The following is a 55,895-nucleotide window of genomic DNA, read 5'->3' as shown; positions in this document are numbered from 1 at the left end:
CCGCGAGCAGTTCGCGTTCCCGCTCCGCACCGAGACCGGCCCGCCGCGACCTGTCCAGGCCCTGCTCGCGCTCCCAGCGCAGGGTGTCGGCCAGCATCTCCTCGCGGGGTCGGTGGTGGAGTCCGGCGGCGCGCGCGGCGGCGCCGCTGCGGGCCGAGAACCCTCCCCAACCGGGCTTCACCAGCCACATCGGCAGCGACTCGGGGCCCATGTACTGGGCGACGCCGTGGGCGAGCAGCCACTCCGACCCCGCGGCACGCACGGGTCCGGTGTGGCCTCCCACGTCCCGGGACAGCGCGATCCAGTCGGCGAAGGGAACGACCGGTCCCACCGCGTCGTAGGTACCCGTGGTCCCCTTCCCGGCGGCGTGGAGCAGCCAGGCGGCCAGGTCCCGGACGTCGACCGTCTGGGTCGGCAGGGCCGGGGTGTCGGGCACCAGCATCGGCCCGTACGGGTCGCGGGCCGCACGGGCCACCCAGTAGCCGGACCGGCCGCTCGCATCGCCCGGTCCGCCTATGAGGCCGCAGCGGGCGGTCAGGAGCCGGTCGCCGACTGCCGTGGCCGACGCCTCCTCGCAGGCGACCTTGGCCTCGCCGTACGACGAGCGGTCGACCTCGCCCTGATCGGTGGGGGCGAGGGTGGGCGCGGACTCGTCGGCTCCGAGAGCGGCGTGGGAGGCGTAGGCGTTGCCGGAGGAGACGTAGGTCCAGTGCCCGGCCCGGTCCCCCAGCGCGTCGAGCGCACCGCGGACGAAGTCCGGCTGCCACGACACCTCGAAGACCGCGTCCCACGTCCGCCCGGCCAGCGGCGCGTACGCCGCGGGGTCGCGCCGGTCCGCGGCGACCAGCTTCGCGCCGTCCGCGACGGGCCCGCTCTCCCCGCGCGCGAGGCACGTCACCGTGTCCCCGCGCTCGACCGCCTGCCGCGCCAGTTCGCGACCCACCCACGCCGTTCCGCCCAGAACGAGAGTCTCCATCCCGCCAGACAACCAGCGAACGTGCGGCCTGCCCAGTCCACTTCGCCGACAGCGGACCGATCCGCCGGCACCGGACCCGACCGCCCGACCGCCCGACCGCCCGACCGCCCGACCGCCCGACCGCCCGACCGCCCGACCGCCCGACCGCCCGACCGCCCCGCGAACGCCGCGTGCGCGCCCCCGGTTACGGGGACGCGCACGTGTGGGCGCCGGCAGTGCCGCGAGTACCGGATACTCGCCGGCCGTTCGGCTACTTCGTGACGGCCCACTCCAGCGGGGCCTTGGAGAAGCCCTGGCTCAGCTCGACCGCGGCGGCCTTCTGGCCCTCCGGGATGAGGAAGGCGGAGCAGATCTTCTCCGAGTCGCCCGCATTCATCTTCTTGTTGCTCTCGACGGCGGGGCAGTTGGGCCACTTGGCCTGACCGAGGATGACGATGAGGGCCCGGGTGCGCTTGTTCTTGTCCGTCTTGACGATCAGGTCGTCGTCCATGTCGCCGAGTTCCATGGTCTTGCCGCCCTTGTGCTCCAGGGTCGACCAGACGTAGACGGGGATCTGCGGACCGTCCTCCTCGTCCTTCTTGAGGCCGGAGTTGTCCATGTCGGCCTTCGTGCCGGTCTGCACCTTGGTCGGCGTCACCGTGTACCTGGCGTCCTTGGAGTTGGTCATGTCGCTCTTCTGGACCGGGCTGGCCTGGCCCAGGCGGAAGGTCGTCTTCTCCTTCGAGGAGCGGGAGTGTGAGGAGTGCGACCCCGCGTGGCTCTTCTTCTTCGACTTCTTCGAGCTCGAGTGGCTGTTGCACCCGGTCACCGCGACGGTCAGTACCAACGCTCCCGCCACCGCCGGAACAGCACGAGTCCACGTACGCATGTCGTCCTCACTTCCCCGTTGATCCCCGTATCCGGCCGGGGCGGCTTCGCCCGCACGGCCGGACCATGTTCTGAGCGCATGATCCTGCCAGAGCTGGATCCGCCCCCCGCAGGGAGGGTTGCCAAGAGGTCGCCTGCCGAGCGCGGCGGCCCGCACCGGGTCGGTTCCGTGCGGTCCCCGTCTGGGGTGCCCCGCGCTCAGAGTCCGGGAGCACCCCAGACGGGGAACCAGCGGCCGAGGTCGTCCTCCACGGTGAGGTCGTTCGCCAGCAGTCCGCGTACCTGGAGTTCCAGCGCGTTGTCCCGCTTCTCGGCGCCGCCGTGCAGCGGGGCGAAGGGGTAGAAGGTGCCGCGCTTGTAGAGGTAGATCAGCGCGAGGGAGGCGCCCGAGTTCTCGTGCCGGAAGGACACCAGCGAGCAGAGCAGTTGCGGGCCGAACCCGCCTTCGGCGAGGAGTGTGTTGACGGCGTGCAGGTCGTTGACGAGTGCCGCCATGTCGTCGGCCGGCTGGCGCGCGGTGAGCCAGGTGTAGCCGTAGGAGTCCTGGCTGAACTCGACGGGGATGCCGCCGCGGGCAGTGTCCGCGTCCAGCAGTTCGCGTACGTCGCTCCGCAGCCGGGTGAACGCGCCGCCCTCCACGCTGGCGAAGCAGACGGCACCGACCCCGGTCGGCAGGAACGCGGTCCCGGCCTGCAGGGTCAGCGCGGCCGCGGGCAGCGCGAAGAGCTGGTCGAGGTCGGGCCGCTTGGGCTTGCTGCGGCCCAGAAGCACATCCAGAAAACCCACGCTCGGCCTCCGATCCCGGATGAGTCGTCGTTCGTCGGTCCGGTCAGTGCCCGTACGCCTCGTCGTCCTCGCCGGTTCGCCGCACCGGCGGGGAGTCGCCCCACCAGCCACTCCACCGGGAGTCCCCCCGAGCGGAGAGCTCCGGGAGTCGCCCCGGAGCGGAGAGCAGCGGGCGGTCACTGACCGAGTGGCGGGCGGTCACTGACGGAGTGGCGGGCGGTCACTGACCGAGGGGCGGGCGGTCACTGACCGAGTTGGGTCGATATCCGGCTGAGCTGCTCCAGGCGCTTCTCCAGCTTCGGGTGCGAGGAGAACAGCGAGGCGAGGCTCTCCCCGGAGAACGCCGGGACGAAGAAGAAGGCGTTGTACGGCTCGGCCTTCCGCAGGTCCTTGGTCGGGATCCGGGCCATGTCGCCGCTGATCTTGGTGAGGGCGGAGGCCAAGGTGGAGGGGCGTCCGGTCAGCAGGGCGCCGGCACGGTCCGCCGACAGCTCGCGATAGCGGGAGAGCAGCCGGGTGAGCAGAAAGCTGATCACGTAGACGACGGCGCTGACCAGCGGGACGAGCAGCAGGAGCAGCCCCACCCCGTTGTTGTCCCGGCCCGCGCTGCGGCCGAGGCTGCCCCACAGGGCCACCCGCGTCATGATCCCGGCGAGCACGCCGAGGAAGGAGGCGATGGTCATGACGGCGACGTCGCGGTGCGCGACGTGCGACAGCTCGTGTGAGAGCACTCCTTCGAGCTCGTCCCGCTCCAGTCGGCGCATCAGGCCGGTGGTGGCGCAGACCAGGGCGTTCTTCTGGTTCCGGCCGGTGGCGAACGCGTTGGGGACGTCGCTGTCGGCGATGGCCACCCGCGGCTTGGGCATGTCGGCGAGGGCGCACAGCCGGTCGACGGCGCCGTGCAGCTCCGGAGCCTGCTGCGGGGTGACCTCGCGGGCGCCCATGCTGAAGGCGGCGATCCGGTCGCTGAACCAGAACTGCGCCACGAACAGCCCGCCCGCGATCACCAGCACGAAGGGCCAGGCGTTGCTCAGCACTGCCACCAGGACGCCGACCAGGACGACATAGAGCAGTCCGATCAGGAACATGGTGGTGACCATCCGTGCGGTCAGACCACGGTCTGCGACGTAGCGCGAGTGACGAGCCATGGCGGCCGCTCCTTCCTGAGGCGCGGAGGCTGCAGCGCCGAGCTGCAGCGCGGGAGCGCAGCACGCATGAGGCGCTCTCTTCGATTGTGCCTGTTCGATCCGGTTGGAGACGACAAGAGCGCTCTGACCTGCTGAGCACAGCGATGGTGGCAATGATTGCTATGGCGGTGATGGCGGTGATGGCGGTGATGGTGGTGATGGCTGTGATGACGGCTATGCCCAGAGACTCCGGGCCACCCTGCCCCGGAGTCCACCCTCGCCCGTCCCGCCGCTCCGCGCCCGCGTCCTGCCGCCCTGGGCCCCGCCCGACTGCGGGCGGGCCTACAGGGGGTACCCAGGGGGTGCTCACTCCCGTCCCGTGCGCCCCTTTCGTGCGCTCGCGTGCCCCCTGTCCTCACGGTGTGCTCTCAATTCCTCACTCATCCGTGCGGAGGTCCGCACGCATGTTCAGGCATATGCGCGAAGATGGTTCACGTGACTTATCCGACTCGCTCGTCCGAACACCCCGCCCCCCGGACCCAGCCGTCGCCCGGCAGGCGCACCGCCCCGCGCCTGATCGCCACCGACCTGGACGGCACCCTGCTGCGGAACGACAAGACGGTCTCGGACCGCACCATCGCGGCCCTCGCCGCGGCGGAGGCCGCCGGGATCGAGGTGTTCTTCGTCACCGGCCGGCCGGCCCGCTGGATGGACATCGTCAGCGAGCACGTGCACGGCCACGGGCTGGCCATCTGCGCGAACGGAGCGGCCGTCGTCGACCTGCACGCGGGCGGCCGGGTGCTCCGGGTCCGCGAACTCGCGCGGCGGGACGCGGTCAATGTGGTGCGGGCGCTGCGGGCCGCGGCGCCCGGCGTGAGCTTCGCCGTCGAACGCACCGCGGGCATCCACTACGAGCCCGAGTACCCGTCCTTCCCCCAGGACCCGGGAGCCTCCTACGCACCGGTGGACGAACTGCTGGCCGACGGCGGGGACGGCCGCCTCACCGACCCGATCGTCAAGCTCCTCGCCCACCACCCGACCGGCGACCCCGACGCCTTCCTCACGCTCGGCTGCACGGCCGCCGGGGCCCACGCCGAGTTCACCCGCTCCAGCCCCAGCGCGCTGCTGGAGATATCCGGCCGCGGCGTCAGCAAGGCCAGCACTCTCGCGCTGGCCTGCCAGGAGCGCGGCATCGCCCCGCACGAGGTCGCCGCCTTCGGCGACATGCCCAACGACCTGGCGATGCTCACCTGGGCCGGCAGGTCCTACGCGATGGCCAACGCCCACCCGGACGTGCTGCTGAGCACGGACCACGTCACCGGCTCCAACGAGGACGACGGGGTGGCCTCCGTGATCGAGAGCTTCCTCTGAGGGACCCCGTACCGGCTTCTGGGAGACCCCGTACCGGCCGAACCGGACGTGCCGGGCCGGGCCGGGGGTGTGCTCGCGGCGGGCGGCAGGGTCGCTCGCCGGGTGCGTCAGGAGTGCTCGCGGTAGAGGTCGGTCAGGAGCGCGGCCGCGGCGTGGGTCGCGGGGTGCGGGTCGTGGTGCTGCCAGATGAGATGGACGGGGACGGGGGCGGCGTCGCGCAGGGGGCGGTAGGTGATGCCGATACGGCGGTACTGGGTGCTGGTGGCCTCGGGGGTGATGCCGACGCAGCGCCCGGTGGCGATGGCGGCGAGCCAGTCGTCGATGTCGTGGGTGTACTCGATGGCCGGGCGCGACTCCGCGGGCCACAGTTCGAGGGTGGTGCTGCCGGTGCGCCGGTCCACGACGACGGTGCGCTGCCGCGCCTCGTCCAGGCGGATGCTGCGGCGCCTGGCCCAGGGGTCGTCGGAGGCCATGGCGAGGACACGGCGCTCGTGGCCGAGCACCGCGTGCGCGTAGCGGTGCCGGTCGACCGCGGTGCGGACGAGGGCGAGATCGCACGCTCCTTCGGCCAGCCCGCCCGTCGGACTGTTGTGGCGGATCAGTTGCAGCTCGACGGCGGGGTGCCGCTCGGCCCAGCGGCGCTGGAACTCCGCGGTGTGCCGGCCCACGGAGGACCAGGCGTGCCCGAGGCGGAGGCGGGTGTGCCCGGCGGTGGCCGCGCGGACCAGGTTGTCGGCCTCGGCGAGTAGCTGGCGGGCACGGACCAGGACCTCCACACCGGCGGTCGTGGTGGAGACGGTGCGGCTCGTGCGGTGCAGCAGCCGGACGCCGAGAAGCTGCTCCAGGGACCGCAGGGTGCGGCTGACCGCGGCCTGCGACACGCCCAGTTCGAGGGCGGCGTCGGTGAAGCTCCCGGTGTCGACGATGGTGACCAGGCAGCGCAGTTGGCGCAGCTCCAGTTCCGGCCTTGACCCGTTGTGCATACGTACAGCGTATCGATGGCCGCTGCGATGCATTTTGCGTATGCATGGCGGCGGACGACAGTGCGGTCATGGCACGGTCCTCCGCACCCCGCGCGCACCCGACACCCAGCGCACCTGCACCCGCACCCGTCACCGACGCCCCCGCACCCGCACCCGCCCCCGCACCCGGCACGCTCGACGCGACCGGCACACCCGACGCACTCAGCACAGCCGATGTGCCCGGCCCCTCCCACCGCGGCCGCGGTCGGCTGTCCGGACTGGCACTGATGCTGTGCAGCAGCGTCTCCAACCAGTCCGGTGCGGCCCTCGCCTCGCTCGCCTTCCCGTCGCTCGGCCCGGTCGGCGTGGTGGCGGTGCGCCAGTGGGTGGCCGCCGTTCTGCTGCTGGCCGCCGGCCGGCCGCGGCTGCGGTCCTTCACCGCCGCGCAGTGGCGGCCGGTGCTCGGCCTGGCCGTGGTGTTCGCCGCGATGAATCTGTCGCTGTACGCGGCGATCGACCGGATCGGGCTCGGCCTCGCGGTGACGCTGGAGTTCCTCGGCCCGCTGACCGTGGCGCTGGCCGGCTCGCGGCGTCGGCTGCATCTGGGCTGCGCCGGGGCCGCCGCGGCGGCCGTGGTCGTGCTGGTGCGGCCCGAGCCGAGCACCGACTACCTCGGCATCGCGCTCGCGCTGCTGGCGGCGGTCTGCTGGGGCTGCTACATCCTGCTCAACCGCACGGTGGGGGAGCGGCTGCCCGGGGCGCAGGGCTCGGCTGCCGCGGCGCTGGTCTCCGGAGCGCTGTATCTGCCGCTCGGGATCGGCGTGCTGCTGCACCACCGGCCCACGCTCGCGGCCGTGTCCTGCGCCCTGGCCGCCGGGGTGCTGTCCTCCGCCGTCCCGTTCCTGTCCGACGTCATGGCCCTGCGCCGGGTCCCGGCGCACTTCTTCGGGGTCTTCATGAGCGTCAACCCGGTCTCGGCGGCGCTGATCGGGCTGGTCGCGCTGGGCCAGCACCTTCCGGCACTCTCCTGGGCTGCCGTCCTGGTGATCGTGGCCGCCAACACGGTCGCGGTGAGCACCGAGGCACACCCCCGCAGCGCGGGTCCGACGGTGGTGGAGAAACGCGGTGGACCGGCGGAGCGGCCCGGCCGATAGTTCTCCGTATGTCTTCCCTCGTGCGCCACCTCACCTTCGACTGCCACGACGCCTACCGCCAGGGCCTGTTCTGGGCCGCGGTGCTGGAGGGCACCGTGTCCGACGAGGACCACCCGGGCGACCCCGAGGCGCTGGTGACGGCGCCGGACGCGGCGCTGCTGTTCGTGGCCGTCGAGGACGCCAAGACGGTCAAGAACCGGGTCCACCTCGACCTCCAGCCGCAGGACCGCACCCGGGAGGAGGAGGTCGAGCGGATCCTGGCGCTGGGCGCCACGCTGGTGGCCGACCACCGCACCGCGGACGGCAGGGGCTGGGTGACGCTCGCCGACCCGGAGGGCAACGAGTTCTGCGTCGAACGCAGCGCGGCGGAGAGAGGCCCGGCCGCCGGCTAGCGCACTGTCCGACGCCCGACGATCCGCCGGTGGATGGTGCCTCAACCGGTGGGCGGTGCCTCGCCAGGCGGGCCGCGCCGCAGCCTGCGAGTGCCGGTGCGGGGCCTGCACCAACGCACGGTGCTGAGCGCCGCGCCCGCACTCGTCCGCTTCGCCGGCAAGGCGGAGCGGGAACGCAGGACCAGACGTATCCACGGCATGCCGGACGGACCGGGCCATGGTCAGCCCCTCCCCTTCACAGCTCCGCCTCGCGTCGGCAACGAGTTCGAGCTGCCACCGGCCCACACCATCCAGTGATCACCCCGTTTCGGCGCTCCCACGGCTCGACATGTCCAGTCCGGGGTGCCGTGTGCGCTGCCGCCGGAGAGCGCGGTACCCACTCCTCCCACTTGCGACCGATAGGCGAAGACCTCAGGAAGACACGTTTCCTTGCGCACAGCATCACCTTGCTACCTTAGCGTCACATGGCTTTCAGTTGACGTGCTCAACACAGCAGGGGGGTGCCCATGAATTTCGCCGAGGAATGGTCCCGACTCAAGACAGACGCGCAAGAGCGCAAACCTCGGGACAACGCCGCCATGCAACTGGCCGGATACAACACAGAGGCCCACGGACGCGGCACCAAACTCCACATCACCTCGAAGCTCCTGCGTAAGCGAGCCGGTGACGCAGAAGAAGTCGCCAAGAGCTTCGGCAAGGCCGACAACAAGGCGATCAAGGAAACAGGTGAAGTGAAGTCCGGCTTGTCCGGCTTCAAGAGCGCCGGTGCTTTCGCAACGTTCGAGCAACGCTGGGAGGGCCAGGTGCGGCACGTGAAGTGGATGCTGCGGGACGGACTCGCCGATGCGCTCCGGAACGCGGCCAGCACCTTCGACACGACGGACCACAAGCGGAAACAGGACATGGACAAGCTGGGCGCCAAAGCCCACCAGAACTGACGCTGCTACTTCCGGAGGGGGGAACGTGGTTTCATACCACTCACTGCTGCACGCCGATCTCAAACCACTGAAAGAAGCAGTGCAGAAATGGCACAAGGTCCCGGGGAACTACCGGGAGGTGAGGACCCAGTTCCATCGGCAGGTGGCGAAGGGGCTGCAGAACTCCGACATGGAGGGCGAAACAGCCGACGCGGCACTGAAGTCGCTGGGAAAAGTCACGCGCCAGATCGACGAAGCCATCGGAGAGGCCGAGGACACCTGGGAGTTCCTGGACAGCGCTTACAAATCGCTGAACAAATGGCGCAAGAAACTCAAGAGGCGCGTCGAAGAGGTGGGGGAGGACAAGAACCTCGACATCGACTCCAAGGGCACCGTCCACTACAAGCCCAAGAACCTCGATGACCTGGAACCGGAAGATATCGGGCCACAGGCCAAGCGGTACAAGGAAATCGTCAAGGCCCACAACGACTACATCACGAGGGTACTGGAGCACGCGACTGCGGCCGACGAGACGCTGCACTGGGCGCTGTCCAACGACCACAACGGCCGGGCCAAGGGCTTCGACAGCGACGGCGTCACCAGCATGTCCGACGCCAATCAGCAGCGGAAGCAGGCCCGCAAGGACGCTGACGCACTGACCCACCTGGCCTCCTCGTACGAGAACGGCGGAAACCGCCCGAGCGCCGAGGCCGTGCAGAAGATGGCCGACAAACTCGCCCAGCACGAAGGCGACCCTTACTTCGCCGAGCGCTTCGCGACCCGGCTCAAGGCGAAGGGCGCACTGCGGCTCTGGGAGAGTGTGGCCGGGATCGACAAACCCGGAAAGGAACGTTTCGCAGCAACACGGGACTTCCAGAAGTCCCTCAGTACCACCTTGGCCACGGCATCACATGTGGACAGCCCCGCGATGCACCAGTGGAAGAAAGACGTCATCAGGCTCGGTCCCGAGCGTTTCCCCAACACCCACCACGTGATCGCCCCCGGTGAGTACTACGCGGAGGCCGGCAGTGCCCCCCCGCAGCGTCCGCGGCTTCCAGCTCATGAGCAGCCTCATGCGTTCCGGAGAGTGGGACAAGGACTTCCTGCACGACTACGGAAAGGGCTTCGACGAGGGGAGCGGGGGCAGCAAGAAGCACGTACCGGGTCTGATCGACTTCGAACGCAGCCGGGGCGGCAGCCCGCAGGAACTGTGGCAGGGAAAACCACCGCACGAATACGACTCCTTCCTCAACTACGGCAGGGGCAGCGACGAAGGCATGGACCCCATGGCGGGTTACATGGAGGCACTGGGCCACAACCCGGAAGCGGCACAGGACCTCTTCCACAGCGGCAAGCGCAATTTCGACGGCACGCCCGAGCCGAACGCGGACCTCGACTACCTGCTCCGCAAGCGCGACTGGCCCGCCGGCGGCCCCGGTCTGGGAGACAACGACCGAAGCTACGGCTACGACGAACTCGGCCACGCCCTCGAAGCCGCCGCCTTGAACCGGCCCTGGGACTCCCCGGAAGACGGCCTGCACCGTACCGCCGACAGCGCCAACGTGATGAGCCAAGTGATCAAGGAGGTCGCCGACCATCCCGATCTGGTCTCCGACAAACCCGGCCTCACCAACAGCACCGCGAAGATGGGCGCCGGCTACATCGACGACCTGAACAGAGGCGTGGCCAACTTCGGAGACCGGGAAGACGGTCAGGACCTGCGCGACGCCGCCTTCGGCAACCGCGGCCCCGGACACATGTCATCGGTGCCCAACATGGACGCCATGGCGTTCCTGAGAGAGGTGGGCAAGCAGCCGGGCGGCTACGAGATCCTCTCCGCCGCACAGGACCAGTATGTGATCAGTGCGATGAAGGCACACCCGGACCCCGACAGAGAGCTGAACATCCTCCTGGAGACAGGCGCGAAAAGCCAGGGTGCCCTCGACCACGCGCGCGTCGATGCCATCCAGAGCGAGGCCGACGGAAAGAGTACGGACAAACGTGCCGATCTCATTGCGGCAGCCGCCTGGAAGAAATACGCCGTGAGCCAGGGATTCGGAGCCGCCAAGGGCACCATCGAACTGCCCCTCGGGGGAGACGACGTGCCCTCCTCCGCATCCTTCGGAGTCCCGCTCCTCAACGGCGCCGCGAGCGGTGCACTTGAAACACATTTCAACAACCAAATAGACAAACAAGTCCTGGAACAGTGGAAGGAGGAAACCAAGAAGTACAACGAAGAAGCCATACAGGACAAGAAACATTTCCTCACCGTCAGCCAGCGGCGGGTGATGAAATGGCTGGAAATCTACCGAAAGGTTCACGATATTGACGAGGGCGACCGCTGGAGCGAGGAGAGAGCTGCCCGGATGGAATCGCGATATGGCGACGGCGACACGCAAGGCGATCAAGGCGATGGCGACTAAACCGACTCGTGTGGCTGCACTCGGGTGCACTCTGCTTCTCACCCTCGGGACCGCAGCCTGCTCAGCGGATTCCGACACAGCCGACAACACCCTTCCCGAAACAAAACTGGGGCGAGCCTGTGGCGGAATCTTCGACAAACAGATGCGCAAGGAAGCAAAGAAAACGCGAGTCCACGCCGGTAAAACTGACAGCTACCGAGAAGCCGCCACATATCTCCGGCAACCGGACGCACACAATACGTCCACGTTGAAGGTGTTGTGCCGCCTCACCCCTCTGGAGAAGGACAAACAAATCTCCAGCCTGTTGAACATCTTCGCCGAGTGGTATTTTATAAGGCCACGGAATGGAAAGTCCACGGAATGGCGCCCGTCAACAAACAACGGGGAGTATTCCGGCGCCCTCCTCGTTCTCTGCCTCAACCCGGGCGGTAAAGAATACGAGGACGATCACACACTCAAGTTCCCTCTCTACGATGATCTCCACCTCAGCAACAACTCACGCCTCAAGCTGCTGATCGCAGCAGCGAAGAAATTCGTCCCCCACATGCAGTGCACCAACAAGATCACCTACCCCGACCCGGACGAGGTGGCCCCCCGATAGACACGAGCCCGCCTTCGCGTTCACGGGTCAGCATTTCCGCGAACGGGCCGTCCGCGTAGGCCAGTTGCTCATGGGTGCCGCGTTCGACGACACGGCCGGCGGTCAGGACGACGACTTCGTCCACGGCTTCGAGGCCCTGGAGGCGGTGGGTGATCAGGACGGTGGTGCGGCCCTCCGTGGCAGCCAGCAGATCGGCGGTCAGCGCGTCGGCCGTGGGCAGGTCGAGGTGCTCGGCGGGCTCGTCCAGCACGAGGACGGGGAAGTCGGCGAGGAGGGCCCGGGCCAGCGCGAGGCGTTGCCGCTGACCGCCGGAGAGCTGGGCGCCGTACTCGCCGACGAGGGTGTCCAGGCCGCGTGGGAGGGTCGCCACCCAGTCGTCCAGACGGGCGGCGGCGAGCGCCGCGTGCAGTTGGGGCTCGGTCGCGGACGGCCTGGCCAGCCGCAGGTTCTCCCGCAGCGAGCTGTCGAACAGGTGGGCGTCCTGGGCGCAGAGACCGACCTGCCGTCGGACGGTGTCGGTTGCCGCGTCGAGCGCGGAGACGGCCGGGTCCGGGCCGAAGGTGTAGGTGCCCGCCTGTGGGTCCACGAAGCGGAGCAGCGCGTTGGCGAGGGTCGTCTTGCCGGAGCCCGAAGCGCCGACGACGGCCACCCGGCGGCCCGGTGTCAGATCCAGATCGAAACCGGCGAGGGCCGGCCGCGCCCGGGTCGGGGCGTCCGGATAGCGGACGGTCAGCCCGCGGACGCGGAGGGGGAACGGGTCGGCGGGCAGCGGTTCGGGGTGCTCCGGTTCCTCCACGGGGGCGGGTGCGTCCAGTACCTCGTACACCCGCTCCGCCGAGCGCCGCACCCGCTGCCGGAACTGCACAGCCTGGGGAAGCGGCGTCACCACCTCGAACACGGCGAGCGGGGTGAGGACGACCGTGGCCAGGAGGAGCCCGTCCAGCCCACCTGCCGTGGTGGCGCGTGCGCCCGCCCACGCCGCTGCCGTCACGGTCAGACCGGCGGCCAGGGTGCTCAGCCCGGACGCCAGCGCGGTGCCGGACGCCGAGCGCGCCGCGATCCCGGTCAGCTCCGTGTCCGCCTCGGTCACACCGGCGCGGCGGGCCGCGAGCGCGCCGGTGACCGGCAGTTCACCGGACGCGGTACCGGTGAGCAGGTCCACTGTGCGGACCGCCAACCGGGCCCGCGCGGGGGCCAGTCGGCGCTCCGTACGCCGGGAGAGCGCCGCTGTGAGCGCGGGTACCGCGATGCCCGCCACCGCCAGGCCCACCGCGAGGGCCGCCCCGGCGGCGGGCAGCAGCCAGGCGGCGAAGACGACCGCCGCCACGCTGACCGTTCCGGCGACGGTGGCCGGCAGCAGCCAGCGCAGGAAGTAGTCCTGGAGCGCGTCCACGTCCGAGACCAGCCGGGTGAGCAGGTCGCCGCGTGCCCGGTTCCGCAGGCCCGCCGGGGCCAGGCGCTCCAGTCGCCGGTAGACGGTGACGCGGAGCTCCGCGAGGACGCGCAGGGCGGCATCGTGCGAGACGAGGCGTTCCGCGTAGCGGAAGACGGCTCGGCCGATGCCGAAAGCCCGGGTCGCGGTGACCGCCACCATGAGATAGAGGATCGGCGGCTGCTGGGCGGCGCGTGAGATCAGCCAGCCCGAGGTCGCCATCAGCCCGGTCGCCGAGGCCGCCGCGAGGGCGCCCAGGGCGAGGGCGAGGGCGAACTTGCGGCGCAGGCCGCGGGCCGTTTCGCGTACGCGGGTGAGGGGGTTTCGGGTGGCGGCGACGCCGACTGCTGGTGCGAGGCGGGCGTCGGTGGGTGTCTGCGGGCTGCCTCGGCCCTCTCCCGCTCTCAGGCCGGGGGTGTCCCCACTGCCGCCCCGGACCGCGGGCGGCCCCGAGGCGGTCACGGCAGCCCGCAGCGTCACCGCGTCGCCGGGCAGCTCCAACACCCGGTCCGCCGCTGCCGACAGCGCCGGCCTGTGGGTCACCAGGACCACCGTCTTGCCCCTGGTCAGCCGCCGTACGGCGGCCAGTACGGCGGCCTCGGTCGCCCCGTCCAGCGCGGCCGTCGGCTCGTCCAGCAGCACCAGCGGGCGGTCGGCGAGAAAGGCACGGGCGAGGGCGACGCGGCGGCGCTGTCCTGCGGAGAGACCCGCCCCCGACTCCCCCAGTTCCAGTGCCGGGTCGAGATCCGGCGCCCCGGCGTCGGCGAGCGCCCGGACGACGGCTGCCGCATCGGCGTCGGGCCGTGCCAGACGGACGTTGTCCGCAACCGACCCCGCGAAGAGGTACGGGTGCTGGGGCACCCAGGCGATCTGCTGGTGCCAGGCGGCGAGGTTCAGCTCGGCGAGCGGCACGCCGCCCACCAGCACCCGGCCCTCGGTGGGAGCCGTGAAGCCCAGCAGCACCGACAGCAGGGTGGACTTGCCCCCTCCCGAGGGGCCGGTGAGGGCAACGGTCTCACCGGGGCGCAGCATCAGGTCCGTCGGTGGCAGCGACCGCCCCGCACGCCCCTCGTGCCGTACGGCGACCCCCTCCAGCACCACGGCGGCACCGGAGACGTCCACGCGGGCCGTGCCGGAGGGCGGCATCGGCCGCTCCAGCACCTCGAAGACCGACTCCGCCGCCGCGAGCCCTTCGGCCGCTGCGTGGTAGTGGGTGCCGACCTGGCGCAGCGGCAGGTACGCCTCCGGGGCGAGGATCAGCACCATGAGCCCGGTGTGCAGGTCGAGGTCGCCGTGCACGAGCCGGGTGCCGATGCTGACGGCGACGAGCGCGACGGAGATCGTGGCCAGCAGTTCCAGCGCGAAGGAGGAGAGGAACGCCAGCCGCAGGGTACGCAGGGTGGCGCGGCGGTAGTCGGCGGTGATGGTGCGGATGTTGTCGGCCTGGGCCTTGGCGCGGCCGAAGACCTTCAGCGTCGGCAGCCCGGCGACGACGTCGAGGAAGTGGCCGGAGAGTCGGGTGAGGAGCTTCCACTGGCGGTCCGTGCGCGACTGGGTGGCCCAGCCGATGAGGGCCATGAACACCGGGATCAGCGGCAGGGTGACCAGAATGAGGGCCGCCGAGATCCAGTCGGCGGTGACGATGCGGGCCAGTACGGCGGCGGGCACCACGACGGCGAGGCCCAGTTGCGGCAGGTAGCGGGCGAAGTAGTCGTCGAGCGCGTCGACGCCGCGGGTGGCGAGCGTGGTCAGTTCGCCGGTGCGCTGCGTGGTGAGGTAGCCGGGCCCGAGCGCGGTGGCCCGCTCCAGCAGCCGTACCCGCAGCTCGGACTTGACGGCGGCCCCGGAGCGGTGCGCGGCCAACTCGGTCAGCCAGGAGACCAGGCCCCGGGCGAGGGAGACGGCGGCGAGCAGGAGCAGTGCGCCCTGTTCGAGGGTTCCGTTCCGGTAGGCGCCGACGACCACGTCCGCGAGCAGCACGGCCTGGGCGACGACGAGTCCGGCGCCGGCCAGCCCGAGGGCGACCGAGGCGGCGAGGAACAGCCGGGTGGCGCGGGCGTACCGCAGCAGCCGCGGATCGACGGGCTTCATCGTCGCTTCTCCTTCCCGCGGCGCGGTTCAGTGTCCGCCGGAGGGGGCGAGGTGCTGGGTTCCGATGCGCTTGCGGAACACCCAGTAGGTCCAGCCCTGGTAGAGCAGGACGACGGGGGTGGCCAGCGCCGCGCACCAGGTCATGATCTTCAGCGTGTACGGGGTGGAGGAGGCGTTGCTGACGGTCAGGCTCCACTGGTCGTTCAGCGTCGAGGGCATGACGTCCGGGAACAGCGACAGGAAGAGCATCGCCACCGCGGCGACGATCGCCAGTCCGGAGCAGGTGAAGGCCCAGCCCTCGCGGCCGGCGAGGTTGGTGGCGAGCGCGGCGACCAGTGCGGCGGCGGCCACCAGCAGGGCGGCCAGGGAGGCGGTGTCGCCCCGGTGGGCCTGGGTCCACAGCAGGAAGCCGAGCGCGAGCACGGCGGCGGTGGCGCCCGCGCCGGTCGCGGTGCGGCGGGCGCGGGTGCGGATGTCGCCTGCGGTCTTGAGCGCGGTGAAGACGGCCCCGTGGAAGGTGAAGAGGGTGAGGGTGACCAGGCCGCCCAGCAGCGCGTAGGGGTTGAGCAGGTCGGCCAGGTTGCCGACGTACTCCATGTCCGCGTCGATCCGCACGCCGCGCACGATGTTGGCGAAGGCCACTCCCCACAGGAACGCGGTGATCAGGGAGGTCCAGAAGATGGCGTGCTCCCAGTTGCGCTGCCAGCGCTCCTCCTCCCGCTTGGCGCGGTACTCGAAGGCGACGCCGCGCACGATGAGGCAGAGCAGGATGATCAGCAGCGGCAGGTAGAAGCCGGAGAAGAGGGTGGCGTACCACTCGGGGAACGCGGCGAAGGTGGCGCCGCCCGCGGTGAGCAGCCACACCTCGTTGCCGTCCCAGACCGGCCCGATGGTGTTGATCAGTACCCGCCGCTCGGCCCGGTCCCGGGCGAGCAGCTTGGTGAGGATGCCGACTCCGAAGTCGAAGCCCTCCAGGAAGAAGTAGCCGATCCACAGGACGGCGATGAGGACGAACCAGACGTCGTGGAGTTCCATTGCGCAGCGCCCCTGTCTGTCAGTACGAGAAGGCCATGGGCCGGTCGTCGGAGTCGGCGTCGGCGCCGCCGCTGCCGCCGCCGATCCGGGTGGGCGGGTTGAGGTCGGCCTCGGTCAGCTCGGGCGGCCCGGCCTTGACGTACTTGACCAGCAGCCGGACCTCGATGACGGCCAGCAGCGCGTACAGCGCGGTGAAGGAGATCAGCGAGATGAGGACCTCGCCCTGGGAGACGCTGGGGGAGACGGCGGCGGAGGTGGGCAGCACGCCGTACACGACCCAGGGCTGGCGGCCGGTCTCGGTGAAGATCCAGCCCCAGGCGTTGGCGATCAGCGGGAAGCCGAGGGTGAGGACGGACAGCCGCCAGTACCAGGTGCCGAGCCGGGTGCCCAGTTCGCGCTCCTTGGTCAGGGCGAGCCGCGGCACCTCGTCCTCGCCGGTGCGCAGCCGCTCGGCCAGCCAGAACCGGCGCCGGGTGAGGTAGAGGCCGGCGGCGCCGAGGGCGAGCGAGGACATCCCGAAGCCGATCATCCAGCGGAAGGACCAGTAGGCGACGGGGATGTTGGGCCGGTAGTCGTCCAGCCCGGTGCTGTCCTTGAACTTCTCCCTGAGCTGCGCGTTGGTGTCGTTGATCCCGGGGACGGCCTCGTAGAAGTTGTCGTGTGCGAGGAAGGAGAGGACGCCGGGGATCTCGATGGCGACCTTGTTGTGCCCCTTGTCGACGTCGCCGTAGGAGAAGACGGAGAAGGGCGCCGGTGCCTGGGTCTCCCACAGTGCCTCGGCGGAGGCCATCTTCATCGGCTGCTGCTCGTACATGATCTTGCCGAGCCGGTCGCCGCTGACGGCGGTCAGCAGTCCGGCGGCCACCAGGGTGACCAGCCCGAGCCGCAGCGAGCTGCGCATGACGGCGACGTGCCGCTTGCGCAGCAGGTGGTAGGCGGCGATACCGACCATGAAGGCGGCGCCGGTGAGGAAGGCCGCGGTCATGGTGTGGAAGAACTGCGCGAGCGCGGTGTTCTGGAACAGGATGCCGAAGAAGTCGGTCATCTCCGCGCGGCCGTTCTGCTCGTTGATCCGGTAGCCGACCGGGTGCTGCATCCAGGAGTTCGCGGCCAGGATGAAGTACGCGGAGGCGACGGTGCCGAGGGCGACCAGCCAGATCGTCGCCAGGTGCAGCTTCTTCGGGAGCTTGTCGCGGCCGAAGATCCACAGTCCGATGAAGGTGGACTCCATGAAGAACGCGATCAGCGCCTCGAAGGCCAGCGGTGCGCCGAAGATGTCGCCGACGAAGCGGGAGTAGGCGGACCAGTTCATCCCGAACTGGAACTCCTGCACGATGCCGGTGACCACGCCCATGGCGATGTTGATCAGGAAGAGCTTGCCCCAGAAGCGGGTCGCCTTGAGGTACTTCTCCTTGTTCGTGCGCACCCACGCGGTCTGGAGCACCGCCGTGAAGGTGGCCAGCGAGATGGTGAGGGGCACGAAGAGGAAGTGGTAGACGGTCGTGATGCCGAACTGCCAGCGCGCCAGTGTCTCCGGCGCCAACGCAAGGTCCACGTTGCTCTCTCCTTCAGGCACGCGCCTGAGCGCATTCGTGAATGCGTTCACATTCACAAGACCAGCGTACGACGGCCCCATTCCGGACATGTCACCGGCCCCCCTACTCGCCGTGAAGGCATACCCAAAACGAGGCCGGGCGGGCCCCCGGACCCTCGGGAACCCGCCCGGCCACCGCCGCCGGCAACCGCACCGCGCGGCAGAGCGGCTGTCGGCGACCGGCTACACCTCTTTTCGGAAAGCCGCCGCGACCTGCAGGAAGAGGGCGTTGGCCGCGGGCTCGCCGAGGGAGACCCGCACCCCCTCACCGGGGAACGGGCGCACGGTGACTCCGGCCTCCTCGGCGCGTTCCGCGAACTCGGCGGTCCGCTCCCCCAGCCGCAGCCAGACGAAGTTCGCCTGCGACTCCGGCACCGTCCAGCCCTGCGCACGCAGCTCGGCCAGCACATGTGTGCGTTCTTTCACAAGCGCCTCGACCCGCTCCAGCAGCGCGTCCTCACTGCGCAGCGAGGCGATCGCCGCCTCCTGTGCGAGCTGGCTCACCCCGAACGGCACGGCCGTCTTGCGCAGCGCGGCGGCCACCGGCTCGTGGGCCACCGCGAAGCCCACCCGCAGCCCGGCCAGGCCGTACGCCTTGGAGAAGGTGCGCAGCACGCACACGTTCGGCCGGTCGCGGTACAGCTCCAGCCCGTCGACCACCCGCTCGTCGCGGACGAACTCGCGGTACGCCTCGTCCAGCACCACCAGCACGTCGCCGGGCACCCGGTCCAGGAAGCGCTCCAGGTCGGCGCGGGGGATCGCGGCGCCCGTGGGATTGTTCGGGTTGCAGACGAAGATCAGACGGGTGCGCTCCGTGACCGCGTCCGCCATCGCGTCCAGGTCGTGCGCCTCCCGCTCCGCGCCCCCGGTCAGCGGCACCTGGACCGAGGTCGCGCCGGAGATCTGGGTGATGATCGGGTACGCCTCGAAGGAGCGCCAGGCGTAGATCACCTCGTCGCCGGGTCCGGCGGTCGTCTGGAGGAGCTGCTGGGCCACGCCGACCGAACCGGTTCCGGTGGCCAGGTGCGTGGCAGGCACCCCGAACCGCTCGGCCAGCTCCGCGTACAGCTCCGTGCAGGCCATGTCGGGGTAGCGGTTGACGGAGGCGGCCGCCGCGGAGACCGACTCCAGCACCCCGGGCAGCGGCGGGTAGGGGTTCTCGTTCGACGACAGCTTGTAGGAGACGGGGCCGCCGGTGGCGGCCGGACGCCCCGGCTTGTAACTGGGGATGCCCTCCAGCGCCTCCCGCAGCCGGGGGCCACCCGGGCTCCGCTCGCTCATGTCACTCACCGCTGCTCCTCCTCCGTCGTCACCCTCGGCTCCGCCGGCGCGCTGCGCCAATACTCCTCACCTTAAGAGGATTCACCCGCACGGCGTAGCTCCCCGAGCGATCCCGTGCACGTCCCGCGCGGTCGCCCGTGCCCGCGCGGGGACCGCGAGGGGGCCATGCGCGGTCATGCGGCCATGCGGAAGCCATGCGGCGGCCATGCGGCGGCCATGCGGCGGCCATGCGGCGGCCATGCGGTTTCCCGCTCGGCGTCCCGCGGGCGGGTCGCCGATGGTCCCGTCCGGCTCCGCGATCCCGAGGCGCCAGGGACCGATGTGCGCCGCGAGGCTCGGATGGGGGCGCTCGCATTCATCGCGATCCCCCATTCACGCCTGCGTGCGCCGGGAGGACGCGCGCGCTGGTGGCGGGCGCGGTAGCGCGCGTCACTCGTGAAGGTGAGTTGAGAGTGGCTCTCATCCGCGCCGACACCCTGGAACAGCGCGCTCCCGGCGGTCGGACACGCCCCGGAGCCGCCCGTTCCGAGCTGGGATTTCCCCGCTCGCCGGAGAAGGGGCGGGCAACGGCGCCACACCTCGGCACCGCTCGCCGGGCGCCCTTCCACCCGCCTTCTCCGGGCCTAACATCGGCTCGCCATGACAGCAGCAGAGAAGCATCAGGCGGGTCGGACATCGGCCTCAGCGCCCCTGCCCGGGGCCGGGAGGTGCCCTCCCCCACGCGGCGGGGCCCGGTCGAAGGGACGGGCGGGCATCAGAGATGTCGCCGCCGCAGCCGGTGTCTCCATCACGACTGTCTCCGACGCCCTCAACGGAAAGGGCCGCCTCCCGGACGCGACGCGCAGCCACGTCCGCGAGGTCGCAGAGCGACTGGGCTACCGCCCCTCGGCCGCCGCACGCACGCTGCGCACGGGCAAGTCGGGGCTGATCGGCCTGACGGTGACGACGTACGGCGAAGAACCGTTCACCTTCACGGAATTCGCGTACTTCGCCGAGATGGCCAGAGCCGCCACCTCGGCCGCGCTGGCCCGCGGCTACGCGCTGGTGATCCTGCCCGCACCGGCCCGGCGCGGGCCCGCGGAGGCGGGCGCCCCGGACGTCTGGTCCAACGTCGCGCTGGACGGGACCGTCGTCGTGGACCCCTCCGCGCAGGACCCGATCGTCAGCGAGCTGCTCCGTTCCGGACTGCCCGTCGTCTCCGACGGCCGGCCCAGCGACTCGCTCCCGGTGGCCACCTGGGTGGACAACGACCACGAAGCGGCCGTCCGGGACATCCTCGACCACCTCGCCGACTCCGGGGCCCGCCGCATCGGGCTGCTGACCGGCACCAGCACCGACACCTACACCCGGCTGTCGACCACCGCGTACCTGGACTGGTGCGAGCGGGTCGGCCAGGAACCGGTCTACGAGCGCTACCCCGCGCACGACCCGTGCGCCGGAGCCGTCGCCGCCGACCGGCTGTTGGCCAGACCGGACCGCCCCGACGCGGTGTACGGGCTCTTCGACCCGAACGGCACCGACCTGCTGGCCGCGGCCCGCCGCTACGGGCTGCGGGTACCGGAGGACCTGCTGCTGGTGTGCTGCAGCGAGTCCCCCGCCTACGCCACCACGGCGCCCTCCGTCACCACCCTGTCCCTGAAGCCCCGACGGATCGGCAACACCGTCGTCCAACTGCTGATCGACGCCATCGAGGGCCTCGCTCCGGCCCGCCCCGTCCAACGGGTGATGCCGACCGAGCTGATCGTCCGCGCGTCCTCCCGGCGCGGCAGCGCCCGCACGACGGTCAGCGCCCCTCGCACCCCCGCGGCCGACTGAGCACGCTGCGGCCGTTCGGACTCCCGAAGCGGACCCGAACGGCCGGAGCACGGCCGCAGGGAGCCCGAATGCCAGGAGTCCGGCCGCGGGGAGCCCGGACGCCAGGAGTCCCGAATGCCAGGAGCCCGGACGCGAGGAGCCCGGACGCCAGGAGTCCGGATGCCGGGCCCGGAGCCGTTGTGCGACCGGGCGGGGCCGTGCGGCGCGGCCGGGCGGGTCTCCGGGGGTCTCCGGTGACGGATTCCGTAGGGTACGACAGCGAAGAATTCAGGAGGAATTCCCCTTCGGCCCGGTCACCTCGTCAAATGCGCGCCCCCAGGTGCGTCACAAGCCGCGACCAGCGTTCCTATGATTGGGGGCACCCCGGCCGAAACCGGGGGAGGACGACACCGGGACCGGCTCCCGGCCTGGGGCGACACCCCGGCCGAAAGACCAGCGGATGGGGCCCACGGAAGGGGGAGGTCCTGCGGTGCACGGCGGCGGCGCGATGGTGGAGGGGTCGATGACTCAGGGGGCCGGTCAGGGACCCGACGTATGGCACGGCGGGGAGACAACACACGGCGAGGGGACCGCCCCGGCGCTGTCCGCGGTCGGCCGGCCCGACGGGCCCGGGGAACCGCGCGATCCGCGGTCGGCCGGACTGGCGCCCGGGGCGCGCACGGATCCCCGTGCCCCGATGGCCTCGGCAGCGCCACGCGCCGCGGCGGGCGCCCGGGCGGCGGACGGAGCGGCCCCCGCGGCCCCCGCGCCGAACGGAGCGGCTCCCGTGCCGAACGGAGCGGCTCCCGTGCCGAACGGCGCCGCGCCCGGCGGACCCGTACCGGACGGACCCGTACCGGACGGACCCGCGTCGTTCGCTCCGGCGGCACCAGCGGCTGCCGGAACCGGTGCCGCGCCCGCCGGGAGCGCGACCGGCGACGGGGACGGGATGCCCGAGGAGTACACGCCGACCGAGCGGGATCTGCCCGTGCTGGGGACCGCCGCGGCGGCGGCCGGGGGACCGGAGCCGACGATGGTGGACGTGTCCGTTCCGGCCGGCGCGGTCAACGACGGGGAGGGCCCGCTCTACGTCGTCGGGGACGTGCACGGCTACCTCGACGAACTGCGCTCCGCATTGCGCCGGTTCGGCATCATCGACGCGGACGGCCACTGGGTCGCGGGCAACGCCCGGCTGTGGTTCCTGGGCGACTTCACCGACCGCGGCCCGGACGGCATCGGCGTCATCGAGCTGGTCATGCAGCTCTCCGCCGAGGCCGCGGCCGCGGGCGGCTACTGCAAGGCGCTGATGGGCAACCACGAACTGCTGCTGCTGGGCGCGAAGCGGTTCGGGGACACGCCGGTCAACTCCGGCGCCGGCACGGCCTCGTTCCAGGCGGCGTGGCTGCTCAACGGCGGCCAGCGCAGCGACATGGAGCGGCTCGCCGACCACCATCTGCAGTGGATGTCCCGGCTGGACGCCATCGCGCTGGCCGACAGCCATCTGCTGGTGCACTCCGACGCGAGCTGTTACCTCGACTACGGCGACACCATCGAGGCCGTCAACGACTCGATCACCGAGGCGCTCCAGCGCAACGACGCCGAGGAGACCTGGGAGCTGTTCCGCAAGTTCACCAAGCGCTTCGCCTTCCGCGAGGAGACCGCGGGACCGGCGGCCGTGCGGGAGCTGCTGGACACCTTCGGCGGCACCCGGATCGTGCACGGACACAGCCCGATCCCGTACCTGCTGGGCGAGGTCGACAGCGAGGACGGCGAGAGCGGGCCGGACGTCACCGGACCGCATGTGTACGCCGACGGGCTGGCCGTCGCCATGGACGGCGGCGTCACCATGGCCGGCAAGCTGCTCATCGCCCAGCTCCCGCTGGTGGAGTGAGCCGGGTCCCCGTCGGTCCGGTCTCCCCGCCGGGGGGCGCGGGGACCGGACCGACGGGGCGCGCGAAGCGCGGTTCCACACCCCTGCTGATTCGCGCGCGGATATCCGGGCAGGTTTTTTCCAGAAGTGATCGGCTGGGGGGCGTCGCTGTAGCGGGTCAATTCTGGAAAGTGTCTGTCACGCGACGCGGGAACAGCTCTACCATCAGGGCTTGCCGTCCCGAGTTGTCCGCCTGCTGACCTGCCCCGCCCTCGACTGGCCGCTTGGGCCCTACGGAGCATCGGGGGATGCACATGAACAGCGCTCCGCACCTGCTGCGCGAGGACCGGCCCGAATTCGAGCGGGTCCTCGACGAGGCACTGCGAACCGCTCACCGACGCCCCGACCTGGCGGCGATCGGCCAACGGCTGAACGCCGAGCAGTTGCGCACGATGGCGCTCAGCGCCGCCACCGCGATAGCCGCCTGCGCGGAGGCGGAGTACCAGCAGTTCGTCCGGCTCCGCGAGGAGTTGCGCCGCCCGGAGAACGCCCCTTCCGCCTCGGGTGCCCCCGTCGTGGGAGGCTCCGCGCAGGGCGGCTCCGGCGGTGCAGCGGCCGAGGTGCGCGACCCCGGCCAGGGCGGCAGCAGCGTCGGGGAGCGGCTGGTGGGCGCGATGGGCGGCGAGAGCCTCGCCGAGGCGTCCGGCGCCGGGCTGGTGGCGGTCGTCTCGGTGCTCGCCCCCGTGCTGGCGGCCACCGCCGCCGTCATCTTCCTGCTGCTGGGCCACGCGCTGCGGCTGCTCTCCCCGGAGCCCGCCGTCGCCGGTCCGATCCGCAGCGCCGGCTGGGTGTTCGCGGCCTTCGCCGCGGCCGGGATCCTGGTGGCCATGGCCGGTCTGCTGCTCACGGCGCTGCGCAACGGCGCCAGTTCGATCCGGGCGGGCGGCGGCACGGGCGCCGATCCGGGCGGCAGCCAACTGACCGAGGAGGTGGCGCTGGCCCGCTCCGCCTGGCGGGAGGCGCTGCTGGAGCGGGGCATCGTGCCGTTTCTGCGGGAGGCGCTGGCCGACCCGGACGGTCCGCGGCAGGCGCCGGCCGCGTACGTGCCGCAGCCGCCCGGCAGTCCGCTGGGCTACTCGCACCCCGGGTTCTCCAGCCGCCCCTCCTCGGAGACGGGTGAGAAGTACTCCCGGCCGCGCTTCAGCAGCCCGGACTACTCCAGCCCCGAGTACGGCGGTCCGGAGAGCGCGGGCTGAGCCCGCCCGGCCACGACCGACCACGACCGATTGGGTGCGCCGCCGCCCCCGCAGACGCATCGCGGGGCGGCAGGACCGCAGGGCGTGGGCCTGCCGCCCCGGGCCGACTGCCCGGTTCGCGCCCGGTTCGCGCCGGTACGTGCCCGGGCCCGGATCGGAGTACGCCCGGTCCGGGGCCGCCGCGTGGCGGGCGGCGGTGGCGGGCGGCCGGCAAGCGGTTCAGCCCGCCTGGTCCAGGGCCCGCCGGATGTCGGTCACCAGGTCGACGCTGTCCTCCACTCCGACCGACAGCCGGACGAAACCGTCCGGCACCGCGTCGCCGCCCCAGCGGCCCCGGCGCTCGGCCGTGGAGCGGACCCCGCCGAAGCTGGTGGCATCGTTCACCAGACGCAGCCGGCCCAGGAAACGGTTGGCGAACGCCTGGTCGGTCAGGGTGAAGGAGACGACGCAGCCGTAGCGGCTCATCTGCCGGGCGGCCAGCGGGTGCGCCGGGTCCTGCGGCAGCCCCGGGTGGCGCACGTCCCGCACCTCGGGCCGGACGGCCAGCGCCTCGGCGACAGCCAGCGCGTTGCCGGCCTGGCGCTGGGTGCGGACGTCGAGCGTCGCCAGCGACCGGTGGGCGAGCCACGCCTCCATCGGCCCCGGGATCGCACCGACCGTCTTGCGCCAGCCGCGTACCGCCGCCGCGATGTCCGGGTTGCGGGTGGCCACATAGCCCAGGAGCACGTCGCCGTGCCCGGTGAGCGCCTTGGTGCCGCTGGCCACCGAGATGTCGGCCCCCAGCAGGAGGGGGCGCTGGCCGAGGGGAGTGGCGAGGGTGTTGTCCACGGCCACCAGCGCACCGCCCTCGTGCGCGGCCGCCGCCAGCTTGCGGATGTCGCACACGTCCAGCCCCGGGTTGGAGGGCGTCTCCAGCCACAGCAGATCGGCCCCCTCCAGTTCGGCGAGCTGCCCGTCGCCGCCGGTGGGAGCGGTGCGCACCCGGACACCGAAGTTCTCCAGCCGCTCGCGGAGCGCGGACAGCAGGTTGTAGCCGTCCGAGGGCAGCACCACCGTCCGGCCCGGCCGGGTCTGCGAGAGCAGCACCGCGGAGATCGCGCCCATGCCGGAGGAGAAGGCCACCACCTCGGCGTCCGGGTCGCCGGGTGCCTCCAGTTCGGCGAGCGCCCGCTCCAGGTGGGTCCAGGTGGGGTTGGCGTCCCGGCCGTAGGCGTACGGTGCGCCCTCCACCTCGCCGGGCAGGTGGTAGTGGGCGGCGAAGACCGGCCCCGGCAGGGGCGGTTCGTACGGCTCCTCGGCGGGCAGTCCGGCGCGGACCACCCGGGTGCCGTCGGCGTCGTTCGCCGGGCCGTAGTCCAGATGCGGGCCGGTGAAGGGCGGATCGTCCGGAGCGGTCATGGCTGCCTCTCTGTCGCGCGACGCGGCGGGCCGCGGTCGGTTCCCGCCCGGTGCGGGCGGCGGCCTGCGGGGGCCGCCCGCACGGTGGGCGGGTCAGCCGAGTGCCGCGCGGGCCGCCGCGCCGCTCTCAGCACCGTAACCGCCGCCGAAGAGCACGGCGTGGACCAGAAGGTGCTGGAGTTGGTGCAGCGGGACTCGGGCCCGGCGGCCGGGCAGCGGACGGACCTCCTCGTACGCGGCGAGCAGCACCGGCAGTTCGGGGCAGCCGAACAGTTCGAGCATCGCCAGGTCCGTCTCGGGATGGCCGCCCTGGGCCGCCGGGTCGATCAGCACGGCCCGGCCGTCCGCCGTCCAGTGCACGTTGCCGGACCACAGGTCGCCGTGGATGACGGCGGGCGGCTGCGGAGGGCCCGCCACCGCCTCGTCGTCGAGCCGGTCGCACACCCGCTCGACGTCCCGGGCATCCCGCGGGCCGATGCGGGCGCTGTCCACGGCAGCGCGCAGCAGCGGCAGCAGCCGGTGCTCGGCGTGGAAACCGGGCCAGGCGGCCGGATCTGCGGTGGGCCGGGGCGGCGAGGTCAGCGGCAGCGGCCCGAGGTAGCAGGGCTCCCCGGGGGTCCCCCAGGACGGCGCCGGCGTCCCGTGCAGTGCCGCGAGCCCACGTCCCAACTGCTCGGCCGCCGCCCGGTCGGGCGCCCCCGGCTCGATCCACTGCAGGACGAGCACATCCCGCTCGGCGGCGTACACCTCCGGCACCGGGACGGTCCCGGTGGCGCGCAGCCGGGCCAGCCCGGCGGCCTCGGCGGCGAAGAAGTCGGCGGGGGCGGCGTCCAGCGCCTTGGCGAAGACGGTGGTGGCGAAGACGGTGGTGGCGGCGGGAACCGCGGTCTCGGCGGGAGCCGCAGGTGCGGCGGAAGCCGCGGTCTCGGCGGAAGCCGCAGGTGCGGCGGAAGCCGCAGTCTCGGCGGGAGCGCCCGCGTGGCCCGCGTCGGCGTCCTCCGGGTCCCCCGCCGTGCTCGCGTGGCCCGCGTGCCCCGTGTCGGCACCGGCGGGCTCCCGGGCCACGCTCCCGTGCTCCCCGCCGCCCGGGGCCGGGTGCTCCCCGCGCGGGGCCAGAACGACCTGGTAGGCGTCGCAGATGGAGCCGCCGCCGACCGGGACGGCCCGGTCGGCCCGGCGGCCCAGCAGCTCGGCCGTACGGGCCACCGGGCGCGGAGGCGGCGGGGCGGCACCCCCGCCGCCCGCGCCCGCCGCGGCCGTCAACCCGCCTCCCGGGCCCCGACGGCGGCGGCCACCTCCGACAGCAGCCCGGGGACGGCGGCCTCCACCATCGCCAGGCACCGGGCGAAGCCGCGCCCGCCTCCGTAGTAGGGATCGGGCACGCTCAGCTCGTCCGGACCGCTGTCCGGGTCGTACGAGCGCAGCAGCCGCACCGCGGCGGCCTCGGCCGGGTTGCGGGCCATCGCCCGCAGCTCCGCGGCGTGCCCCTCGTCGAGGGCGACGACGAGGTCGTGCCGGTCGAACCAGTCCGGCTCGAACAGCCGCGCCGTATGGCTCAGGGAGTACCCGGCGGCCTCCAGCACGTCGCTCGTGCGGGGATCGGCGGGGTCACCGAGGTGCCAGCTCCCGGTGCCCGCGCTGCCGGTCTCGACCAGGCCGTCCAGTCCCGCCTCCCGCACCTGGGCGCGGAAGACGGCCTCGGCCATGGGGGAGCGGCAGATGTTGCCGGTGCAGACGAAGCAGACGCGGTACATCCCGTCAGTCCCGGTCCAGCGCCATGTTCAGCGCCCAGGAGACGACCGAGATGATCAGGCCGCCGAGGAACGCGGTGCCGAACCCGTCCACGTGGAAGCTCACGTCCAGCTTGTCCGCGACCCAGGAGGTCAGCATGAGCATCAGCGCGTTGATCACCAGCGTGAACAGCCCGAGTGTGAGCACCAGCAGCGGCAGCGAGAGCAGCTTCACGAGCGGCTTGACCACGACGTTGACGACGCCGAAGATCAGGGCGACGACGAGCAGCGTCAGCGCCTTCTCACCTGAGGAACCACCGGTCAGCTCGATATCGCTGAGCAGCCAGGTCGCGACGGCCAGAGCCGCCGCGTTGGCCAGCGTCTTGATGAGGAAGTTCATACTCAGATCGTCGCAGAACAGCTGCCGGGCCAGGGAGAGGGGACAGCGGTGAAGGCATTCCGGCTGGAGGAGCTGGAGGCGGAACGCGCCGTGAACGACGGCGCATACCTCCGGTTCCTGCACGAGCGCAACATGTCGGCCGGCTTGTACGCGCTGGACGCGGGTGCCGTCGACCGGCAGCAGCCGCACGCCCAGGACGAGGTGTACTTCGTCGTCAGCGGCCGCGGCTCGATCACCGTCGGGGTCGAGACGACGCAGGTGGCGCGGGGCAGCGTGGTCTACGTGCCGGCCGGGGTGTCGCACAGGTTCCACCACATCTCGGAGGATCTGCGCGTGCTGGTGGTCTTCTCGCCTCCCGAGAGCTGATCCCGAGAGCTGAGCGGGTCCCGGGGGCGAACCGAGCCGGTTCTTCAGGGTCGCCTCAGGGTCGGTTTCAGGGGAGGACAGGGGCCCGCAGCGGCCCATCGGCACACTGGCCGCTCTAGCATCGAGGGCAGAGGGTGCGAAGAGCCCTCGTCAACTCTCAGAGACGGAGCAGACAGTCATGGACGCGAAAGGCACCCTTGCCGGCCTGCCGTGGTGGGTCACATGGATCGTCATACCGGTGATCGCACTCGTCGTCTTCGGCGGCCTGATCGCCAGCCTGGTCGGCTTCCTGATCGGCCTGCTGTTCAAGGTGCTGATCTTCGTCGCCCTGGTCGGCGGTGTCGTCTACCTCGTCCGCCACTTCAAGGGCAGCGGGTCCTCGGGCAGCGGCTGGTGAACCCGCCCCGCGCCGGGCACACCCCGCGGTGGCCCGCGGCGTCCCCCGGTGGACCCCCGGAGGACCCCCGGAGGCGGCACCGCGGGAACGGCGGATTCGGCGCCGGGGCCCCGGGGCCGGGCCCGGCGCCGAATCCGCGGGTGGAGCGCGGCCCGGTGCCGAGCCGCCGCCCGAGCGGGACTGCTTCGGCGCCGCCGCTCGGGTCGGCAGCACACCTCCGGTGAGTGCAGGAGTTCGGGCCACACGGCCGTACGCCCCGCACCGGCAGTCCGGGGGCCGCCCCCCGCTCCGGCTCACTTCGGCTTCCGCCGCCTCCCCCGGCCGCCGGTGACCCCGGCGCCGCGGCCCGGTGCGGGACGGCCGCCGGATGCGGGGGCGCCGGACACCGGTTCGCCGGACGCGGGGACGCCGGACGCCGGGACGCCGGACGCCGGGACGCCGGACGCGGGGACGCCGGACGCGGGGACGCCGGACGCGGGTGCGGGTACGCCCGGAGGCGCGTCCCCGGCGGTACGGCCGGCCGCTTCCGCCGCTTCCGGCCGCCTGCGGTCCGCCGAGACGACGAGTGCGGCCAGCAGCGTCGTGACCGGCACCGACGCGACGAGGCCGATGGAGCCGACCAGCGTACGGATGATCTCCTCGGCGACCACCTCGCTCGTGGCGACCATCGTCACGTCGCTGCGCGCGATCGAGAAGAGCAGCAGCAGCGGCAGCGCCGCCCCCGCGTAGGCCAGCACCAGGGTGTTGACCACGGATGCGATGTGGTCGCGGCCGATCCGCATGGCGGCACGGTAGATCCGCCGCCGACTGGCCCCGGGGTCGGCGTCCTTGAGTTCCCAGACGGCCGAGGTCTGGGTGACCGTCACGTCGTCGAGCACGCCGAGCGAGCCGATCAGCACCCCCGCCAGCAGCAGCCCCCGGATCTCGATACCGGGGTAGAGACCGTGCACCAGACCGGTCTGGTCGTCGGTGTTGCCGGTCAGTCCGGCCCAGCCGATGAACAACGAGCCCAGCAGCCCGATCAGCAGGAGCGACACCAGCGTGCCCAGCACCGCGACCGAGGTGCGGGCCGACAGGCCGTGGCACAGATACAGCGTGGCCAGCATGATGGCGCTCCCGCCGACCACCGCGACCACCAGCGGATTGGAACCCTGCAGTATCGCGGGCAGGATGAACAGCGTCAGCACGGCGAAGCTGATGACGAGCCCCACCAGCGCCAGCACTCCGCGCAGCCGCCCCACGAGCACCACCACGAGCGCGAAGAGGCCGGCCAGCAGCACCATCGGCAGATCGCGGTCGGTGTCGACGACGCTGTACTGGAGATCGCGCGGTGCCTTCGCCGCGTAGGCGACGACGACGCCCTGCCCCACGGAGTAGCTGCGGGTGGCGTCGGGCGGGACGACCTCGGTGAAGGTGTGGCCCTTGTCCTTGCCCTCGGTGATCTCGACGGTGGCCTTCCGGCACGGCCCGTGCGCCCCGCCCTCGCCGCCCTGCCCGGAGGAACCGTCGCCCGAGGAGCCGGACGGCTGCCGGACGTTGGCCTTGCCGCAGTCCACCTCGGCCAGCTCCACGACCTTGGCGGTGAAGGTGGGCCGGTCGAAGCCGACCCCGGAATGGTCGTGCTGGTGCCCCGGAACACCCCCGGGCCACAGCACCACCAGCCCGGCCAGCACGGCCACCGCGAACGGCACCAGCACCGCCGCGATGACCTTCCGCAGATGGCGGGAGACCGGCTCGGCGGGCCCGTGGCCATGCCCGTGGCCATGCCCGTGCCCGTGCCCGTGGCCGTGGCCGTGGCCATGCCCGTGGCTCTGGCCCTGGCCCTGCCCGTGGCCGTGACTGTGTCCCTGCCCGTGGGTGCGCCCGCGGCCCTGACCGTGGGTGGGCCCGTGGCCATGGGCGGGTGCACGGCCGGGTCCGGGGCCGGGTCCGTGGGCACGGCCGGGTTCGGGTGCGGGAACGGCGGGGTCGGTGTGGGTCACCGCCCGATCATCGCAAGAACGGCCGGGCGGGGTGTTCAGTCCGGGCGGTGTGCCGTTAGCGTAGAGGCGCCTTTGCACATCGCGGGAGCTCCGAGCACGGGGCTGAGAGGGCGCTGACCTCCGTGGAAGGGACCACGGAACCGGCTGCGCCGACCGCCGAACCTGTTACCGGGTAATGCCGGCGTAGGGAGTGGGTCTCATGACCACGCAGGATGCACACGCGCGCGCCGAGAAGGCCGAAACGGCCGGGAACGCCGAAACGGCCGGGAAAGCGCTCGGTTCGCACAAGGGATATCTGCAGGGATCGCGCCCGGACATCCGGGTCCCCGTCCGACGGGTGCACCTCACCAACGGCAAGGACGTGACGCTCTACGACACGTCCGGGCCGTACACCGACCCCGAGATCGACACCGATGTGCGCCGCGGCCTGGCGCCGCTGCGCGAGAACTGGATCGTCCAGAGGGGGGACACCGAGGAGTACGCGGGCCGTGAACTGCGGCCCGAGGACGACGGCCTCAAGCACACCAGCCCGCGCGGCGGAGTCGTCCGCGGCGGCGCCGACGACTTGGCGGGGCTCGACGCGGTCTTCCCGGGCCGCCCGCGCCAGCCGCGCCGCGGCCGGAACGGCGCGGCCGTCACCCAGCTCGGCTACGCGAAGCGGGGCGAGATCACCGCGGAGATGGAGTACGTCGCCCTCCGCGAGAACCGCAGCCCCGAGTTCGTCCGGGACGAGATCGCCGCGGGGCGGGCCGTGCTGCCCGCCAACGTGAACCACCCGGAGACCGAACCGATGATCATCGGGAAGAACTTCCTGGTGAAGGTGAACGCCAACATCGGCAACTCCGCCGTCACCTCCTCCATCGAGGAGGAGGTCGAGAAGATGACGTGGGCGACCCGGTGGGGCACCGACACCGTCATGGACCTCTCGACCGGCCGCAACATCCACACCACCCGCGAGTGGGTGCTGCGCAACTCCCCTGTTCCCATCGGCACGGTGCCGCTGTACCAGGCGCTGGAGAAGGTGGACGGCAAGGCGGAGGAGCTGTCCTGGGAGGTCTACAAGGACACTGTCGTCGAGCAGTGCGAGCAGGGCGTCGACTACATGACGGTGCATGCCGGGGTGCTGCTGCGCTACGTCCCGCTGACGGCGCGCCGCAAGACCGGCATCGTCTCCCGCGGCGGCTCGATCATGGCCGCGTGGTGTCTGGCGCACCACCGGGAGAGCTTCCTGTACGAGCACTTCAGCGAGCTGTGCGAGATCCTGCGCTCCTACGACGTGACGTTCTCGCTGGGCGACGGGCTGCGGCCCGGGTCGATCGCGGATGCCAACGACGCGGCGCAGATGGCCGAGTTGGACACCCTGGGCGAGCTCAACCGGATCGCCAAGGCGCACGACGTGCAGACCATGATCGAGGGTCCGGGCCATGTGCCGATGCACAAGATCAAGGAGAACGTGGACCGCCAGCAGGAGGTCTGCGAGGAGGCCCCGTTCTACACGCTGGGCCCCCTGACGACGGACATCGCGCCCGCCTACGACCACATCACCAGCGGCATCGGTGCGGCGATGATCGGCTGGTGGGGCACCGCGATGCTCTGCTACGTCACTCCGAAGGAGCACCTGGGGCTGCCGGACAAGGACGACGTCAAGACGGGCGTGATCACCTACAAGATCGCCGCCCATGCCGCGGACGTGGCCAAGGGCCACCCGGGGGCGCAGGACTGGGACGACGCGCTCTCGGACGCCCGGTTCGAGTTCCGCTGGGAGGACCAGTTCAATCTGGCGCTCGACCCGGACACGGCCCGCTCGTTCCACGACGAGACGCTGCCGGCGGAACCGGCCAAGACCGCGCACTTCTGCTCCATGTGCGGCCCGAAGTTCTGCAGCATGAAGATCTCCCAGGAGATCCGCGAGCGGCACGGAGCGACGATGGAGGAGGTCGAGGCCGGGATGGCGGAGAAGTCCCGCGAGTTCGCCGAGGCGGGCAACCGGGTGTATCTGCCGATGGCCCCGTGAGACCCGGGCGCCGGTAGAGCAGGGGCGGGAGCCGCGAGGGCGGTTCGTGGCTCCCCCCTCCTGCCACGAACCGCCCGGCTCGATGCGCACTGCGGCGCGGACGACAAGAGTAGTTGACTCAGCGTCAGTGTCCAATCACTTATGGATATGGACCTATTGCGCGATGTTCTGATCCGACACGCACAGTGAGGAAAACGGAGGGTTTGACGCGCCGCGATGTGGGCCAAATCTCCTGCATGTTCGTCGAACGCCCTGTGGTCAAGCGGACTGCCCGCGCCATCCTCCTCGCCGCCGGGGAGGACCCGGCGGCCGCCGTGGAACTGATCCTCATCAAACGCACCAAGCCCGGTCGGCAGCCGTACTGGATCACCCCGGGAGGCGGCGTCGAGCCCGGCGTGGACCGCACCGTGGAGGACGCCCTGCACCGCGAGGTGGCCGAGGAACTGGGCGCGGCGATCACCGATGTGGTGCCCGCCTTCGTGGACACGGTGAGTGACCCCGCGGAGACACCAGGTGGAGTGAAGGTACAGCACTTCTTCGTGTGCCGGCTCGTCTCGCTCGACCCGCGCCTACGGCACGGACCCGAAGTGGAGGAACCGCAAGGAGAGTACGAAATCGTACGGCTCCCCTTCACCCCGGAGGGCCTGAACTCCGTGGAGGTCGTCCCGCCGAGGCTGCGGGCCTATCTCGCCGCGAATATCGAAGGAGTCCAGGCGCTGCTCGCGCCCGACCTCCGCTGACCTCCGCCGGGCTGCCCGGACCACCGGGGCCGCCGCCCGTTTCCGCGCGCTAGCCGAACCAGCCCTGGAAGGTCGCGGGTTCGCGCGGTGCGGTCGGCTCCGCTTCCTGCCGGCCGCGCCGCTGCGCCTCGGCCAGTGCTCGCTCGGCCTCCAGCCGCCAGGCGGAGACATCCCGGGCGTGCTCGGCGGACCCGGCGCTCCCCGGGCGCGCCGAGATGGCGGCGGAGACCGCGGAGGGCGCGGCCGGAGCCGCCGCGCCATGCTCCCGCCGCCGGGGCAACGGCGGAAGGGCCGGCCCCGGCACACCCGGCCGCGCGGCCTCGCCTTCCGGTGCGGCATCGGGGGTCGATACGGCACCGGGCGGCGGAGACGCCGGGGCGGGTGGTGCCTGCGGGGGCAGCGGGACGGAGTCGCCGGACGGCGGCACCGGCGGGACGGCAGGTGCGGCCGGGAGCTCCGGGGCGGCCGGGAGTTCTGGGGCAGCCGGGAGCTCCGGGGCGCCCGGGGGTTCCGGGGCGGCCGGGGACACCGACGCCGCCGGAGAGGCCGATACGGGCGAGGAGATGGCAGCCGGCGATGCCGCGGCCACCGGCGGGGACACCGGTTCCGGTGCCGGGGACCCCGCGGGGGCGGTCACCTCGCGGTGGCCCTCCCGGGCGTCCCGGGCAGCGCCGAAGAAGTCGCCGCCCTTGCGCTTGTAGTCGTCGGTACCCCATTCGCGCGCCGGGCGGCGCGGGGCCTTCTGGAGGTGGGGGATGTGCTTGGCGCAGTGTATGTACGCCTCCTCCACCTCGACCCGCACCCACAGCAGGGCCCGCCGCCCGGGTACCGGGTCCTCCGGCAGGTCCGGTACCGAGGGGCGCAGTTCCGCGTCGTCCAGCACCTGGGCGCGGCCGTTGATGTGGAGTCCGATCCGGGCGCGGAGGAAGTCGACGAGGAGCAGGCCCACATGCGGGTTCTCCTCGATGTTGCCGAGGCTGGCGTGGACGCCGTTGCCGCGGTACTCCGGGAAGACCAGCGTCCGCTCGTCCAGCACGCGCAGGAACCCGGGCGGCCCGGCGCGGAAGCTGTTGTCGCACTCGCCGCGGCGGTCGGACGTGGCGAGGAAGAACATCTCCTGCTGGTGGGTGAACTCCCGCATCCGCTCGTTGAGATGGTCGAGCACCTGGTCCTGGTAGAACCGCTCGGCGCGCTCCTGCGAACCGATGCGCTGCTGCAGCGCGTGCTCCCCGTCGCTGCCGGGCAGCCGCCGGGGCAGGCCGGGGGACTGGTCGGCCCCGGGGCCCGCTCCCGCCGCGTGCCCCGCGGAACCGTCGCCGTATCCCTTCGCGTCACTCAACGCCGCCACTCGTCCCTTTCCTCGACCGGCCGACCGGACGGCTGCCCCGCGGCCGGCCCCGGACTACCCGCCCCGGGTGACCGGCTCCCGGCAGCCGCGATCCGAACACCCCACCACCTACGCCCCCTGCACGACCAGTTCGTCGAGGGAATCGTGCCGTATTCGGTGCGTCGGAATCCCGAGCCCGCGCAGTGTCTCGACCCCGGTCCTGATCATTCCGGGCGGCCCGGAGAGATAGCCGTCGTACGCGGGCCAGGGGCCGTATCTGCGTACCGCGTCCGGAAGCTCACCCGCGAGCGCCTCGGCGGCCGAGGCCGCGCCCGCCGCGACGACGGGGCGCACCGACAGCCACCGGTGGCTGTCCTGGAGGCGCAGCATCGTCTCCAGGTCGTAGAGGTCGTGGTCGGTGCGGGCCCCGTAGAAGACCTCGACCGGACGCGCCCGCCCCCGGCTGACCACGTCCTCGATCAGCGCCTTGATGGGGGCGATACCGGTCCCGCCGCCCAGGCAGAGCAGCCCGCTGTCGGCCTCGTGGTCGACGAGCATCGAACCCGCGGGCGGGCCGAGCCGCAGCACGTCGCCGGGGCGGGCGCGCTGCACCAGCGCCGTGGAGACCCACCCGGCGGGCACGGACTTCACGTGGAAGGTCAGCAGACCGTCGGGACGGGGCGCCGACGCGAACGAGTAGTGCCGCCACACCCGGGGCCACCAGGGCGTCTCCAGGCTGGTGTACTGCCCGGCGCGGAACGGGTACGGCTGGTCGGGGCGCACCGTGATCACGGCGATCTCCGAGGTGCGCAGTTCGTGCGAGACGATCTCCGCGTCCCACCAGGCGGGCGCCCGGCGCTCGTCCTCGGCCGCCGCGTCGATCATCGTCTGGGAGATCGCGGTGTAGGCGCGCACCCAGGCCGCCTCGGTGCGCGGGCCCCAGGTGTCGGGTGCGTAGCGCGCGATCGCGGCCATCAGGCACTCGCCGACGGCCGGGTAGTGGGCGGGCACGGTTCCGTACTTGCGGTGGCCCCGGCCCAGCCCGGCGAGGTACTCGCCGAGCAGCTTGCCGTCGTCGAAGAGGCGTACGGCGGTCAGCAGCGCGCGGAAGAGCCGGTCGCGCTGGCCGTCCATGGCAGCCGGGAACATCTCGCGCAGGTGCGGGTACTGGACGAACAGCAGCGCGTAGAAGTAGGCGGTCGCCGAGTCGGCGGAACGTTCCAGCTCCGCCATGGAGGCTCCGATCAGTTCGGAGTCGCCGAGCTGGTCGGCCGCGGGGCCGGCGGGCCCGGAGCCGGCGGGCCCGGGGTTCGCGGGCCCGGCGGGAGCCGTCCGCTCGGCGGCGGCCGCCGGGGCGCCCGCCACAGGTTCGGGAGCCGCCTCCGGCTCGTGCGCGTGTTCGGGTTCCGGTTCATGTTCCGGTTCCGGTTCCGGTGCGGCCGTCCCCGCGGTCTGCTGGGACGGTACCGCGTCAGGTGCGCCTGGCGCGGGGCGCTCCGCGGATGCGGCATCGGACGCCGGGGTGAACCATCCCCGTCCGCCGCTGCCACCGGCGGACGCACCGTCGCTGCCCGACATGGTGGTCATGCTCGCCTCGCCTCGTACCTCTTCCGGACGTTCTGTGCACATCCGTGTTCCGAAAGTTCCGGTGAACCGCCCCCTGTGAACACCGTGCCCAGAACGCTTTGCACTCCTTACTGCACGATGCGGGAGGGACCCGACCATACCGTGAAGCCTTCACGCCACAACCCCCGTTCGCGGTTCCCGCGAATTCCGCCATTCGGAACCCGTGCAGGAATTACCGTGCCGCGGAGACGAGTCCGTGGGCCTCCCGGAGATCACTTCCGGTGTAGTGGTGGGAGGCGAGGGAGCGGACGTGGTGGTCGGCGTTCACCGCCACGGAGACCGGCACGGCGGCGAACAGCTCCGCGTCGGAGAGGGAGTCCCCGTACGCCACGCAGTCCTCCAGCCGGAGCCCGAATTGGGCGCAGAGCTGCTCCGCGATCTTCACCTTCGACGAGGGCGAAAGAATCCCGGCGGGATCGAGGGGACGCGCCGGATACTTCGTACTTCCGTTCGGAATTGCGCGCGGAACCTCCGGCCACCGCGAACCGTGGGTAACCTCGGCCCCCCAATCCTGTAGTCGCCGCACAAAGAAATCCGGCGAGAGGGAAATCACGGCGCAGCGCTCACCCTCCGCCCTGAGCCCGGCCCACACCTCAGGGATGCCCGTCAGCCACGGCGCGGCCGAGAAGGCCGCGGACACGATCTCGTCGTTGAGCGCCGACCACAGCGCACACGCCCGGAGGGCGAACTGCGGCGGTGTCAGTTTGCGTTCCGCAAATGCCCGTTCGAGATCCCGGATCTCGGCGTCGACTCCGAGCTGCCGGGATATCTCCACGGAGGCCGCCGAACCGTACAGCAAGGTGCCGTCGAGGTCGAAGAGATGGAGCCGGGGGCGGCGTTCTCCCGGCATCGGTCGCGGATTCGGATGCTGAGCCGGATGCATACCGGCGATCGTACGGGCGCGGGTCGACCGGGATCCCGAATCCGGACGCCGGACACCGGACACCGAATACCGGCGCTGGACACCGGGCGCCGGACACCGGGCGCCGCGCTGTCGCGGCCGCAGAGTGCCACCGCCGGGCGCGGGTACGGACGGCGGCCGGGAGCAGGTACGGACGGCGGCCGGGCGCGGGCAGGGACCGTGCCGGGCGCGGGCACCCCGCGCCCGGCCGCGCCGCGTACTCGGAGCCGAGTAGCCCCCGATACTCCCGCCGTCGGACGCCCCGGACGCCGGACAGCGGGACAGTCGAGGGCATGCCGCAACTGTCCCGACGTGCCCGCAGAGGCACTCTCGCGCTCCACGTCTGCTCCTCGGCCGGCTGGCTCGGCATGACGCTGTGCCTGCTCGCGCTCGGGCTCACCGCGGCCCTGACCGGGTCCGGCCCCGCAGCCGAGGCGTCCTACCGCTCGATGAAGGTCTTCGCCGACTGGCTGCTGGCCCCGCTCGCGCTGCTCACCCTGGCCAGCGGCGTGCTGCTGTCGGTGGGCACCCGCTGGGGGCTGGCCCGGTACTGGTGGGTGTGGATCAAGTTCTGGCTCACGCTGGCCGCCATCCTGGCGAGCGTGCTCCTCTTCCGGACACGGATCGACAGCACGGTCGCCGACGTGGCCGCGGGCCGCCCGATCCTGCCGTACGAGCTGGTGATCCCACCGCTCGTCTCGCTGGGCGCCTATACGTTCATGACCGTCATCTCGATGCTGAAGCCCTGGGGGCGGACCAAGCGGGGCCGCCGCAGCGCCCCGGTGAGCCGCCGCCGGTCAGCGGTGCCGGGCCCGCAGACCGGGGCACCCGAGCCCGGAGGCCAGGACCGGTCACCCGCCGTCGGCCGGCGGGGCCGGCCAGCGGCCTCGGCCTCCGGACGGCAGGCTGTCGGCTGACGGCCCGCCGGGGGCTGCCCGGACGGCGTCCGCGGACGGCCCGGTCCCGGCGCCCGCGGACGGCCCGGTCCCGGCGTACGCGGGCTCCGGCTCGGCGGCGCCACCCGCTGCGGCCGCCCCGGCAGCCCGCGCCCTGAGCCCGCTCCGGGGCGCCGGGGCGGCGCCGCGAGGGCCGCGCCGCTCCAGGAGCGCGGAGGTCACCGCCAGCGCCAGGGCGCCCAGGGCCAGCCCGGCGCCCGCCATGTTCGGTGACGTCGGGCCGAAGCCGGCCCCGAGGACCAGCCCGCCGAGCCAGGTGGCGAGCGCGTTGCCGAGGTTGAAGGCGCCGATGTTCATGGCCGAGGCGAGGGTCGGTGCGTTCGCCGTCTGGTCGAGCACCCGCTTCTGCAGCGGCGGGACCGTGGCGAACCCGAACGCGCCGATCAGCGTCAGCGTGACGGCGGCCGCCGCCTTGTCGTGCGCGGTGGCGGTGAACGCGGCAAGCGTCCCGGCCAGTGCGACCAGGGCGATGCACAGCATGGGCAGCAGGGCCCGGTCCGCGAACCGGCCGCCGACCAGGTTCCCCGCGACCATGCCGATGCCGAAGAGGACGAGCAGCCAGGTCACGGACGTGTCGGCGTACCCGGCCGCCTCCGTCATCATCGGCGCGATGTAGGTGATCGCGGCGAAGACCCCGCCGAAGCCGAGCACGGTCATCCCCATCGCGAGCAGCACCTGGACGTTGCGGAAGGCGGCCAGTTCGTCGCGGATCCGGCCGGTGCGGGGACGCGGTCCGCGCGCGGGGACGGGGCCGTCCGGGGCCGGGCTCGGAGCCGGAGCCGGGACGTCCCGGGGTACCAGCGCGGCGACGCCCGCCAGCCCCACCACTCCCAGCCCGGCGACGGCCACGAAGGTGAGGCGCCAGCCCGCCTGCTGTCCCAGCAGGGTGCCCAGCGGCACACCGACCACGTTCGCGAGGGTCAGCCCGGTGAACATCAGGGAGATGGCCGCGGCCTTGCGGTGCGGGGCCACCAGTCCGGCCGCGACGATCGAGCCGATGCCGAAGAAGGCACCGTGCGCGAGCGAGGCGATGACCCGGCCAGCGAGCATCACGCCGAAGGCGGGCGCGAGTGCGGAGACCAGGTTGCCCAGCACGAACAGCCCCATCAGCAGCATCAGCATCCGCTTGCGGGAGATCCGGGTGCCCAGGACGGCGAGGACCGGAGCGCCCAGCAGCACCCCGACCGCGTAGCCGGAGGCCAGATATCCGGCGGTGGGGATGGAGACCCCGAACTCTGCGGCGACCTCGGGCAGCAGGCCCATGATCACGAACTCGGTGGTCCCGATGCCGAAGGCGCCGATGGCGAGCGCCAGCAGGGCGAGAGGCATGAGCGGGGAACCTTCCAATGCGTAAGACGATTACAAGCGCCGACATTAATTGCAGACGCGGGATATATGCAAGCGTCGACTATTGCGGAGATGCTCTAGTCTGGGAGGCGCGCAGGTCCGCACCGGCCGGCGCGCACAGGTTCGCCCCGGTGGTGCGGGGTACGGGCGGCCGGACGGGAGAACGGTCGGCCGGGCCGAACGAACGGCCGGAAGCACGGACAGCCGGACGGCGGCCGGAAGCACGGACAGCCGGACGGCGGCCGGGAGAGGAGCCCCTTCATGTCACGCCATGCCGATCTGGGCCTCGCACAGGGCTGGTGCGCGCTCTCCGCGCTGCACGGCCGGATCGAGGCCCACATCGAACGGGCGCTGCACGCCGCACACGGGCTCAGCGTCCGCGAGTTCTCGCTGCTGGACGTCCTGAGCGAACAACACGACGGAGACGGCGGCCACTTCCGGATGAACCAGCTCGCCGACACCGTCGTCCTCAGCCAGAGCGCGACGACCCGCCTGGTCAGCCGGCTGGAAGAGCGCGGACTGCTCCGCCGCTACCTGTGCCCCGACGACCGGCGCGGCATCTACACCGACGTCACCGAGCAGGGCCACGCGCTGCTGGAAGCGGCACGTCCCACGCACGACACCGCACTCAAGGAGGCCCTGGCCGCGGCCGAGTCCCGACCCGAACTCGCCCCCCTGGCCGCCGCCGTCCGCGCACTCGCCCCCACCCGGCCCGCGGAGTGACCGTTCGGCCGCTCCCGCGGCCCCGGGGCGTACAGTGCGGAGGATGACCACGACTTCCGGCAGCGCGGGGACCCCCGCCGAGACGCCCGCGGCGGACCTCACCGTCCGCCGGGCGCGGGCCGAGGACGTCCCCGCGATCGTCGCCATGCTCGCCGACGACGCCCTCGGGGCCACCCGCGAGACCCCCTCCGACCTCGCCCCGTACCGCGCCGCGTTCGAGCGGATCGACGCCGACCCGCACCAGCACCTCGTCGTCGCCGAGATCGACGGCAGAGCAGTCGGCACCCTGCACCTGACGATCATCCCGGGACTGTCCCGCCGCGGCTCCACCCGCTCCCTCATCGAGGCCGTACGGGTGCACACCGATCTGCGCGGCAGCGGTCTGGGCACCCGGCTCATCGAGTGGGCCGTCGCCGAGTCCCGGCGCCAGGAGAGCGTGCTGGTCCAACTCACCTCCGACGCCACCCGCGTCGAGGCGCACCGCTTCTACGAGCGCCTGGGCTTCCAGGCATCGCATCTCGGCTTCAAGATGCCGCTGACCTGAACGGAGCCGCCGCAGGGCCCCGCCACGCCCAGGGCTGCCGCACAGACCTCACAAGCCGCGCAGAATTCACAAGCCGCGCAGGCCGCCCAGGCCGCAACCGGCTCAGGCGGCGCCGCGCCGCTCTCGGCAGGAGGTCACCGAGCCCCTGGTGACGGGCCCGGTCCAGGAACCCGCGCCGCAGGCCCCCGCACCACCCGGAACCGCACCACCGCCCGGACCCGCCGCGGAACCCGCTGCCGCGCTCCCCGCGGGGATGCCGAGCCGCTGCCACACCCGCCCGCGCAGCAGCGCGTACTCCTCGCCCCTGCGCAGCGAGTGGCGCATCGGGCGCGGCACGGAGACACCCTCCATGACGACCTGACCGGCGTGGAACCGGTCGCGGGTGAGGTCGATCTCGGAACCGTCCGGCAGTCTGTTCCACCAGTGGAATCCCTGCCGACCGCCGTGCACTCCGTACACCTCCCCGCACATCAGCTCTCCGCCCAGCAGGTCCTGCACCACCAGCGCCGTCACGTCGCACTGCCCCCACGCGGGGTTCGCCGGGCTCCAGCCCGCGCGTTCCAGATCGTCCGGGGAGCAGGTGTCCGCGCCCCAGGACGCCCGCAGCGCTCCCTCGATCCGGCCCAACTCCGAAGCACCCGCGCCCATACCGGAAACCCCGACCGCATCCGCACTCATGTCCGCAAGCATGCCCCACCCCACTGACAACGACCCCTGCCGACCGCATCGGACCGCAGCACACCGCGGCGGCGCCCCGGGACCGGCGTCAGCGCGGTCCGAAGCCGCCGTAGGGCCGGAGCGGCACCACGCGGAACTCCGACATCCCCTTCCGGGCCAGCGGAAGGGTGTCCACGGCCGCCTGCGCCTCCTCCGGCGAGCCGGCCTCCAGCAGGAAGCAGGCCCCCGGCCCGTCCCCGCGCAGCCAGATCTGCCGCAGTACCCCGTCCGCGTACAACTTCCGCACCACCGCGGTCTCCTCGGGGAGCACAGCGGCGAACTCCTCCTCGGAGTAGCGGTCGCTGTACCGCCGGGTCATCACCAGGAACTGCATGCTCCGACCCTACTCCGGGCCCGTACCCGCAGAGCACCGGCCGGGCGCCCCGAGCCGCGTACACGTCGTGGTCCACGAGCTCCCGACATCCGCCGCCCCGGCTTCCCCGGCCGGACCCTCAGCCGTCTCAGCCGTCTCAGCCGTCGCCCAGTGTGCGGGCGAGGAGCGGCAGCAGCCGGTCCCAGTGGCGCTGCAGCCCCGCCGGGCTGAAGGCGTCGGTGTCGGACATCGTGTAGCCGTGCAGCGTGCCGGGGTAGATCTCCGAGGTGTAGCGGACCCCGGCGGCGTCCAGCGCCTGGTTCAGCTCACCGAGGGCCTCCGGCGTCAGATCGCTCTCCGCGTGCCCGAGGTGGACCTCGGCGGTGATCCTGGAGAGCAGGGAGTGCAGGCTGCCCGGCTCGTCGGCGCCCACCGGACCGTGGAACCCGGCGACGGCAGCCACCCGGTCGGGGAAGGCCGACGCCGTGCGCACCGCCAGGAGGCCGCCGATGCAGTAGCCGGTCACCGCAGCGGGTCCGGGGCGGACCTCCGGCTGCGCGGAGAGGAACTCCAGGCAGGACTCGGCGTCGCGCACGATCCGGTCGTCGGTGTGCGCCTCGATCAGAGGCATCAGCTTGCCGATGGCCTCGTCCCGGGCCTCGTCCCCGATGTGCTCGGGGAGTTCGATCACCGGTGCCGGGCCGCTCCGGTAGAAGAAGTTGGGGACGAGCACGTAGTACCCGTGCCCGGCCAGTTCCTGGGCGAGTTCGCGCAGCACGGGCCGGTCGCCGAAAGCGTCCCCGTACATCAGCACCCCCGGGTGCTGTCCGGCACTGTCGGGAAGGGCGGCGAAAGCGTCGGCCCGACCGTCCGCGGTGGGAATCGACAGCGTCTTGATGGGCATGGGTCCTCCTGTCCGTTCGATCCCTCGAGCCTATGATCGACACGGCCGGACCGGGGCCCTTCTCCGCAGCCGGGCGAGGGAGGCCGACTCGTTCCCGGCCGGTTTCACCCGGCCAAAGTCGTGTCCCTTCGGCGTGTTCGTGCGCGTCGAGGAGGCGGAGCACGGCTGCGAGGGACTGGTCCACCGCTCCGAGCTGTCCGACAGCGCCCGGCGACGCGCCCTCCGGGAGGGCGACACTCTCTCGGTGAAGATCCTGGACGTCGACCCCGTCACCCGCCGGATCGCCCTCTCGCAGCGGCAGGCCGCCCCGCGGCCGGACCCGTGACGGACTCCGCCGTCGTCCCTCCACCACACCTGCTGTCGATGAGCCGGCTCGGTCAGATCGTTCGCCGATCAGTCGGTCCGAGCGGCCTGTTGCCGTTCCTCCCCTGTGCTCCCGTGTCGGCCCCATCGGAGGGAAACTGCTCGGCGGCGCGCGGGAGTCGCCTGTCGACGGCCCACACGGCCAGCGCGCAGACCGCGAATCCGGCTCCGAGGACGCTGGCGGCCGCCCAGCCCCGGGCGGTGAGAGCAGCGGTGGTCGTGGCCGCACCGAGGGCGGAACCGAGCGAATAGAAGACCATGTAGCCGCCGATGGCGCTGCTGGTGCGGTCGGGGTAGGCGGCGGTGAGCTGGTGCTGGTTGCTCACGTGCACGGCCTGGACGGCGAAGTCGAGCAGCACGATTCCGAGGACGAGGAGCAGGAGTGACCGCGGCAGCTGCGCGATCGCTGCCCACGAGAGGGCGAGCAGGACGAGCGCCGAGCCGGTGACCGGGACCGCCCGTCCTGCGTCCGCCCAGCGTCCCGCGCGTGCGGCGCCGAGCGCACCGGCGAGTCCGACGAGGCCGAACAGCCCGATCTGGCTCTCGCCCAGGCGCCACGGTGCACCCGCGAGAGGCAGGGACAGCCCGCTCCACAGGGTTCCGAACGAGGCGAACAGGAAGAACGCGATGAGTCCGCGCGTCAGCAGGAGGCGCTGCCCGAACAATCCGCCGAACGCGGCGATGACCCGCCGGTACCTCTCCGGTCCCGGGGACCGGTCGGAGTGCTCCTCCGGCGGTAGCGCACCGAGGACGAAGGCGGCCAGCCCGAGGGACAGCGCCGCGAGCGCGGCGTAGACGCTTCGCCAGCCCCACATGTCGGCGAGCGCTCCGGTGACGACCCGGGCGCCCAGAATGCCGACCACGACGCCCGAGGTCACAACACCGATGCTCCGCCCGCGCTCGGCGGGCCGCGAGACCGACGCGGCGTAGGCCACCGCGGTCTGCACCACGACCGCGAACAGTCCGGCAACGGCCAGCCCGGTGAACGCCGTCCAGGCGGTGTGCGCCGAGGCGGTCAGGGCCATGCCCACGGCGCCGGCCGCCAGGTGCACGGCGATGAGGCGCCGCCTGTCGGCCACGTCACCGAGCGGCACCAGCAGCACCAGACCTGCCAGATAGCCGAACTGACCGGTCGCGACGATCCATCCGGTGAGCCCTGCCGGCACACCGAGTTCGCGTCCCATCGGGCCCAGGACCGGCTGAGCGGCATAGATGTCCGCCACCGCGGCACCGCACACCGCCGCGAGCAGCAACCGGCGCCATACGTCCATCGCACACCCCAAATCAGTAGCAGATTGCAACCATTTTGACGTTAGGGCATGCTGGTTTCAATCCGCAACTGATTGGGAGGCGTCATGCCGCGCAGCACCGAGCGCGCCCCTGACCCGGACTGGACCGACGCCGCATGCCCCGTCGCCCGCACGCTGGACCTGGTCGGCGACAGATGGAGCCTGCTCGTCATCCGCGACGCCATGGACGGGGCACGGTCGTTCACCGAGTTCCAGCGACGCACAGGCATCGCGCGCAACATCCTCACCGACCGCCTCCGCAAGCTCACCGCTCACGGGTTCCTGACCCAGCGCACCGCTCCCTCGGGCCGCCGCCGGGAGTACGTGCTCACCGAGGCCGGTCGCGACCTCTTCCCGGTCATCCTCACGCTGCGGCAGTGGGGAGAACGCCACGCCTTCGCCCCCGGCGAGGCCCACTCCACCCTCGTCGACGAACACGGCACGCCGGTTCCGGAGCTCACACCGACCAGCGCCGACGGCACGCCCCTCGGAACCGGCACCACCCAGGTGCGGAAGGTCCACTAGCAGCCCGCCCCTCAGCGGGCTCCGGCCCGGCGCAGCGGCGGACGAGAGCGCAGATCCCACGAGCAGGCACCCTGTCCGGGGTGACCGCGCGAGCGAGACCGGAACGAAGCACGGGGAGGCGTCGGCCTGCGGGCGATCGGAACGGTCAACGCGCCGACCACGGGCCGACCGGGCGAAGCGGCACGCATCCGCTGCCCCGTGTGAGCCGAGGCCGGCTCCGAGGACCCGATCAGGCCCGCTGAGCAACGGGACACCTGCGCGGCCGAGATGCAGGCAGCAGGCGTCGACTGGCGCCCTGGTGGTCTACGGCGGCACCCTGCACGGATTCCACCACCCGCCCGTCGACCAGCCCGGCGTCCCCGGCGGCGCACCACCCCCGGCACGCACGGCGAGCCCGGCGCGACATCGTCGACCTGCCCGCCGAGTGCGTACCGGTGGCGGAGTGACCCGGCGGTCAGGAGTGCCGGCACCCTGGCCCGGTTCCGGAGGAACCCCACCGCGGTGGGAGCTGCCGACGCGCGCCCCGCAACGCCGCTCTCACCGGCGGCACCTCCGCTGCCCGGCCGGACTCCGGGCCGCCGCGGACACGACGGCGGATGCGCGCCCCCGGGCGGACCTCAGTCCAGGCAGAACTCGTTGCCCTCGATGTCCTGCATCACGAGGCAGGACTCGTTCTCCTCGTCGGCGAGCAGCAGACGCACGCGCTGCGCGCCGAGCGCGACCAGCCTCGCGCACTCGGCCTCCAACGCGGCGACGCGCTCCTCGCCCACCAGCCCGGTGCCGACCCGCACATCGAGGTGCAGGCGGTTCTTGGCGACCTTGCCCTCGGGAACCCGCTGGAAGAACAGCCGCGGGCCCTCCCCCGAGGGATCGCTGCAGGCGAACGCGGCGTCCCGGCGCTCCGGTGGCAGCGAACGGTTGTACTCGTCCCACGTGCCGAACCCCTCCGGCGGCGGCGGTACCACGTACCCCAGCACCTCGCACCAGAAGCGGGCGACGCGCTCGGGCGACGCGCAGTCGAAGGTGACCTGGAACTCCTTGATCGACGTCATCGGCCCACCCTAGCGGCGCATACCGCGCTCCTTGGGCCCTGAGGCGTCCCGCAGGCGCGGCCTGGCAGGGGGCCCGCTGCTCCCCCGGGCTGGAGTACCACTCCGTCCGGTCAGCCGGCCCGGCCGACGAGTGCCGAGACGCGGACCTGCTCGGGGAAGAGTTCCCCAGGCGGCAGTGCCTTCCGGAGCCGGTGCTCGAACGCCGGTCGCCGCTCGGCCGTCGGCAATAGCTCTGCGGGGACGGCGGAGCAGAGACCGCCGACGACCTGCTCGAAGGTCAGCTCGTCGGTGTAGGAGTGCGCTGTGCTCCGCACGTCGGAGAATCCGGCCTCCCCGAGAGCCTCGGCGTACCGGATCAGGTCCTGCTCGGCAGTCCCGCAGGACGAGGTCAGTTCGGTGTCGAAGTACTCTTCCAGGAAGCCGCGCAGCGCACCGGACCAGACCGAATCCTGCTGCCACAGCGGCGCCCCGTTGGCGAGCACGGCGATGCCTCCGCCCGTGCGGAACAGCGGGCGCAGGTCCCGGAAGAGGGCGTCGGGCCGCATCCAGTGGAGCGCCTGTCCGACGACGGCCATCGCAAGGGGAGACGCCTGTCCCAGCAGTGCGCCGAGGGCGGGGACGTCGGTGTCGGCGCCGAGCACCCAGGTCACGTTGGCCAGCCCCTGCTCACCGGCCCTCTCGCGCGCGAGGCGCAGCATGTCGGGCTCTGGGTCCATCCCGAGCACCGAGCGGACTCGCCGCGCGAACGGAAGGGCGAGCTGCCCTGTGCCGCAGCCGAGGTCCAGGACGCTGTCGGCCGGTGTCAGGGAGAAGTATTCCTGGAGGGTGTCCAGCACCCGCTCGGGATACCCCCGCCGGAATCGCGCGTAGTGCTCCGCCACGTCACCGCTGAACCCCGCAGTCATGAGAGCACTCTGTCGGCCGCCGGTCCTTCTGCACAGCCTCCCGCACGGCCGATCGCTGCGGGCGGAACGCCACCGGCCGCGTAGCGGTCGGCCGCCCCGCGCGCCGCCGCGCCGCCGCTCTCCTCAGCGGAGCGGAGGGGGAGACCACCGTCCGCCCTCCGACGGGGCTGCCCGGCGGACCGCGGCGCCGTGGGCAGGAGCCGGCTGCCCAGCAGTACGGCGCAGGCCCCCGTGGTCAGCAGCCCGCCGACGAGGAAGGCGGCGCGCACGTCGGCCGACGACAGGACCAGTCCGCCCAGTGCGGCACCCCCGGCGATACCGGCGTTGTAGAGGCCCGAGTTGGCCGCGAGTGCGAGGTCCGTGCGGCCCGGTGCGCAGTGCAGCATCGCGTGCTGCGTGGCCATGAACACCGGACCGAGTGCGCCGCCCATCAGCGCCAGGAACGCCACTGCCGCCACCGGATCGCTGCCGACCGCGTACAGCCCGAGCATGCCCACCGCCTGGGTGCCCACGGCGGTGGTCAGCGCGGCCTGTGGAATGCGGTCCAGCAGCAGCCCGGTGATGCTCACCCCGGCCAGGCACGCCGCGCCGAAGGCCAGGAAGAGGACGCTGACCGCGCCCGGCGGGTAGCCGCTCACCTCGCCCAGGAACGCCGCGAGATAGGTGTACCCGGCGAACGCTCCGGTGGCGGACAGCGTGCCGGCCAGCAGCACGGTCCCGAACCGGCGGGCGTCGGGACTGGTCCCGTACGCGGCGGGCTCCCGGTCCGGACGCGAGGTCGGCAGCAGCGCGGCGACGGTCAGCAGGGAGACGCAGCCCAGTGCCGCCAGCACGGCGACGGGCGCCGGCCAGCCGTGCCGCCACCCCAGCCAGGTCCCGGCGGGCACACCGAATACCAGGGCGAGCGAGCCCGCGACGGAGATCGCGCCGACCACCCGTCCGCGGACGGCCGGGGCGAACAGGCCCACCGCGACCGGACCCGTCACGGCCCAGAACAGCGCCTGGGCGAGCGCGGTCAGCAGCCGTGCCACCAGCAGCACCCCGTAGGAGGCGGCCAGCGCGGCGACGGTGCTGGACACGACCAGCGCGGCCAGCAGCCCGGTGAGCACATGACGCCGGGGCACGGCCCGCGTGGCGTGGGCGAGCGGCAGCGAGGCCACGGCCACCGTGAGGCCGTAGCCGGTGACCAGGAGGCCGACCGTCGGCACCGGCACCCGGAGGCGGTCGGAGAGGAGTTCCAGGAGCCCGATCGGCAGGTTCTCCGCGGTGTTGAAGCTGAAGGCGGCCAGCATCAGCGCCGCGAGGACCGCCGCCCGGTGCCACGGCGGCGCCGCTACCCCGGCGGTGCCCGTCTCTGCTGCCGTCTCCCGTCGCGTCTGCTGCACGGCATCGCCCACGGTCGTACCTCACCGGGCCGCCCGCTCCCGCCGCAACCGGATTCCGCGGCCCTGCGGGCGGCCCGCCCCCGGGCGGCGGAGCACGGCGGTCCGGGCGGGCTGTACTGCAGGCCCGCAATTGGAATGTCCCGTTCCACCGTGGAGACCTGCGTGTTCCTGGCTTGTCTCATTCGTGGGCCACAGCATCCTGTCTCACGATCTTGGCCCTTCGCGGCCGATCGAGGATGTGAGGGGCTGGGCGTCCCCACCGTCCACCCGACTGCCGCCTCGGAGACATCACCCGCGCTGAAACATTGCCACCTGCCCCCTTGGTGCGCCGCACGACGAGAAGACCCACTGCATTTCGGATGGCGGTCGGCTGCGGCGAGCGCTTGGCCATTCAACGTCCAGTGTTCGTGGGATAGTTCAAGGATGACCTTGTTGTATTCGTCCCGGGTCTCTTCGGCAGGGGCAATACCTCCGGGGCGTCCTGTCTGGACCATGAACCACAAGCCGTACGGCACGACGGATGCGTACGACCTGACCAAGCGGGGCAAGCCGGCGACCGTGTACGGCCGGACGGCCTCGTACGGCGGACGGCCCTGTAGGTCCGGATCGATCTCGAGCAAATGGACGGAAACCGACGCACAAGGGGATGGCGACGGCTGGTGACGGACAGCAGGCATTCCCCCCTGCCGGGGCAGGGTGGGCTGGCTCCGGCCACGCTCGCCTTCACCGTCCCCTCGGGGCGGCGCCGGGTCGTCCCGGTCCGCTTCGGCCGCGAGTCCCGCCGCGATCCGCAGTTGCCGCAGCGCATCCGCAACGGACTGCTCGACGACGAGGGACAGCAGTGCGTCCAGGTGCGGCTGACCGCGGCCGACGCGGCGAACCCGGCGGCCCGGGCCCTGCTGGACGCCGAGGCGGGCACCGCTCTGCGGCTGCGCCGGGTGCTCGACGCCACGAGGTACGCGGCGCTCTTCCCGAGGATCATCGGCTACGAACTGGACGCCGCCGAGCCGTTCCTGCTGTACGCCGCGCCGCGTGGCATCGCCGCCGCGCGCACCCATGTGATGGGCGCCAGCGACCAGCGGGTCCTCGCCCGCGATCTGATGCTGGCGCTGTGCCTGTTGGACGGCCAGGGCCTGGTGCTGCGCGGGATCTCACCGGCCACCGTGCTCTGGGACGGCGCCTCGGTCCAGCTCTGGGGGCTGGAGGGGGTGGCTCGCGCCGGAGCGCCGCGGACCCGGTGGGGCCGGGCGCCCTACTGCTCGCCCGAACAACGCCGCGGCGAGGGGCTCGTGGACTCCCGGGACGCGGTGTGGAGCGTGGCCCAGGTGCTCTACCAACTGGTGACCGGACGGCACGGCCCCACCGACCGCGCGCCCGTCGACCTCGACGAGCACCGGGTGCTCGCCGAGACGCTGCGCGGCGCCTTCGCCCCGCGGGCCGCCGACCGCCCCACACCGGCCCGGCTGCTCGACCTCCTGGAACCGGGCGCCGCGCGCCGAGTCCGGCACGCGGCAGTCGCGGACACCCTCGGCGCGGAAGACGTGCCAATTCCTGCACGGTTGGCAGCGCCGCGCTGCCGAGCGGACCTGATGCTCCTGGACGACCATCCCTGTGCTGGGACCCCCGTCCGCCTGAGCGTGAAGCTGGTGGCCGATTCCGCGCACCCCTGGGCCCGCCCTGATGTCGGACCCTCACTGGAAATCGTAGCGGTGCCGTTGAGTGGTGCGGAAGTTACGCCGGCCACGGTGGTCTACAGCCCTGGGAACGCCGATTCTGCGCAGTTCCGCGTCACAGCCGTGGAGCCCGGCATGCACCGGATCCGATTCACTTTCCTGCACCACGACACCGGAGTTGCTCTGCACCAAGTGGAGGCGGACCTGGACATCGAGGGTCCCGAAACAGCCGAGTCGGGGCGGAGACGGGCAACGCCGCGCAAGGGGAGGTCCTGACCGGTGCCCCGCCCCGTGACCACACGCGTCGTCCAGGACCCCAGCGACGGCTTCCGCTTTCTGCCGCACCTGGAGACGGAGCCGCCCGATCTCCGCGTCAGCTTCGACGTCCTCGGCGGCGGCCGAATCCGGGCCCGGATCTCAGGCACGTCCGTTCCGGCCATCCACGGCAGCGAGCACAAGGCCGACCTGATCGCCCGGTCCGACGATGTCCATGCCGAGGCGGCCCGGCTTTGCGAGCTTTGGAGGACGTGGTTTGTTGAATTCCAGCCGACCGACGACCGACGCCGGGCTCTGGGGAGCCGGTGGCGTCCATACGCAACGAACGCCGACCTCAGCGGCGAACCAGAGGAGCAACTGCGCCTGGCAATAGCACGTCTGGCCCGTAGTGGAGAATCCTTGCTGTTTAACACGCTCCTGCGTGGAGACGACGTACGCACGGAGATGTTCCGCACGTACCTGCGATCAGCTCTTTCCCAGGAGGGGCTACGGGTGCGGTTCGACTCCGACCTGCATCTGCCCTGGCCCATGCTCTGTATAGCCCAAGAATCCACCGCGTCTGCAGCAACCTTGGACGCCCTCTTTTCCCGGTTCCTCGGACACCGCCATCAGATCGAGCACACCGCCGACGCCTACACGTGGGTCGGACCTCCCTGCACGGCACACGAGCAGCCCAAGGTCAGTCTGAACCACGACGCCCGCCTGGGCCGCGGCACGAGGGCAGACGAGGTCGCGAAGGTCTTGGCGGAGGGCACGGAGTGCACCGTGCGCACGACCTACGAGGAACTGGTCCGCGACTTCGCAGAGTCGGCTCTGGACGAGCAAGTGATGTATTTCTGGTGCCACGGCGAGTTCAAGGACAACAAGCCGGAGCCCCACGTCCCGGTCATCAGGCTCACGGACGGCACGGAGATTGACGGCTACGAACTACGCACCTTGCTGGCGCCTCGCCGGGACACCGATTTCCGACCGTTCGTCCTTCTCAACGCCTGTCACGCCGGAGTCTCCGGAGCGAGTGTGGCCCGTGCGTTCCTCGGGCGCGTGCTCATCGAGAATGGCGCGCAGGGCGTCCTCGGACCGTTGATCTCGATGCCGCAGGCGTTCGCCGCCGAATACGCGCTGGAGTTCGTCACGCGATACCTGCGCGGCAACGCGACTGCTGGTGGGATCGCGCACGAGTTGGCCCAGCACTTCGCCGCCCAGTACCGCAACCCTCTTGGGTTCGCCTACGGGCTGCAAGGCGGCATGGACACCCGCCTGGAACTGACCAACGGAGAAAAGATATGAGCAGCGTCGCCTCGATCGAGGCCATCGACCTGGACGAGGACGGCTGGCTACTCGACGCTCACACCGGTGAGCCGGTGCCCGAGCCTTGGCTGCGCGACTATTTCGCAGAGCGTCTCACCCCGCCCGCCTGGGCGACGGACATTCTTGTCTACGTCCACGGCTGGCAGACGTCCCCCAACTCTGCCCACCGCACCGCTGAACGGCTAACAGCCTTGGCACACGACAACCTAGCGGCGGCTCCGGCCCGATATCCGGCCCTGGCGGCCGCGGGATTTAACCCATGGTGTGTCGTCGTGCGCTGGCCGTCATCCAGCCCGGTCACCCCCGCCGGCTACCGAAAGATAAGGGACCGGGCGCACGCCATGGGCGCACGCGACGGAGACGGACATGCTGCCCACATTCTGGGCCGGCTTCTCGGCTATCTGGACGCCGAGCGGGCGGACCCCGGCGCAGCGCCCGTGCTGGCCACCCGCGACGGTCAATTCCTCCACCTCATCGGACATTCCTTCGGCTGCCGGTTCGTATGCGAGGCGGTGCAATGGGCGGCGGACGCCCGGCTCGACTACACACTCGGCTGGCACTCAGTGAACGGCTCCTCCTCCCACCCGTTCGCCGCGGACAGCATGCTGCTGTTCCAGATGGCCGCACGACGCGATGCGTTCCTCTCGCTCTTTCCACACATCCTGCCGAGCGAGGAACACGACGGAGCTCCGCTAAGAGGCCCCATCGTCGCCACATACTCCCGCCACGACCGGGCAACGGGATTCTGGCACCTGCGGGCCGAACAGCAGTCCGGCATCGGGCACTCCGGAATCGGCCCGGCACCCGCGCCCATGTACACCACGCGTCTGCTGCCGCTCGCCGAGCGGTATCCGCTCTCCGCTCTGGACCATCGCTTCGTCAACATCGACGCCTCCGATGTGTTCGTCCGCGGTCGCCGCCTCAACCCGGCCGGAGCACACTCAGACCACGTGCGCCCAGAGTCTGCCCACCTGCTGCTTACTCTCGCGGACTACTCACGCTGAACGGCGCCGATGGCTTCAATGCGACAGGGCAAGAAGCCCGCCTCAGCGCAGTGGCCTTGGGGCCGGACACGGGCCACGGTCGATGAGAAAAGGACAGCGGAAACGGGAACCTACACCGGACGTCAGGTCTGGGCCATGTCGACGAAGCGGGAATAGTGGCCCTGGAAGGCGACCGTGATGGTGGCGGTGGGGCCGTTGCGGTGCTTGGCGACGATCAGGTCGGCCTCGCCCGCGCGCGGGGATTCCTTCTCGTAGGCGTCCTCGCGGTGCAGCAGGATCACCATGTCCGCGTCCTGCTCGATGGAGCCGGACTCACGCAGGTCGGAGACCATCGGCTTCTTGTCGGTCCGCTGCTCGGGGCCGCGGTTGAGCTGGGAGAGGGCGATGACCGGGACTTCCAGCTCCTTGGCCAGCAGCTTGAGGTTACGGGACATCTCCGAGACCTCCTGCTGGCGGCTCTCGGGGCGGCGGGAGCCGCCCGTCTGCATGAGCTGGAGGTAGTCGATGACGATGAGTTGGAGGTCGTTGCGCTGCTTGAGGCGGCGGCACTTGGCGCGGATCTCCATCATCGACAGGTTCGGCGAGTCGTCGATGTACAGGGGCGCGTCGGTGACCTGCGGCATCTGGCGGGCCAGCCGCGTCCAGTCCTCGTCCGTCATGGAACCCGAGCGCATGTGGTGCAGCGCCACCCGGGCCTCGGCGGACAGCAGGCGCATGGCGATCTCGTTGCGGCCCATCTCCAGGGAGAAGATCACGCTGGGCATGGTGTGCTTGATGGAGCAGGCGCGGGCGAAGTCCAGGGCCAGCGTGGAGTTGTGCGTGGGAACCATCGACCGGCCGGCCAGATAGAGGCTGTCGGCGTTGTCCACCTGCACACAGCGCACCGGGACGCTGGGGACCGGGCGCACCTCGGTGATGAACCGGGCATCCGCACGGGGGGCGTGCGCGGGCCTGCGCTCCTTGTGGAGCAGCCGCTTCCGCTCCAGCCGGAAGACCTCGTCGGGGGTGGTGAAGGTGATCTCGTGGAGCACCGGGTCCGTCGGGGATCCCTCGCGGTCCTCGTGGTCCTCGTGGTCCTCGCGGACACCGTGGTCGCCGTGGTCGCCGTGGTCGCCGTGGTCGCCGCGGACAGCGTTGCTCTCACCGGCCCCGTGGCCCTCGTGCCCGCCCCGCACGCGGCGGGTGGTCCAGGCGCAGCGGTAGCCGAGGCCGAGCAGCAGTTCGCGGAAGTCCTCGGCGAACTGCTGCCGGGTGACGGCGAAGCTGACGGCGCCCGCCTCCCCGACCGTGCCGTGGGTGTCCAGCAGCCCGGCCAGGAGCGCCCGGCGCTGGGCCACGGAGGCGCGCAGACAGCTCCGCGGGATGCGCGTGTTCTCCGACATCCCCATGGTGCGGAGAAGAGTCCGGACGCTTCCGGACGGCACGGGAGCGCCGGGCAGGTGGAGCGCGTGGCTCGCCGAGTGGCCCACGCGGGAGGTGGCGTATCCGTCGGCGCCGATGTGGAGCAGCACCTCGGGTTCGTCGGTGGTGACCAGGAGCGTGTCGGCGGCCCCGGCGACGTCGGCGGGCCCGTCGACCTCGGGGGCACCGTCGGCCGCGGCGGCCCCGTCGACGTCGGGGGAGCTGCCGAGCCAGGCGCCCAGCGTGTACGGCGCGAGCGGCAGTTGGCGCTCCGGCAGGTCCAGCGGGGCCGTGTTCCGCACTGAGTGGTCGGGGCGGTGGTCGGGACGGTGGCCGGACGCGGAGTGCAGGGTCTCGGCGAGCTGCCGGGTGGTGCGCACCGCCGGGAGTTCCTGCGCGGGGCGGCCGTCGCCGCGGCGTGCCGCCTCCCGCGCGGCCCGGCGGGAGGCGCGGGTGTCCGTGAGCCATTGGTGTTCGGCGTCGGCGACGAGCACGGTGCCGTCGTCGAACCGGACCTCGTAGCAGGGCCGGTCCGCCATGACCTCGGTGGCGGCGGTGACGCGGGTGGCGCGGCCGTGCGCGTCCAGCAGCCGCTCCCCGACCTTCACCTCGCCCATCGTCGTCCACCCGGAGGGGGTGGCGAGGGGGGTGTCCAGCGCGAGGGCCTTGCCCATGGCGGGACGGGCGGCGATGACGATCATCTGGCCGGGATGCAGGCCGTTGGTGAGCGAGTCGAGGTCGGTGAAGCCGGTGGGGACACCGGTCATCTGGCCGCTGCGGGAGCCGATGGCCTCGATCTCGTCGAGGGCACCCTCCATGATGTCGCCGAGCGGGAGGTAGTCCTCGGAGGTGCGCTGCTCGGTGACGGCGTAGATCTCGGCCTGGGCACCGTTGACGATGTCGTCGACGTCGCCGTCCGCCGCATAGCCCATCTGGGTGATGCGGGTGCCCGCCTCGACCAGGCGGCGCAGGATGGCGCGCTCGTGGACGATCTCCGCGTAGTACTCGGCGTTGGCCGCGGTGGGGACGGCTTGGACCAGCGACTGGACGTAGCCGGGGCCGCCGACGCGGGCGATCTCCCCACGCCGGGTGAGCTCGGCGGTGACGGTGATGGGGTCGGCGGGCTCGCCCTTGGCGTAGAGGTCGAGGATCGCCTGGTAGACCGTCTCGTGCGCGGGACGGTAGAAGTCGACGCCCTTGAGGACCTCGACCACGTCGGCGATGGCGTCCTTGGACAGCAGCATGCCGCCCAGAACGGACTTCTCCGCCTCCAGATCCTGCGGGGGCACCCGCTCGAACCCGCCTGCCGGGCCCTCTGCTCCGCGCTCGTGCTGTTCGGGCAGACCGGCTCCGGAGCGCTCCGCGCCGGACCCGGAGCGGGGACCGCCGCCCGGTCCGCCGTTGCTCCCGCCGTTGCTGCCGTTGCGCCGGCGGCCCTGCGGCGGCTGCGCCGTCAGGGCGAAGCCCTCCTCGGTGGCGAGGTCGGCGGCCCAGGGGTCCTCCACGTGCTCGGGCTGCTGGGTCACCCCGCTTCGCCTCCTCCCACAGGTCCCGTCGTAGGGCACAGTCTTACGGCACAGCACTGACAAACGCTGGCAATCGGGCCGCCCGGCCCGGGTTACGGCGCGTCGCTGCGACGGTGAAGAAAGGGGAAACGCTGAAACGGGCTGCACGGGCGCTGGTACACCGTAGGCGGCCCGCACGGTTCAGCCAATCACCTTATCCACAGGGTGGTGTGGACAGCCGGAGCCAACCTGTGGAGAAGCCGCCGAAAGCTGTGCACGAGTCGGGGGACAGTGCTGTGGATTACTTCCACACCTCGCCGCGACAGCTACCCTGACCTGCGCTTTCATCATCCACGCCCTGTGCGGCGAAAAAACTTTCCGTCGGCACTCCCGGGAGGATCACCGAGGGTGTTCGCGCCTGTCGCGTACACCGTAAAGTAAGCGTCACCGGCCCATTGTGCTCATTACCTGTGGATGTTTGGATCGAACCTATGAGCCCCGCTTCCCCGACCACGCGCGCCGCCGTGCGACGCCACGACCGTGAAATCATCGCGCTCGCCCTCCCCGCCTTCGGCGCACTCGTCGCGGAGCCCCTCTTCGTCATGGCCGACAGCGCCATCGTCGGCCACCTCGGCACCCCCCAGCTCGCCGGGCTCGGCGTCGCCGCGGCACTGCTGCAGACGGGCGTGAACATCTTCGTCTTCCTCGCCTACGCCACCACCGCCGCCGTCGCCCGCCGGCTGGGCGCCGACGATCTGCCCGCCGCACTCCGCCAGGGCCTCGACGGCATCTGGCTCGCGCTCCTGCTGGGCGGCCTCGTGGTGGCGGCCGTGCTGCCGACCGCCCCCTGGCTCGTCGACGCGTTCGGCGCCTCACCGACCGCGGCCCCGCCCGG

Annotated in this window: 51 protein-coding genes and 1 pseudogene (2 of these 52 running past the window's edge); 25 read left to right on the top strand and 27 right to left on the bottom strand. The window is 71.9% G+C overall.

Features of this window, described 5'->3' with window-relative positions; genetic code table 11:
• Positions 1-976, bottom strand: partial view of a Rossmann-fold NAD(P)-binding domain-containing protein gene (locus BMX65_RS06290; RefSeq protein ID WP_074999119.1) — the 5' portion only. Its footprint begins 11 nt before the window's first position; only the first 976 of its 987 coding nucleotides appear in the window; its start codon is at positions 974-976; its stop codon lies beyond the left edge, outside the window.
• Positions 977-1,226: 250 nt separating this feature from the next.
• Complete coding sequence (locus BMX65_RS06285) at positions 1,227-1,643, bottom strand: hypothetical protein (protein ID WP_239502044.1); 417 nt, start codon at positions 1,641-1,643, stop codon at positions 1,227-1,229.
• On the opposite strand from BMX65_RS06285, the gene BMX65_RS33325 reads away from it, so the two are divergent.
• Complete coding sequence (locus BMX65_RS33325) at positions 1,642-1,866, top strand: hypothetical protein (protein WP_239502043.1); 225 nt, start codon at positions 1,642-1,644, stop codon at positions 1,864-1,866. The genes BMX65_RS06285 and BMX65_RS33325 overlap by 2 nt on opposite strands.
• 175 nt (positions 1,867-2,041) lie before the next feature.
• On the opposite strand, the gene pspAB is transcribed toward BMX65_RS33325, so the two are convergent.
• Positions 2,042-2,629 (bottom strand): PspA-associated protein PspAB, encoded by a 588-nt coding sequence (gene pspAB / locus BMX65_RS06280; protein ID WP_074999117.1) that lies wholly within the window; start codon positions 2,627-2,629, stop codon positions 2,042-2,044.
• Between the two features lie 242 nt (positions 2,630-2,871).
• Complete coding sequence (gene htpX / locus BMX65_RS06275) at positions 2,872-3,777, bottom strand: zinc metalloprotease HtpX (protein ID WP_019360016.1); 906 nt, start codon at positions 3,775-3,777, stop codon at positions 2,872-2,874.
• 465 nt (positions 3,778-4,242) lie between these two features.
• Between htpX and BMX65_RS06270 the strand changes: the two genes are divergently transcribed.
• Positions 4,243-5,127 (top strand): HAD family hydrolase, encoded by an 885-nt coding sequence (locus tag BMX65_RS06270; protein ID WP_074999116.1) that lies wholly within the window; start codon positions 4,243-4,245, stop codon positions 5,125-5,127.
• Between the two features lie 107 nt (positions 5,128-5,234).
• Here the strand turns inward: BMX65_RS06270 and BMX65_RS06265 are convergent, their stop codons facing one another.
• Complete coding sequence (locus BMX65_RS06265) at positions 5,235-6,110, bottom strand: LysR family transcriptional regulator (protein WP_074999115.1); 876 nt, start codon at positions 6,108-6,110, stop codon at positions 5,235-5,237.
• Positions 6,111-6,376: 266 nt separating this feature from the next.
• Between BMX65_RS06265 and BMX65_RS06260 the strand changes: the two genes are divergently transcribed.
• From BMX65_RS06260 to BMX65_RS06245, 4 genes are all read left to right on the top strand, one after another.
• Positions 6,377-7,243 carry an EamA family transporter gene (locus BMX65_RS06260; RefSeq protein WP_239502071.1) on the top strand — a complete coding sequence of 289 codons (867 nt, stop codon included), beginning with the start codon at positions 6,377-6,379 and terminating at the stop codon, positions 7,241-7,243.
• A gap of 8 nt (positions 7,244-7,251) precedes the next feature.
• Positions 7,252-7,635 (top strand): VOC family protein, encoded by a 384-nt coding sequence (locus BMX65_RS06255; protein ID WP_074999114.1) that lies wholly within the window; start codon positions 7,252-7,254, stop codon positions 7,633-7,635.
• 120 nt (positions 7,636-7,755) lie between these two features.
• Positions 7,756-7,932: a hypothetical protein gene (locus BMX65_RS32735; protein WP_162637666.1), complete on the top strand. Its 177-nt coding sequence runs from the start codon at positions 7,756-7,758 to the stop codon at positions 7,930-7,932.
• Between the two features lie 209 nt (positions 7,933-8,141).
• Entirely contained in the window at positions 8,142-8,573 is a 432-nt protein-coding gene (locus BMX65_RS06245) for a type VII secretion target (RefSeq protein ID WP_079171715.1), read from the top strand.
• A gap of 40 nt (positions 8,574-8,613) precedes the next feature.
• Here BMX65_RS06245 and BMX65_RS06240 read toward each other — a convergent pair whose 3' ends face one another.
• On the bottom strand, positions 8,614-9,297 hold the full coding sequence (locus tag BMX65_RS06240; protein ID WP_143081812.1) for a hypothetical protein: 684 nt from the start codon (positions 9,295-9,297) through the stop codon (positions 8,614-8,616).
• Positions 9,298-9,613: 316 nt separating this feature from the next.
• On the opposite strand from BMX65_RS06240, the gene BMX65_RS06235 reads away from it, so the two are divergent.
• Both BMX65_RS06235 and BMX65_RS32420 read left to right on the top strand, forming a co-directional pair.
• Positions 9,614-10,975, top strand: coding sequence for an HMG-box domain-containing protein (locus BMX65_RS06235; RefSeq protein WP_143081811.1), 1,362 nt, complete (start codon positions 9,614-9,616; stop codon positions 10,973-10,975).
• The gene (locus BMX65_RS32420; RefSeq protein WP_143081810.1) at positions 10,932-11,576 is read left to right on the top strand and encodes a hypothetical protein; all 645 of its coding nucleotides are present in this window, start codon (positions 10,932-10,934) and stop codon (positions 11,574-11,576) included. The genes BMX65_RS06235 and BMX65_RS32420 overlap by 44 nt, the downstream gene beginning before the upstream one ends.
• On the opposite strand, the gene cydD is transcribed toward BMX65_RS32420, so the two are convergent.
• The 4 genes from cydD to hisC all read right to left on the bottom strand — a co-directional run bounded on the left by cydD (position 11,539) and on the right by hisC (position 19,009).
• Complete coding sequence (gene cydD / locus BMX65_RS06225; protein WP_074999108.1) at positions 11,539-15,099, bottom strand: thiol reductant ABC exporter subunit CydD; 3,561 nt, start codon at positions 15,097-15,099, stop codon at positions 11,539-11,541. The genes BMX65_RS32420 and cydD overlap by 38 nt on opposite strands.
• Before the next feature lie 27 nt (positions 15,100-15,126).
• A complete protein-coding gene (cydB, locus tag BMX65_RS06220; RefSeq protein WP_074999107.1) occupies positions 15,127-16,134 on the bottom strand; it encodes a cytochrome d ubiquinol oxidase subunit II in 1,008 nt (335 codons plus the stop codon).
• Positions 16,135-16,153: 19 nt separating this feature from the next.
• Positions 16,154-17,689, bottom strand: a complete 1,536-nt coding sequence (locus BMX65_RS06215) for a cytochrome ubiquinol oxidase subunit I (RefSeq protein WP_074999106.1) — start codon at positions 17,687-17,689, stop codon at positions 16,154-16,156.
• Positions 17,690-17,911: 222 nt separating this feature from the next.
• Complete coding sequence (hisC, locus tag BMX65_RS06210; protein WP_074999105.1) at positions 17,912-19,009, bottom strand: histidinol-phosphate transaminase; 1,098 nt, start codon at positions 19,007-19,009, stop codon at positions 17,912-17,914.
• A 639-nt stretch (positions 19,010-19,648) separates the two neighbouring features.
• Here hisC and BMX65_RS06205 point away from each other — a divergent pair.
• The 3 genes from BMX65_RS06205 to BMX65_RS06195 all read left to right on the top strand — a co-directional run bounded on the left by BMX65_RS06205 (position 19,649) and on the right by BMX65_RS06195 (position 23,929).
• The gene (locus BMX65_RS06205) at positions 19,649-20,824 is read left to right on the top strand and encodes a LacI family DNA-binding transcriptional regulator (RefSeq protein WP_074999104.1); all 1,176 of its coding nucleotides are present in this window, start codon (positions 19,649-19,651) and stop codon (positions 20,822-20,824) included.
• A gap of 487 nt (positions 20,825-21,311) precedes the next feature.
• Positions 21,312-22,694, top strand: coding sequence for a metallophosphoesterase family protein (locus BMX65_RS06200; protein ID WP_074999287.1), 1,383 nt, complete (start codon positions 21,312-21,314; stop codon positions 22,692-22,694).
• Positions 22,695-22,981: 287 nt separating this feature from the next.
• Positions 22,982-23,929 carry a hypothetical protein gene (locus BMX65_RS06195; protein ID WP_074999103.1) on the top strand — a complete coding sequence of 316 codons (948 nt, stop codon included), beginning with the start codon at positions 22,982-22,984 and terminating at the stop codon, positions 23,927-23,929.
• 219 nt (positions 23,930-24,148) lie between these two features.
• Here the strand turns inward: BMX65_RS06195 and BMX65_RS06190 are convergent, their stop codons facing one another.
• The 4 genes from BMX65_RS06190 to BMX65_RS06175 all read right to left on the bottom strand — a co-directional run bounded on the left by BMX65_RS06190 (position 24,149) and on the right by BMX65_RS06175 (position 27,457).
• Positions 24,149-25,327 carry a cystathionine gamma-lyase gene (locus BMX65_RS06190; protein ID WP_074999102.1) on the bottom strand — a complete coding sequence of 393 codons (1,179 nt, stop codon included), beginning with the start codon at positions 25,325-25,327 and terminating at the stop codon, positions 24,149-24,151.
• 93 nt (positions 25,328-25,420) lie between these two features.
• On the bottom strand, positions 25,421-26,590 hold the full coding sequence (locus tag BMX65_RS34105) for a fructosamine kinase family protein (RefSeq protein ID WP_338068940.1): 1,170 nt from the start codon (positions 26,588-26,590) through the stop codon (positions 25,421-25,423).
• Positions 26,587-27,081: a low molecular weight protein-tyrosine-phosphatase gene (locus BMX65_RS06180; RefSeq protein ID WP_074999101.1), complete on the bottom strand. Its 495-nt coding sequence runs from the start codon at positions 27,079-27,081 to the stop codon at positions 26,587-26,589. Before BMX65_RS06180 ends, BMX65_RS34105 begins: the two co-directional genes overlap by 4 nt.
• 4 nt (positions 27,082-27,085) lie before the next feature.
• The gene (locus tag BMX65_RS06175; RefSeq protein ID WP_019356699.1) at positions 27,086-27,457 is read right to left on the bottom strand and encodes a phage holin family protein; all 372 of its coding nucleotides are present in this window, start codon (positions 27,455-27,457) and stop codon (positions 27,086-27,088) included.
• Positions 27,458-27,505: 48 nt separating this feature from the next.
• Here BMX65_RS06175 and BMX65_RS06170 point away from each other — a divergent pair, with 48 nt between their 5' ends.
• Together BMX65_RS06170 and BMX65_RS06165 are read left to right on the top strand one after the other, a co-directional pair.
• The gene (locus BMX65_RS06170; protein ID WP_074999100.1) at positions 27,506-27,823 is read left to right on the top strand and encodes a cupin domain-containing protein; all 318 of its coding nucleotides are present in this window, start codon (positions 27,506-27,508) and stop codon (positions 27,821-27,823) included.
• Between the two features lie 178 nt (positions 27,824-28,001).
• A complete protein-coding gene (locus BMX65_RS06165; RefSeq protein ID WP_074999099.1) occupies positions 28,002-28,220 on the top strand; it encodes a DUF5326 family protein in 219 nt (72 codons plus the stop codon).
• Positions 28,221-28,513: 293 nt separating this feature from the next.
• Here the strand turns inward: BMX65_RS06165 and BMX65_RS06160 are convergent, their stop codons facing one another.
• Positions 28,514-30,202, bottom strand: coding sequence for a YibE/F family protein (locus BMX65_RS06160; RefSeq protein WP_074999098.1), 1,689 nt, complete (start codon positions 30,200-30,202; stop codon positions 28,514-28,516).
• Positions 30,203-30,401: 199 nt separating this feature from the next.
• Between BMX65_RS06160 and thiC the strand changes: the two genes are divergently transcribed.
• Both thiC and BMX65_RS06150 read left to right on the top strand, forming a co-directional pair.
• A complete protein-coding gene (thiC, locus tag BMX65_RS06155) occupies positions 30,402-32,216 on the top strand; it encodes a phosphomethylpyrimidine synthase ThiC (RefSeq protein ID WP_074999097.1) in 1,815 nt (604 codons plus the stop codon).
• Positions 32,217-32,452: 236 nt separating this feature from the next.
• Positions 32,453-32,956 (top strand): NUDIX domain-containing protein, encoded by a 504-nt coding sequence (locus tag BMX65_RS06150; protein WP_074999096.1) that lies wholly within the window; start codon positions 32,453-32,455, stop codon positions 32,954-32,956.
• Positions 32,957-33,005: 49 nt separating this feature from the next.
• On the opposite strand, the gene BMX65_RS34245 is transcribed toward BMX65_RS06150, so the two are convergent.
• From BMX65_RS34245 to BMX65_RS06135, 3 genes are all read right to left on the bottom strand, one after another.
• Complete coding sequence (locus BMX65_RS34245; RefSeq protein ID WP_244905661.1) at positions 33,006-34,304, bottom strand: pyridoxamine 5'-phosphate oxidase family protein; 1,299 nt, start codon at positions 34,302-34,304, stop codon at positions 33,006-33,008.
• Between the two features lie 108 nt (positions 34,305-34,412).
• Positions 34,413-35,870 (bottom strand): globin domain-containing protein, encoded by a 1,458-nt coding sequence (locus tag BMX65_RS06140; RefSeq protein WP_074999095.1) that lies wholly within the window; start codon positions 35,868-35,870, stop codon positions 34,413-34,415.
• Between the two features lie 211 nt (positions 35,871-36,081).
• Complete coding sequence (locus BMX65_RS06135) at positions 36,082-36,792, bottom strand: HAD family hydrolase (protein ID WP_239502041.1); 711 nt, start codon at positions 36,790-36,792, stop codon at positions 36,082-36,084.
• A gap of 311 nt (positions 36,793-37,103) precedes the next feature.
• On the opposite strand from BMX65_RS06135, the gene BMX65_RS06130 reads away from it, so the two are divergent.
• Entirely contained in the window at positions 37,104-37,727 is a 624-nt protein-coding gene (locus BMX65_RS06130) for a DUF2269 domain-containing protein (RefSeq protein WP_074999093.1), read from the top strand.
• Here the strand turns inward: BMX65_RS06130 and BMX65_RS06125 are convergent.
• Positions 37,662-39,095 (bottom strand): MFS transporter, encoded by a 1,434-nt coding sequence (locus BMX65_RS06125; RefSeq protein WP_074999092.1) that lies wholly within the window; start codon positions 39,093-39,095, stop codon positions 37,662-37,664. The genes BMX65_RS06130 and BMX65_RS06125 overlap by 66 nt on opposite strands.
• Before the next feature lie 279 nt (positions 39,096-39,374).
• Here BMX65_RS06125 and BMX65_RS06120 point away from each other — a divergent pair, with 279 nt between their 5' ends.
• Together BMX65_RS06120 and BMX65_RS06115 are read left to right on the top strand one after the other, a co-directional pair.
• Positions 39,375-39,836: a MarR family winged helix-turn-helix transcriptional regulator gene (locus BMX65_RS06120; RefSeq protein WP_074999091.1), complete on the top strand. Its 462-nt coding sequence runs from the start codon at positions 39,375-39,377 to the stop codon at positions 39,834-39,836.
• A 43-nt stretch (positions 39,837-39,879) separates the two neighbouring features.
• A complete protein-coding gene (locus tag BMX65_RS06115) occupies positions 39,880-40,380 on the top strand; it encodes a GNAT family N-acetyltransferase (RefSeq protein WP_074999090.1) in 501 nt (166 codons plus the stop codon).
• A gap of 102 nt (positions 40,381-40,482) precedes the next feature.
• Here the strand turns inward: BMX65_RS06115 and BMX65_RS33915 are convergent, their stop codons facing one another.
• The 3 genes from BMX65_RS33915 to BMX65_RS06100 form a co-directional block, all read right to left on the bottom strand.
• Positions 40,483-41,058, bottom strand: coding sequence for a YunG family protein (locus BMX65_RS33915; RefSeq protein ID WP_275435169.1), 576 nt, complete (start codon positions 41,056-41,058; stop codon positions 40,483-40,485).
• Positions 41,059-41,146: 88 nt separating this feature from the next.
• Positions 41,147-41,431 (bottom strand): muconolactone Delta-isomerase family protein, encoded by a 285-nt coding sequence (locus BMX65_RS06105; protein ID WP_074999088.1) that lies wholly within the window; start codon positions 41,429-41,431, stop codon positions 41,147-41,149.
• A gap of 136 nt (positions 41,432-41,567) precedes the next feature.
• The gene (locus BMX65_RS06100) at positions 41,568-42,314 is read right to left on the bottom strand and encodes a dienelactone hydrolase family protein (RefSeq protein ID WP_074999087.1); all 747 of its coding nucleotides are present in this window, start codon (positions 42,312-42,314) and stop codon (positions 41,568-41,570) included.
• Between the two features lie 133 nt (positions 42,315-42,447).
• Between BMX65_RS06100 and BMX65_RS33315 the strand changes: the two genes are divergently transcribed.
• Positions 42,448-42,639 (top strand): S1 RNA-binding domain-containing protein, encoded by a 192-nt coding sequence (locus BMX65_RS33315; RefSeq protein WP_074999086.1) that lies wholly within the window; start codon positions 42,448-42,450, stop codon positions 42,637-42,639.
• Positions 42,640-42,691: 52 nt separating this feature from the next.
• Here BMX65_RS33315 and BMX65_RS06090 read toward each other — a convergent pair whose 3' ends face one another.
• Entirely contained in the window at positions 42,692-43,948 is a 1,257-nt protein-coding gene (locus tag BMX65_RS06090; RefSeq protein WP_074999085.1) for an MFS transporter, read from the bottom strand.
• A gap of 84 nt (positions 43,949-44,032) precedes the next feature.
• Here BMX65_RS06090 and BMX65_RS06085 point away from each other — a divergent pair, with 84 nt between their 5' ends.
• A complete protein-coding gene (locus BMX65_RS06085) occupies positions 44,033-44,491 on the top strand; it encodes a winged helix-turn-helix transcriptional regulator (RefSeq protein ID WP_074999084.1) in 459 nt (152 codons plus the stop codon).
• Positions 44,492-44,602: 111 nt separating this feature from the next.
• Positions 44,603-44,937, top strand: a pseudogene (locus BMX65_RS33310) (dienelactone hydrolase family protein); the annotation flags it as partial.
• A 171-nt stretch (positions 44,938-45,108) separates the two neighbouring features.
• Here BMX65_RS33310 and BMX65_RS06075 read toward each other — a convergent pair.
• The 3 genes from BMX65_RS06075 to BMX65_RS06065 all read right to left on the bottom strand — a co-directional run bounded on the left by BMX65_RS06075 (position 45,109) and on the right by BMX65_RS06065 (position 47,740).
• Entirely contained in the window at positions 45,109-45,543 is a 435-nt protein-coding gene (locus BMX65_RS06075; RefSeq protein ID WP_074999083.1) for a VOC family protein, read from the bottom strand.
• Between the two features lie 110 nt (positions 45,544-45,653).
• Positions 45,654-46,448, bottom strand: coding sequence for a class I SAM-dependent methyltransferase (locus BMX65_RS06070; RefSeq protein WP_074999082.1), 795 nt, complete (start codon positions 46,446-46,448; stop codon positions 45,654-45,656).
• Positions 46,445-47,740, bottom strand: a complete 1,296-nt coding sequence (locus BMX65_RS06065; RefSeq protein ID WP_239502070.1) for an MFS transporter — start codon at positions 47,738-47,740, stop codon at positions 46,445-46,447. The genes BMX65_RS06070 and BMX65_RS06065 overlap by 4 nt, the downstream gene beginning before the upstream one ends.
• A 752-nt stretch (positions 47,741-48,492) precedes the next feature.
• Here BMX65_RS06065 and BMX65_RS33305 point away from each other — a divergent pair.
• Genes BMX65_RS33305 through BMX65_RS06050 form a run of 3 tightly spaced genes read left to right on the top strand, consistent with a single transcriptional unit; the run spans position 48,493 to position 52,094 of the window.
• Complete coding sequence (locus BMX65_RS33305; RefSeq protein ID WP_239502040.1) at positions 48,493-49,782, top strand: serine/threonine-protein kinase; 1,290 nt, start codon at positions 48,493-48,495, stop codon at positions 49,780-49,782.
• A gap of 15 nt (positions 49,783-49,797) precedes the next feature.
• The gene (locus BMX65_RS06055) at positions 49,798-51,069 is read left to right on the top strand and encodes a CHAT domain-containing protein (protein ID WP_143081809.1); all 1,272 of its coding nucleotides are present in this window, start codon (positions 49,798-49,800) and stop codon (positions 51,067-51,069) included.
• Positions 51,066-52,094, top strand: a complete 1,029-nt coding sequence (locus BMX65_RS06050; protein WP_074999080.1) for a hypothetical protein — start codon at positions 51,066-51,068, stop codon at positions 52,092-52,094. Before BMX65_RS06055 ends, BMX65_RS06050 begins: the two co-directional genes overlap by 4 nt.
• A gap of 122 nt (positions 52,095-52,216) precedes the next feature.
• On the opposite strand, the gene dnaB is transcribed toward BMX65_RS06050, so the two are convergent.
• Entirely contained in the window at positions 52,217-55,021 is a 2,805-nt protein-coding gene (gene dnaB, locus BMX65_RS06045) for a replicative DNA helicase (RefSeq protein WP_079171714.1), read from the bottom strand.
• A 470-nt stretch (positions 55,022-55,491) separates the two neighbouring features.
• On the opposite strand from dnaB, the gene BMX65_RS06040 reads away from it, so the two are divergent.
• Positions 55,492-55,895, top strand: partial view of an MATE family efflux transporter gene (locus BMX65_RS06040; protein WP_074999079.1) — the beginning only. The gene runs 940 nt beyond the window's last position; only the first 404 of its 1,344 coding nucleotides appear in the window; it begins with the start codon at positions 55,492-55,494; its stop codon lies beyond the right edge, outside the window.

The organism is Streptomyces qinglanensis (assembly GCF_900111245.1).
GTDB classification, from domain to species: domain Bacteria; phylum Actinomycetota; class Actinomycetes; order Streptomycetales; family Streptomycetaceae; genus Streptomyces; species Streptomyces qinglanensis.
This window is presented reverse-complemented; position numbering and strand designations above follow the sequence as displayed.

What these genes read in the sequence shown, in the direction of transcription:
- BMX65_RS06265 (WP_074999115.1), bottom strand. Translation starts at nt 6,110, where the DNA reads ATGCACAACGGGTCAAGGCCGGAACTGGAGCTGCGCCAACTGCGCTGC.
- BMX65_RS06270 (WP_074999116.1), top strand. Translation starts at nt 4,243, where the DNA reads ATGGTTCACGTGACTTATCCGACTCGCTCGTCCGAACACCCCGCCCCC.
- BMX65_RS33325 (WP_239502043.1), top strand. Translation starts at nt 1,642, where the DNA reads ATGTCGCTCTTCTGGACCGGGCTGGCCTGGCCCAGGCGGAAGGTCGTC.
- BMX65_RS06130 (WP_074999093.1), top strand. Translation starts at nt 37,104, where the DNA reads ATGCCGCAACTGTCCCGACGTGCCCGCAGAGGCACTCTCGCGCTCCAC.
- BMX65_RS06245 (WP_079171715.1), top strand. Translation starts at nt 8,142, where the DNA reads ATGAATTTCGCCGAGGAATGGTCCCGACTCAAGACAGACGCGCAAGAG.
- BMX65_RS06150 (WP_074999096.1), top strand. Translation starts at nt 32,453, where the DNA reads ATGTTCGTCGAACGCCCTGTGGTCAAGCGGACTGCCCGCGCCATCCTC.
- BMX65_RS06090 (WP_074999085.1), bottom strand. Translation starts at nt 43,948, where the DNA reads ATGGACGTATGGCGCCGGTTGCTGCTCGCGGCGGTGTGCGGTGCCGCG.
- BMX65_RS06125 (WP_074999092.1), bottom strand. Translation starts at nt 39,095, where the DNA reads ATGCCTCTCGCCCTGCTGGCGCTCGCCATCGGCGCCTTCGGCATCGGG.
- BMX65_RS33915 (WP_275435169.1), bottom strand. Translation starts at nt 41,058, where the DNA reads ATGAGTGCGGATGCGGTCGGGGTTTCCGGTATGGGCGCGGGTGCTTCG.
- BMX65_RS06105 (WP_074999088.1), bottom strand. Translation starts at nt 41,431, where the DNA reads ATGCAGTTCCTGGTGATGACCCGGCGGTACAGCGACCGCTACTCCGAG.
- BMX65_RS06205 (WP_074999104.1), top strand. Translation starts at nt 19,649, where the DNA reads ATGACAGCAGCAGAGAAGCATCAGGCGGGTCGGACATCGGCCTCAGCG.
- BMX65_RS06255 (WP_074999114.1), top strand. Translation starts at nt 7,252, where the DNA reads ATGTCTTCCCTCGTGCGCCACCTCACCTTCGACTGCCACGACGCCTAC.
- BMX65_RS06140 (WP_074999095.1), bottom strand. Translation starts at nt 35,870, where the DNA reads ATGACCACCATGTCGGGCAGCGACGGTGCGTCCGCCGGTGGCAGCGGC.
- thiC (WP_074999097.1), top strand. Translation starts at nt 30,402, where the DNA reads ATGACCACGCAGGATGCACACGCGCGCGCCGAGAAGGCCGAAACGGCC.
- BMX65_RS06100 (WP_074999087.1), bottom strand. Translation starts at nt 42,314, where the DNA reads ATGCCCATCAAGACGCTGTCGATTCCCACCGCGGACGGTCGGGCCGAC.
- BMX65_RS06260 (WP_239502071.1), top strand. Translation starts at nt 6,377, where the DNA reads ATGCTGTGCAGCAGCGTCTCCAACCAGTCCGGTGCGGCCCTCGCCTCG.
- BMX65_RS06190 (WP_074999102.1), bottom strand. Translation starts at nt 25,327, where the DNA reads ATGACCGCTCCGGACGATCCGCCCTTCACCGGCCCGCATCTGGACTAC.
- BMX65_RS06065 (WP_239502070.1), bottom strand. Translation starts at nt 47,740, where the DNA reads ATGCTGGCCGCCTTCAGCTTCAACACCGCGGAGAACCTGCCGATCGGG.
- BMX65_RS06175 (WP_019356699.1), bottom strand. Translation starts at nt 27,457, where the DNA reads ATGAACTTCCTCATCAAGACGCTGGCCAACGCGGCGGCTCTGGCCGTC.
- BMX65_RS06135 (WP_239502041.1), bottom strand. Translation starts at nt 36,792, where the DNA reads ATGCATCCGGCTCAGCATCCGAATCCGCGACCGATGCCGGGAGAACGC.
- BMX65_RS06085 (WP_074999084.1), top strand. Translation starts at nt 44,033, where the DNA reads ATGCCGCGCAGCACCGAGCGCGCCCCTGACCCGGACTGGACCGACGCC.
- hisC (WP_074999105.1), bottom strand. Translation starts at nt 19,009, where the DNA reads ATGAGCGAGCGGAGCCCGGGTGGCCCCCGGCTGCGGGAGGCGCTGGAG.
- BMX65_RS06070 (WP_074999082.1), bottom strand. Translation starts at nt 46,448, where the DNA reads ATGACTGCGGGGTTCAGCGGTGACGTGGCGGAGCACTACGCGCGATTC.
- BMX65_RS06050 (WP_074999080.1), top strand. Translation starts at nt 51,066, where the DNA reads ATGAGCAGCGTCGCCTCGATCGAGGCCATCGACCTGGACGAGGACGGC.
- cydD (WP_074999108.1), bottom strand. Translation starts at nt 15,099, where the DNA reads ATGAAGCCCGTCGATCCGCGGCTGCTGCGGTACGCCCGCGCCACCCGG.
- htpX (WP_019360016.1), bottom strand. Translation starts at nt 3,777, where the DNA reads ATGGCTCGTCACTCGCGCTACGTCGCAGACCGTGGTCTGACCGCACGG.
- BMX65_RS06120 (WP_074999091.1), top strand. Translation starts at nt 39,375, where the DNA reads ATGTCACGCCATGCCGATCTGGGCCTCGCACAGGGCTGGTGCGCGCTC.
- BMX65_RS06165 (WP_074999099.1), top strand. Translation starts at nt 28,002, where the DNA reads ATGGACGCGAAAGGCACCCTTGCCGGCCTGCCGTGGTGGGTCACATGG.
- BMX65_RS06180 (WP_074999101.1), bottom strand. Translation starts at nt 27,081, where the DNA reads ATGTACCGCGTCTGCTTCGTCTGCACCGGCAACATCTGCCGCTCCCCC.
- BMX65_RS06235 (WP_143081811.1), top strand. Translation starts at nt 9,614, where the DNA reads ATGAGCAGCCTCATGCGTTCCGGAGAGTGGGACAAGGACTTCCTGCAC.
- BMX65_RS06195 (WP_074999103.1), top strand. Translation starts at nt 22,982, where the DNA reads ATGCACATGAACAGCGCTCCGCACCTGCTGCGCGAGGACCGGCCCGAA.
- BMX65_RS06115 (WP_074999090.1), top strand. Translation starts at nt 39,880, where the DNA reads ATGACCACGACTTCCGGCAGCGCGGGGACCCCCGCCGAGACGCCCGCG.
- BMX65_RS06285 (WP_239502044.1), bottom strand. Translation starts at nt 1,643, where the DNA reads ATGACCAACTCCAAGGACGCCAGGTACACGGTGACGCCGACCAAGGTG.
- BMX65_RS32420 (WP_143081810.1), top strand. Translation starts at nt 10,932, where the DNA reads ATGGCGACGGCGACACGCAAGGCGATCAAGGCGATGGCGACTAAACCG.
- BMX65_RS06200 (WP_074999287.1), top strand. Translation starts at nt 21,312, where the DNA reads ATGGTGGAGGGGTCGATGACTCAGGGGGCCGGTCAGGGACCCGACGTA.
- BMX65_RS06075 (WP_074999083.1), bottom strand. Translation starts at nt 45,543, where the DNA reads ATGACGTCGATCAAGGAGTTCCAGGTCACCTTCGACTGCGCGTCGCCC.
- cydB (WP_074999107.1), bottom strand. Translation starts at nt 16,134, where the DNA reads ATGGAACTCCACGACGTCTGGTTCGTCCTCATCGCCGTCCTGTGGATC.